The organism is Flavobacterium calami, assembly GCF_038290035.1.
Taxonomy (GTDB): domain Bacteria; phylum Bacteroidota; class Bacteroidia; order Flavobacteriales; family Flavobacteriaceae; genus Flavobacterium; species Flavobacterium calami.
This window is the reverse complement of the sequence record NZ_JBBYHS010000029.1, coordinates 1-42,056: the sequence shown is the minus strand read 5'-3', so window position 1 is coordinate 42,056 and position 42,056 is coordinate 1. Positions and strand designations below refer to the sequence as shown.

General features: G+C 34.7%; 38 protein-coding genes. 9 read left to right on the top strand and 29 right to left on the bottom strand.

Annotation, left to right across the window (positions count from 1 at the left end):
• Positions 1 to 194: 194 nt before the first annotated feature.
• From AAEO57_RS20165 to AAEO57_RS20145, 5 genes are all read right to left on the bottom strand, one after another.
• Entirely contained in the window at positions 195 to 1,127 is a 933-nt protein-coding gene (locus AAEO57_RS20165) for a peptidylprolyl isomerase (RefSeq protein ID WP_341694834.1), read from the bottom strand.
• A gap of 60 nt (positions 1,128 to 1,187) precedes the next feature.
• Positions 1,188 to 2,324, bottom strand: a complete 1,137-nt coding sequence (locus tag AAEO57_RS20160; RefSeq protein ID WP_341694833.1) for an MFS transporter — start codon at positions 2,322 to 2,324, stop codon at positions 1,188 to 1,190.
• 132 nt (positions 2,325 to 2,456) lie between these two features.
• A complete protein-coding gene (locus AAEO57_RS20155) occupies positions 2,457 to 2,798 on the bottom strand; it encodes a cupin domain-containing protein (RefSeq protein ID WP_163409700.1) in 342 nt (113 codons plus the stop codon).
• A 2-nt stretch (positions 2,799 to 2,800) separates the two neighbouring features.
• A complete protein-coding gene (locus AAEO57_RS20150) occupies positions 2,801 to 3,706 on the bottom strand; it encodes a Zn-dependent protease (RefSeq protein WP_341694832.1) in 906 nt (301 codons plus the stop codon).
• 20 nt (positions 3,707 to 3,726) lie between these two features.
• Positions 3,727 to 4,593, bottom strand: a complete 867-nt coding sequence (locus AAEO57_RS20145; RefSeq protein WP_341694831.1) for a sugar phosphate isomerase/epimerase family protein — start codon at positions 4,591 to 4,593, stop codon at positions 3,727 to 3,729.
• Positions 4,594 to 4,772: 179 nt separating this feature from the next.
• On the opposite strand from AAEO57_RS20145, the gene trmD reads away from it, so the two are divergent.
• The 6 genes from trmD to AAEO57_RS20115 all read left to right on the top strand — a co-directional run bounded on the left by trmD (position 4,773) and on the right by AAEO57_RS20115 (position 10,745).
• The gene (gene trmD, locus AAEO57_RS20140) at positions 4,773 to 5,453 is read left to right on the top strand and encodes a tRNA (guanosine(37)-N1)-methyltransferase TrmD (RefSeq protein WP_341694830.1); all 681 of its coding nucleotides are present in this window, start codon (positions 4,773 to 4,775) and stop codon (positions 5,451 to 5,453) included.
• Between the two features lie 160 nt (positions 5,454 to 5,613).
• Positions 5,614 to 5,964: a 50S ribosomal protein L19 gene (rplS, locus tag AAEO57_RS20135; protein WP_341694829.1), complete on the top strand. Its 351-nt coding sequence runs from the start codon at positions 5,614 to 5,616 to the stop codon at positions 5,962 to 5,964.
• 281 nt (positions 5,965 to 6,245) lie between these two features.
• Positions 6,246 to 8,468 carry an NADP-dependent isocitrate dehydrogenase gene (locus tag AAEO57_RS20130; RefSeq protein ID WP_341694828.1) on the top strand — a complete coding sequence of 741 codons (2,223 nt, stop codon included), beginning with the start codon at positions 6,246 to 6,248 and terminating at the stop codon, positions 8,466 to 8,468.
• A 159-nt stretch (positions 8,469 to 8,627) separates the two neighbouring features.
• Positions 8,628 to 9,218 (top strand): TetR/AcrR family transcriptional regulator, encoded by a 591-nt coding sequence (locus tag AAEO57_RS20125; RefSeq protein ID WP_341694827.1) that lies wholly within the window; start codon positions 8,628 to 8,630, stop codon positions 9,216 to 9,218.
• Between the two features lie 24 nt (positions 9,219 to 9,242).
• Positions 9,243 to 9,470, top strand: coding sequence for a hypothetical protein (locus AAEO57_RS20120; RefSeq protein ID WP_341694826.1), 228 nt, complete (start codon positions 9,243 to 9,245; stop codon positions 9,468 to 9,470).
• Between the two features lie 6 nt (positions 9,471 to 9,476).
• A complete protein-coding gene (locus tag AAEO57_RS20115; RefSeq protein WP_341694825.1) occupies positions 9,477 to 10,745 on the top strand; it encodes an MFS transporter in 1,269 nt (422 codons plus the stop codon).
• Positions 10,746 to 10,820: 75 nt separating this feature from the next.
• Here AAEO57_RS20115 and AAEO57_RS20110 read toward each other — a convergent pair whose 3' ends face one another.
• A complete protein-coding gene (locus AAEO57_RS20110) occupies positions 10,821 to 12,356 on the bottom strand; it encodes a YifB family Mg chelatase-like AAA ATPase (RefSeq protein ID WP_341694824.1) in 1,536 nt (511 codons plus the stop codon).
• A 106-nt stretch (positions 12,357 to 12,462) separates the two neighbouring features.
• Positions 12,463 to 13,431 carry a Gfo/Idh/MocA family protein gene (locus AAEO57_RS20105; protein ID WP_341694823.1) on the bottom strand — a complete coding sequence of 323 codons (969 nt, stop codon included), beginning with the start codon at positions 13,429 to 13,431 and terminating at the stop codon, positions 12,463 to 12,465.
• 147 nt (positions 13,432 to 13,578) lie between these two features.
• Between AAEO57_RS20105 and AAEO57_RS20100 the strand changes: the two genes are divergently transcribed.
• From AAEO57_RS20100 to AAEO57_RS20090, 3 genes are all read left to right on the top strand, one after another.
• Positions 13,579 to 16,575: an amidohydrolase family protein gene (locus AAEO57_RS20100; RefSeq protein ID WP_341694822.1), complete on the top strand. Its 2,997-nt coding sequence runs from the start codon at positions 13,579 to 13,581 to the stop codon at positions 16,573 to 16,575.
• A gap of 34 nt (positions 16,576 to 16,609) precedes the next feature.
• Positions 16,610 to 17,917: an amidohydrolase family protein gene (locus AAEO57_RS20095; RefSeq protein ID WP_341694821.1), complete on the top strand. Its 1,308-nt coding sequence runs from the start codon at positions 16,610 to 16,612 to the stop codon at positions 17,915 to 17,917.
• Between the two features lie 338 nt (positions 17,918 to 18,255).
• The gene (locus tag AAEO57_RS20090; RefSeq protein ID WP_341694820.1) at positions 18,256 to 19,581 is read left to right on the top strand and encodes an ammonium transporter; all 1,326 of its coding nucleotides are present in this window, start codon (positions 18,256 to 18,258) and stop codon (positions 19,579 to 19,581) included.
• A 475-nt stretch (positions 19,582 to 20,056) separates the two neighbouring features.
• Here the strand turns inward: AAEO57_RS20090 and AAEO57_RS20085 are convergent, their stop codons facing one another.
• The 22 genes from AAEO57_RS20085 to AAEO57_RS19980 all read right to left on the bottom strand — a co-directional run.
• Positions 20,057 to 22,156, bottom strand: a complete 2,100-nt coding sequence (locus AAEO57_RS20085; RefSeq protein ID WP_341694819.1) for a protein-disulfide reductase DsbD family protein — start codon at positions 22,154 to 22,156, stop codon at positions 20,057 to 20,059.
• Positions 22,156 to 23,466: a tRNA lysidine(34) synthetase TilS gene (gene tilS / locus AAEO57_RS20080; RefSeq protein ID WP_341694818.1), complete on the bottom strand. Its 1,311-nt coding sequence runs from the start codon at positions 23,464 to 23,466 to the stop codon at positions 22,156 to 22,158. The genes AAEO57_RS20085 and tilS overlap by 1 nt, the downstream gene beginning before the upstream one ends.
• A 97-nt stretch (positions 23,467 to 23,563) precedes the next feature.
• Positions 23,564 to 25,555 carry an excinuclease ABC subunit UvrB gene (uvrB, locus tag AAEO57_RS20075; RefSeq protein WP_341694817.1) on the bottom strand — a complete coding sequence of 664 codons (1,992 nt, stop codon included), beginning with the start codon at positions 25,553 to 25,555 and terminating at the stop codon, positions 23,564 to 23,566.
• A 67-nt stretch (positions 25,556 to 25,622) separates the two neighbouring features.
• Positions 25,623 to 26,558, bottom strand: coding sequence for an alpha/beta fold hydrolase (locus AAEO57_RS20070; RefSeq protein WP_341694816.1), 936 nt, complete (start codon positions 26,556 to 26,558; stop codon positions 25,623 to 25,625).
• An 87-nt stretch (positions 26,559 to 26,645) separates the two neighbouring features.
• Positions 26,646 to 26,876: a uroporphyrinogen decarboxylase gene (locus tag AAEO57_RS20065; protein WP_341694815.1), complete on the bottom strand. Its 231-nt coding sequence runs from the start codon at positions 26,874 to 26,876 to the stop codon at positions 26,646 to 26,648.
• Positions 26,877 to 26,956: 80 nt separating this feature from the next.
• Complete coding sequence (gene rlmF / locus AAEO57_RS20060) at positions 26,957 to 27,907, bottom strand: 23S rRNA (adenine(1618)-N(6))-methyltransferase RlmF (RefSeq protein ID WP_341694814.1); 951 nt, start codon at positions 27,905 to 27,907, stop codon at positions 26,957 to 26,959.
• A gap of 142 nt (positions 27,908 to 28,049) precedes the next feature.
• Positions 28,050 to 28,712, bottom strand: coding sequence for a thiamine diphosphokinase (locus AAEO57_RS20055; protein WP_341694813.1), 663 nt, complete (start codon positions 28,710 to 28,712; stop codon positions 28,050 to 28,052).
• Between the two features lie 81 nt (positions 28,713 to 28,793).
• Complete coding sequence (locus AAEO57_RS20050) at positions 28,794 to 29,240, bottom strand: DinB family protein (RefSeq protein ID WP_341694812.1); 447 nt, start codon at positions 29,238 to 29,240, stop codon at positions 28,794 to 28,796.
• A 4-nt stretch (positions 29,241 to 29,244) separates the two neighbouring features.
• A complete protein-coding gene (locus AAEO57_RS20045; protein WP_341694811.1) occupies positions 29,245 to 29,727 on the bottom strand; it encodes a GyrI-like domain-containing protein in 483 nt (160 codons plus the stop codon).
• Positions 29,728 to 29,739: 12 nt separating this feature from the next.
• Positions 29,740 to 30,561 carry a DUF4249 domain-containing protein gene (locus AAEO57_RS20040; RefSeq protein WP_341694810.1) on the bottom strand — a complete coding sequence of 274 codons (822 nt, stop codon included), beginning with the start codon at positions 30,559 to 30,561 and terminating at the stop codon, positions 29,740 to 29,742.
• Positions 30,562 to 30,594: 33 nt separating this feature from the next.
• Positions 30,595 to 32,976: a TonB-dependent receptor gene (locus tag AAEO57_RS20035; RefSeq protein ID WP_341694809.1), complete on the bottom strand. Its 2,382-nt coding sequence runs from the start codon at positions 32,974 to 32,976 to the stop codon at positions 30,595 to 30,597.
• Between the two features lie 144 nt (positions 32,977 to 33,120).
• Complete coding sequence (locus tag AAEO57_RS20030) at positions 33,121 to 34,305, bottom strand: hypothetical protein (protein ID WP_341694808.1); 1,185 nt, start codon at positions 34,303 to 34,305, stop codon at positions 33,121 to 33,123.
• A gap of 336 nt (positions 34,306 to 34,641) precedes the next feature.
• Complete coding sequence (locus AAEO57_RS20025) at positions 34,642 to 35,139, bottom strand: SRPBCC family protein (protein ID WP_341694807.1); 498 nt, start codon at positions 35,137 to 35,139, stop codon at positions 34,642 to 34,644.
• A 17-nt stretch (positions 35,140 to 35,156) separates the two neighbouring features.
• A complete protein-coding gene (locus AAEO57_RS20020; RefSeq protein WP_341694806.1) occupies positions 35,157 to 35,660 on the bottom strand; it encodes an SRPBCC family protein in 504 nt (167 codons plus the stop codon).
• Positions 35,650 to 35,976, bottom strand: coding sequence for an ArsR/SmtB family transcription factor (locus tag AAEO57_RS20015; RefSeq protein ID WP_341694805.1), 327 nt, complete (start codon positions 35,974 to 35,976; stop codon positions 35,650 to 35,652). The genes AAEO57_RS20020 and AAEO57_RS20015 overlap by 11 nt, the downstream gene beginning before the upstream one ends.
• A gap of 150 nt (positions 35,977 to 36,126) precedes the next feature.
• Positions 36,127 to 36,492: a hypothetical protein gene (locus AAEO57_RS20010; RefSeq protein WP_341694804.1), complete on the bottom strand. Its 366-nt coding sequence runs from the start codon at positions 36,490 to 36,492 to the stop codon at positions 36,127 to 36,129.
• Positions 36,493 to 36,651: 159 nt separating this feature from the next.
• The gene (locus tag AAEO57_RS20005; protein WP_341694803.1) at positions 36,652 to 37,014 is read right to left on the bottom strand and encodes a hypothetical protein; all 363 of its coding nucleotides are present in this window, start codon (positions 37,012 to 37,014) and stop codon (positions 36,652 to 36,654) included.
• A gap of 69 nt (positions 37,015 to 37,083) precedes the next feature.
• Positions 37,084 to 37,533, bottom strand: coding sequence for a hypothetical protein (locus tag AAEO57_RS20000; protein WP_341694802.1), 450 nt, complete (start codon positions 37,531 to 37,533; stop codon positions 37,084 to 37,086).
• A gap of 158 nt (positions 37,534 to 37,691) precedes the next feature.
• The gene (locus tag AAEO57_RS19995) at positions 37,692 to 38,639 is read right to left on the bottom strand and encodes a phosphatase PAP2 family protein (RefSeq protein WP_341694801.1); all 948 of its coding nucleotides are present in this window, start codon (positions 38,637 to 38,639) and stop codon (positions 37,692 to 37,694) included.
• Between the two features lie 417 nt (positions 38,640 to 39,056).
• Positions 39,057 to 40,163 (bottom strand): hypothetical protein, encoded by a 1,107-nt coding sequence (locus AAEO57_RS19990; RefSeq protein WP_341694800.1) that lies wholly within the window; start codon positions 40,161 to 40,163, stop codon positions 39,057 to 39,059.
• 272 nt (positions 40,164 to 40,435) lie between these two features.
• Positions 40,436 to 41,659, bottom strand: a complete 1,224-nt coding sequence (gene lysA, locus AAEO57_RS19985) for a diaminopimelate decarboxylase (protein ID WP_341694799.1) — start codon at positions 41,657 to 41,659, stop codon at positions 40,436 to 40,438.
• Between the two features lie 195 nt (positions 41,660 to 41,854).
• On the bottom strand, positions 41,855 to 42,056 hold a 202-nt coding region (locus AAEO57_RS19980; protein ID WP_341694798.1), incomplete at its 5' end, for a hypothetical protein.

The following is a 42,056-nucleotide window of genomic DNA, read 5'->3' as shown; positions in this document are numbered from 1 at the left end:
AACAAAAAATTGATATAATTTTGTCTTTACAAAGCATTGGTTCTGTTTATTGGTTCGCAAAACAAATTTACTTAACCTCTGCTTTGTGTTTTTTATGCTTTGCAAACTAGCAACTTGAATTAAATATAAAAAAAATCCCATTCGGCTATCGAATGGGATATTATTTAAAACAAAACTAAATTGCTTTGCAAATCTTATTTAACGTCCATTAATTCAACGTCAAAAATCAAAGTTGCGTGAGGCGGAATAACTCCCCCTGCACCTGCTGGTCCGTAGCCTAAATCAGAAGGAATTACAAAACGTGCTTTGTCTCCAACCTGCAATAAAGCAATACCTTCGTCCCATCCTTCGATCACCTGACCAATTCCTAATTTGAATTCGATTGGTTTTTTACGTGGGTAAGAAGAATCAAAAACTTTTCCGTTTTCTAAAGATCCTTCGTAGTGAACAGAAACTGTTTTTCCAGCCTCCGCTTTTTTACCTTCTCCTTTTTGAATCATTTTATAACGTAAACCACTTTCTGTTTTATCAAAACCGGCAGCCAATTCCTCCATTTTTGCTTCAGATTCTGCTTTTAAAGCTGCTTCTCTTTTTAGACGAGCACCTTTTAAACCAACGAAAGCTTCAATCGCATTCCATTTTTGAGCTTCTTCTCCAACTCTGATAATTTCTAAAGCTTCAAGAGTATCACCCTGAGCCACTGCGTCAACCACATCCTGACCTTCGATAACGTGACCAAAAACAGTATGTTTGTTGTCTAACCATGAAGTTGGAACGTGCGTGATGTAAAACTGAGAACCGTTACTTGCAGGTCCTGAATTTGCCATTGCCAAAACTCCCGGACGATCGTGTTTTAAACTTGGGTGAAATTCGTCATCAAATTTATAACCCGGATCTCCTGTTCCGGTTCCTTTTGGGCAACCTCCCTGAATCATAAAATCAGGAATTACTCTATGAAAAGTTAATCCATCATAGAATTTTTGTCCCTGAGGTTTTACTTTATTTTCCATATTTCCTTCTGCAAGAGCTACAAAATTCCCTACGGTACCCGGTGTCAAATCGTGTGTTAGTTTTACTAAAATCGAACCTTTGCTTGTGTTGAATTTAGCGTATATTCCGTTTTCCATTGTTGTTATTTTTTAATTGAACGCAAATTTACAAATTAATTTTTTATCAATTTGTGCTTTCTATTTTTTAGATTTTGATTTATAAGTAAGTCCGTAAACCGCTAAAGATAGCAGAGACAAAACCACGCAGCCAACCGTTACTGCATGCCAGCCTCCCAGTTTCCACAACAATAATCCGTAGGCAGATCCTGCTGCAGTTCCCAGGAAACTAAACGACATAAAAACAGTATTTAATCTGTTTCTGGCCTCAGGCAATAATGCGTAAACACGGGTCTGATTTGAAATATGCACACCCTGGATTCCTATGTCAATAAATACAATTCCGATTGCAATTCCGATAACGCTTTCGATTGAAAAATAAAATATTAAGAAGCTAATCAATATCAACAGACAGCCGTACCCAACCGCAACTCTTGAGTTTCCCTTATCGCCCATTTTTCCAACCAAAGGAGCAGCCAAAGCTCCGGATGCACCTACGATTCCGAATAAACCAATTGTAGCACTGTTAAAACTAAAAGGTTCTCCCGAAAGCAACAAAACCATTGTTGTCCAGAAAGCCCCAAACTGAGCAAAACTGAACACATTAATTGCAGTTGCTTCACGCAAAACCGGCTGTGTTTTTATTAGTGTAAATAAAGACTGAATTAATTGCCCGTAGCTTCCCTGAAACTGTGGTTTATTAACAGGAAACTTATTTTGAATGACAAAAAAGATCAAAAGACAAATTCCGGAAGCGATATAAAACATTGATCTCCATCCTAAAAATTCACCAATAAAACCGCTTAACGTTCGCGAAAGCAAAATTCCGACCAAAAGACCACTCATGATAGTTCCTATAACTTTTCCTCTTTGTTCATTACTACTTAGTGATGCTGCAAGAGGCAAAATAAGCTGCGGTACTATTGACGTGATTCCTATTAGCAGAGAAGCGATTTGTAAAATCAGAAAACTTTTTGCAGTTGCTGCAATGATTAACGCAATTACAGAAGCAAAAGTAGTCATCAAAATTTGTCTTTTACGCTCTATTTTATCTCCCAGCGGAACCATAAAAAACAATCCGATGGCGTAACCCGCCTGCGTAAGGTACGTTATGGTTCCGGCGCTGGCTTCGGGAATTTTAAATTCATTAGCGATTAAAACAATCAAAGGCTGGCAGTAATACAAATTTGCAACTATAAGACCAGTGCAAACTGCCATAAACAGGACATTTGTTTTAGATAAATTCATTTTGCAAAAATACCAATCTAATCTTTAGCAAAACTTTAAAAAATATATAAATTTTTCAAATCTGCGATCAAATACGTGTTACATTTTGTTGATTCTGCCGATTTAATATTTCATAAAATCTTCACGCATTGGACTAAAAACATCTGTCAGCATTCCTTCTTCAACACACAAAACACCATGAATTGCATGCGGCGGAATGTAAAAACTATCCCCTTCTTTCAGCAATTTGGTCACTCCGTTTATGGTAACATCAAATTTTCCTTTTGCTACATAAGTTACCTGCGTATGATAATGCTCGTGTAAAGCTCCTATAGCTCCTGTTTCAAAATACACATTCACGAGCATGACGCGGCTGTCAAAGGCCAAAATTTTGCGTTTTACACCTTCTCCAACTACTTCCCACTGAATTTCTTCCCCAAAAAGGAACTCTTTGCTTGTTTCCATGCTTATTTATTATTTAATTTTTCTAAATCTTTTTTCATTAACGCTAATCCTTCTTCCAGATTATTTTCTTTAAAATATTTTTCTAAGTCTTTTAACCTTTTTACATTGTCATATTTAAATCCCGAATTTAATTTTCTCTGGCAAAGTGAACATAATCTAATAAAATGTCCATCTGTTTCTGTCATACTATTGGTGCCATTCATAACACAATTCGCTTCAATACAATGGTGAAGACCAAACATGTGACCTATTTCATGTGAGCAAATTTTCAATAAACGCTCTAAACTTAAATTAAAATCTGCATCTTTTTGCATTCGGTGAATGGAGCTTACCGCAATTCTGTCTCTGTAAGATGCCAGCCCAAAAACATAATTCCATTCGGGTTTTGGATATAAATCCATTTCTGTTATGGCCATTAAAGCAACTCCTTTATCAGGTTCTTCATCTTTTAAAATATCATTTAAAATATAACCTGCCAGAAATTGTTCCTGCCCCATATCGCCAATCCGTCTCGCTTTTTGCGGAATAATATCGTTTGAAAGATTATCTAAAACTTTAGTTTCCAACTGAAAAAACAGTTGCAGATACTGACGCACTAATTCAATTTGTTTGGTTTGCAAGGAGCTAAACTCCCCAATAGGCTGTAAATAAATAATATTCTTCTCCGCGGTTGGCACAATATGTTTTGTTTTTACAAACTGTTCAAAACTCTGTCCTTTTTCTTTACGAGAATACAACCAGTCGCCATAAACCGGTTCAGCGAGCTTTATATCATTTACCCGAATATCGGCAAAATAAGGATCCAGGGGAAGTTGCAAAATTGAATTTGTATCCGGATCCGGATTTTCTTTTTTATTGGATTGACATGAACACAGAATCACAAATAAAAGAAAAAGAAGTTTCTTCATAAAATAACAAATAAATTAAATTAGATTTTTGAAATAAAATCACAGCTTGTTTTAACTGACTCGAAAGAATTTAAAGCAAAATTATTTTCCTGCTCTACAAAAAAATGTATCATTCCGGATAATTTTGCCTGTTTAAAAATAGCTTTAAAATCAATACTTCCTGAACCAACTTCTGTGTTCAGAGCCCGATTTATTTTATCCATATCTTTTACATGCCACATTTTAAAACGCCCCGGATTTTCTTTAAACAATTTAAAAGGATCGTTTCCTGAAAACATTACCCAGTATAGATCCAATTCAAAATCGACCAGGTCTTTATCAGTTTCTTTTAATAAGATTTCAAAACCGGTTTTTCCTTCTTGTTTTTGAAACTCGAAATCGTGATTGTGATAAGCGAGTTTCAAACCTTTCTTTTTGCATAACTTTCCCGCTTCATTTAGCCGTGCAGCAATCTTTTTGTAACTCTCAAAATCCTGCCTGAGATTTTCCTCAATCCACGGAATGGTAAAATATTCCTGATTCAGGATTTTTGCAGCATTTATTGAAGCAATAAGCTCATCTGTATTTCTATCAGTCAAAAAACTTCCTGAATTATAGTGTCCGCTTACCGCCTTCAATCCATTTTCATCCAGAATTTTTTTTAGTTCTGCCGGAGATAATCCCCAAAATCCCTCTTTAATAGAAAAACCATATGTTTCGACAGCTGTATAACCCGCAGCTGCTACTTTTTCTAAAGTTGCTTTTACATCTTTTGGAAGCTCTTCACGAAGCGTATACAGCTGTAAACCTATTTCTTTTTTATTCATAGAAAAAACAAATGATGGAGAAGCCAAAACTGCAGTAGTGGCAAGACCTGTGGTTATGATAAAGTTTCTTCTGGCAATCATTTTAATGATATCATTTCGAAAAGTTAAATATATTAATTTAAAACTCTCTACTGAAAATTAAAGAACAAATATCCTGAAGATATACTCAGGATGGCATATCTTAAATTATAAATGATGTTTTAATTCTCAATTTACACTTTTGGCTTATCTTTGCCGCTCATAACGATTTACACAATAAAATGCGAATTGATATTATTACACTTTTACCGGAATTGCTAAAGAGTCCGTTTGAGGCTTCGATTATGAAACGTGCGATTGACAAAGGTTTGGTCGAAGTACATTTTCACAATCTCCGTGATTATAGTACTAACCGACAAAAAAGCGTGGATGATTATCCGTTTGGCGGTGGTGCAGGAATGGTAATGACAATTCAGCCAATTGATGATTGCATTACAGATTTAAAAAGTCAGCGTGAATATGATGAAATAATTTACATGTCGCCGGATGGTGAAACTTTAAATCAGAAAATGGCAAATAAAATGTCGATGTATAAAAACATTATCATTTTATGCGGACATTATAAAGGTGTTGATCAAAGAGTTCGAGATCATTTTATTACCAAAGAAATTTCTATTGGCGATTATGTACTATCAGGCGGAGAATTAGGTGCTTTAGTTTTATCTGACGCCCTGATCCGATTAATTCCTGGTGTTTTGAGCGATGAAACCTCAGCACTGACAGATAGTTTTCAGGATAATTTATTATCAGGACCTATATATACAAGACCTGCGGATTATAAAGGATGGAAAGTTCCTGAGGTTTTAACCAGCGGCCATGCTGCCAAAATTGACAAATGGCGTGAGGATATGGCATATGAACATACAAAAAACAGACGCCCGGATTTGTTAAATGAGTCATAAAGTCCAAAGTCTTAAAGTTATAAGCAAAAAAACATTCGTAATCTTTCGACTTTCGACTTGTAACTTTCGACTTTTTTTGTATTTTTGCACCCGAATTTGACCAACCTCTGGCGAGATCCGTGAATGTTGTTCTAATATAAAAACCATAATTTAAATTATCATGGCAGATTTATTAAAGTTCGTTCAAAACGAATTCGTTGCTAAAAAAGATTTCCCTGACTTCGGAGCTGGAGATACTATCACAGTTTTCTACGAAATTAAAGAGGGTGAAAAAACAAGAACTCAGTTTTTTAAAGGAGTTGTTATTCAAAGAAGAGGTTCTGGTAACACAGAAACTTTTACTATTCGTAAAATGTCTGGAGCTATTGGAGTTGAGCGTATCTTCCCGGTAAACTTACCAGCTTTACAAAAAATTGAAATCAACAAGAAAGGTGCTGTACGTAGAGCAAGAATTTTCTACTTCAGACAACTTACTGGTAAAAAAGCTAAGATTAAAGATAAAAGAAGATAATCATTTATCTCTTTGTTATAAAAAACTCGTTTCAAGTAATTTGAAACGAGTTTTTTTTTGAGGGTAATTTTCGAAATACCAAAACCATAATTTTTCAATGCTAAAATCATCGATTTGATAATTTAAAGACCCCGAAATAACAATTTGTTAAATTCTGGATTTATGCCGAAAACTAAACCGTTTTCGCACTGTTTTTACTATATTTGCTCCGCTCATTTTGAGCCGACTATACCTTTCACATTGTCATTCTATGGCGATACGATTATAAAAAAAAAAAAAAAATGACACAGAATTCAAAAATTTTTTACACCTTAACTGATGAGGCGCCATTATTAGCGACTTACTCTTTATTACCTATTGTTCAGGCTTTTACTTCTACGGCCGGTATCGCAATCGAAACCAGAGACATCTCTTTGGCAGGAAGAATTTTATCTAACTTTCCTGAATCATTAACAGATGCTCAAAAAACCGGAGATGCATTGGCAGAACTTGGTCAATTAGCCACTCAGCCGGAAGCAAACATTATTAAATTACCAAATGTTTCTGCATCTGTACCTCAATTAAAAGCGGCTATTGCTGAGTTGCAGTCTCATGGATATAATGTTCCTAATTTTCCTGAAGATCCTCAGAATGATGCTGAAAAGGAAATTAAAGCTAAATATGCAAAAGTATTAGGTTCTGCTGTAAATCCGGTTTTACGTGAAGGAAACTCTGATCGTAGAGCGCCAAGGGCGGTTAAAAACTTTGCAAAAGCAAACCCACACTCAATGGGTGCCTGGTCTGCCGACTCAAAAACTAAGGTTGCTTCTATGTCAGGTGGTGATTTTTACGGAAGTGAAAAATCTCTTACTGTTGCTGAAGCTAATGATGTAAAAATTGAATTTGTTGCTAAAGATGGTACATCTACTGTTCTTAAAGCAAGTACTCCACTTAAAGCAGGTGAAATTATTGACAGTTCTGTTTTAAGTGTAAATAAATTAAAAGCTTTTGCTGCTGAAGCAATTGCTGAAGCTAAAGCTGCAGGAGTTTTACTTTCTGTGCATTTGAAAGCTACCATGATGAAAGTATCGGATCCAATTATCTTCGGCGCTATCGTTGAAGTTTATTTTGCTGATCTTTTCAAAAAATACGAGTCTTTATTCGCTGAATTAAACATTGATACCAGAAATGGTTTAGGCGACATTTACGCTAAAATTGCCGGAAGACCAGAACAGGCTGAAGTTGAAGCTGACATTACTAAAGCAATCGAAAACGGACCAGCATTGGCAATGGTTAATTCTGAAAAAGGAATAACAAACTTACACGTACCATCTGACGTTATTGTTGACGCTTCTATGCCGGCAATGATCCGTACATCTGGACAAATGTGGAACAAAGAAGGAAAACAACAAGATACATTTGCTGTTATCCCGGACAGATGTTATGCAGGAGTTTATACCGCTACTATTGATTTCTGTAAAAAACACGGTGCTTTTGACCCGAAAACAATGGGAAGTGTTCCTAACGTTGGATTAATGGCTCAAAAAGCGGAAGAATACGGATCTCATGATAAAACTTTCCAAATGAAAGCCGACGGAGTTGTTCGTGTTGTGGATGCAAACGGAACTGTTTTAATGGAGCAAAACGTTGAAGCGAATGACATTTTCAGAATGTGCCAGGCAAAAGATGCGCCGATTCAGGATTGGGTAAAACTTGCTGTAAACAGAGCTCGTTTATCTGATACTCCTGCTGTTTTCTGGTTAGACGAAAACAGAGCACACGACAGAGAATTGATCGTAAAAGTTCAAAAATACCTTAAAGATTACGATACTACAAACTTAGATATCCGTATTTTAAACCCAGTTGCTGCTACTGAATTCACTTTAGACAGAATCATCAAAGGCTTAGATACTATCTCTGTAACAGGAAACGTTTTACGTGACTACTTAACAGATTTATTCCCAATCTTAGAATTAGGAACTTCTGCTAAAATGCTTTCTATCGTTCCTTTAATGAACGGTGGTGGATTGTTCGAAACTGGCGCAGGAGGTTCTGCTCCAAAACACGTTGAGCAATTTACAGAAGAAGGTTACCTGCGTTGGGATTCATTGGGTGAATTTTTAGCGCTTGGCGCTTCTTTAGAGCATTTAGGACAAACTTTAGACAATTCTAAAGCTATCGTTTTATCTGAAACTTTAGATCAGGCTAATGACAAATTCTTAGCAAACGATAAATCTCCAGCTCGTAAAGTAGGTCAAATTGACAACCGTGGTTCTCACTTCTATTTAGCATTCTATTGGGCTCAGGCTTTGGCTGCTCAAACTAAAGATGCTGAATTAAAAGCGATTTTCACTCCAATTGCTGCTGAATTTGAAGCTAACGAAGCTAAAATTGACGCAGAATTAATTGGTGCACAAGGTAAAGCTCAGAATATCGGTGGTTACTACCAGCCAAATCCTGAATTAGTTAGCAAAGCAATGCGTCCTAGCGAAACTTTCAATGCTATTATCGCTAAAATTGCATAATTAAAAAGCAATCTTATTTATATATTGAAAAAGACAATCAGAAATGGTTGTCTTTTTTTATTTATCAATTTACTATTAATCATTTCTAAAAAAAACTTTTTATAAATAAGCGAACATTCATTTATAATTAATATTTTTGTTCCATAAAAATACAATCTAATGCGAACACGAGACCCAAATAAAGAAGAACTGGTAAAACAAAAAGCCATTGAAATGCTTGTAAAACTAGGTATTGAAGGCTTTGGAATGAATCGATTGGCAAAAGAAAGCGGTGTTTCTGTTGCAACTCTTTACATTTATTACACTGATAAAGATGACCTCATAAAAAAGACCGGGATCGAAATTGGACAAAGTTTCTTTAGCGAAATGACCAATGGATTTTTACCAACGATGTCTTTTAAAGAAGGATTACGAAAACAATGGGAAAACAGAGCAAGGTTTGCTTTAAAGTATCCTTTAAAAGTTGCTTGTTGGGAACTCCTGAGCCACTCCAGTTACAGAGAAAGTATTTTAAACGAAAGCTTATCCGAATTCAAAGTCACAATGACTAACTTTTTTAATAACGCAATTGAAAAAAAAGAACTACTTCCCGTCTCTAAAGAAGTGTTCTGGAGCATTGCCTACGGACCTCTTTACGCTTTATTGCGTTTTGAAAATGAAGGAAAAAATTTTAGCGGAGCCCCTTTTAAACTTACCCAAAAAGCCACAGATGAAGCTTTTGAATTAGTTATAAAAGCATTAACACCATAAATCAATTTTCAAATTAACCTTGCCATGGAAAATATCATAAATAACATACTGATTTTTGCAACCAATATAAAGACCAAAAAAGATAAAGAAAAAGTCAGTACCGAATTAGATCAAAACCCTGAAATCATGCAGTGGAATATCGATCAGGAGGACATTGATTGCGTTTTGCGAATTGTTAGTAAAACCATATCAGAAGAAGAAATAATCAACCTTCTCAATAATCATAGTTTTATTTGCAGACCCTTAGAATAATTTAAAATGGAAGAACAAAATCAGGCAATATCGTTTACAGCCTACCAGAAATTTGCAGTTTTTATACTTGCAATTACTCAATTTACAGTAATTCTGGATTTTATGGTTATGTCACCGTTAGGAGATATTCTTATGAAATCACTCGAATTAAAACCAGCACGTTTTGGCCTTGTCGTTTCTGCTTATGCTTTCAGTGCAGGAATTTCCGGGCTTCTGACCGCAGGTTTTGCAGATAAATTTGACCGAAAAAAATTATTATTATTTTTTTATATAGGTTTTATTGGCGGCACAATCTTATGTGGTTTAGTCAATTCTTACCCTTTGCTCGTGGCAGCCAGAATCATTACAGGTTTGTTTGGTGGCGTAATAGGATCAATTTCTATGGCAATTGTAGCTGACTTGTTTATGCTCCAACAACGTGGACGCGTTATGGGATTTATTCAGATGGGCTTTGGAGCAAGTCAGATTTTAGGTATTCCAATTGGTTTATATCTTGCCAATGCCTGGGGGTGGCACGCTCCTTTTTTATGGGTTGCGGGAATGGCAGCCTTAATAGCAGCTTTAATTGCTGTGAAATTAAAACCTATCAATGAGCATCTTGCCGTACAACAGAACAAATCTGCTTTTATACATTTAATACATACTATTCGTAAAAAAGAATACAGAATTGGATTTACAGCTACAGCACTGCTTTCAATAGGAGGATTTATGATGATGCCTTTTGGAAGTGCTTTTGCCATTAATAATTTAAAAATCACTCAGGAAGAATTACCAATTATATTTATGATTGCCGGCTTGTCTACTTTGATCATAATGCCTCTAATTGGAAAGTTGAGTGACAAAATAGACAAATTCAGAATATTTGTTTACGCTTCTGTGTGGACAATTGTAATGGTTGCTATTTACACCAATCTTGGCGAAACTCCACTTTTGTTAGTTGCTCTTTTTAATGTACTCATGATGATGGGAGTAATGAGTCGTATGGTTCCGTCGACAGCATTAGTAACTTCTATTCCCGGCATGCAGGACAGAGGTGCTTTTATGAGTATAAATTCGTCTTTACAACAAATTGCTGGTGGTATAGCTGCTGCTTTTGCCGGAACTATTGTGGTGCAAAAAGACAAATTCAGTCCGCTGGAACATTATGATACATTAGGATTCATCATTATTGCAATTACATTTATCACCATATTTCTTTTATACCGTGTGAGTAAACTCATAAAAAAGAATACGAAAGAAAACATTCAAAATATTCCGGTTGCCCATGAAATTTAGTTGTAAAACATGAATGTTCTTACATATTAAAAGACAGCTTTTTAAGGCTGTCTTTTTTACATAATTTAAATCTGGCTACCCCAACCACCCATCACGATCCAGACTTCGATATTGAATTGCCTCAGCAATATGCGAAGAAGCTATTTGAGGAGCTGCATCCAAATCGGCAATCGTTCTGGCAACTTTTAAAATCCGGTCATAAGCCCTTGCAGAAAGATTCAGACGTTCCATGGCTGTTTTTAGTAATTCTTTAGATTGTTCGTCAAGAACACAATACTCCCGAATTAATTTACTACTCATTTGTGCATTGTAATGAATATTAGCTAATTCTTCAAACCGGACAGACTGCACTTCGCGTGCAGAAGTTACCCTTTGTCTAATAGACGCACTGCTCTCTGCTTTATTATCATCTGACAATTTCTCGAAAGGTACCGGTGTCACTTCAATATGAATATCAATTCGGTCTAACAAAGGCCCTGAAATTTTGCTCATATAACGTTGCATTTCATGCGGAGAAGAAGTATTGGGCATTGAAGGATCATTAAAAAATCCGCTTGGACTTGGATTCATACTTGCCACCAGCATAAAAGAAGAAGGATATGTTACAGTAAATTTTGCTCTTGAAATCGTTACTTCCCTATCTTCCAAAGGCTGGCGCATTACCTCTAAAACATCTCTCTTAAATTCTGGCAATTCATCCAAAAATAAAACTCCGTTATGCGCCATTGAGATTTCACCCGGCTGCGGATAACTTCCTCCGCCTACAAGAGCAACATTCGAAATCGTATGATGAGGACTGCGAAATGGCCTTTGATTCATTAGCCCAACTTCTTTTAACTTGCCTGCAACACTATGAATTTTTGTAGTTTCTAATGCCTCTCTTAAAGTCATTGGAGGTAAAATACTCGGCAAACGCTTCGCTAACATTGTTTTACCGGCTCCGGGCGGACCGATCAGAATAATATTATGACCTCCGGCAGCAGCAATTTCCATACAACGTTTAATACTTTCCTGACCACGAACATCCGAAAAATCAAACTCAGGAAAGTCTAAGGTCTTATAAAATTCTGCGCGGGTATCAATAACAGTCGGTTCTAAAGTTCCTTTTCCTTCAAAGAAATCAATAACTTCCTGAACATTTTCAACTCCATAAACATCTAAGCCAGCCACGATAGCGGCTTCTTTCACATTTTGTTTTGGCAGGAAAAAACCTTTATACCCTTCTTCTTTAGCCTTGATTGCAATAGAAAGTGCTCCATTTATGGATTGTAAACTTCCGTCTAATGAAAGCTCTCCCATAATAATATAACGGTCAATTTCGGTCGCTTTTATCTGGTCTGAAGCTACCAAAATTCCGATTGCTAAAGTCAGATCATAAGCTGAACCTTCTTTTCGTAAATCGGCCGGAGCCATATTTATAGTTATTTTTTTGCCCGGTAAAGCATAACCGTTATTCTTAAGAGCTGCCGCTATCCGATAACTACTTTCTTTTATGGCATTATCCGGCAACCCTACTAAGTGATAACCAATTCCTTTATCCATATTCACCTCTACTGTTATAGTAGTGGCTTCTACTCCAAAAACTGCACTTCCAAAAACTTTAACCAGCATACTTTAATATCTTATTTGTAAATATTCTTTTAGCAATGGCAAAATAAACAAATATTTTAATAAAAAAAGTATTACAATTAAGAATTATTTTTTCTGATTGAAAATTTTAATCAAATTCTAATTCAATCTGATTTTTCACATTTTCGACCATACTGCTTAATTCTAAGCTGTTTTGATGTGACCATAGTTTGCTTTCAATTTGATTGTTTCTAATACAGGCATGACATTCAATTGCTTCATGCGCATACCCTTTTCCGATATTAGGAATATTGAATTTTTCTACCTCTTCATTTTTTACAATCGAATAGCCATCTGCCATAAACCACGGAGAATTAATTTCGATTCTTCCCTCAGAACCGCTAATCGTAGCTTTCATATCTGAGTCTGAAACAAAACTGACATGTAAAATTGCCTGCGCCGACTGATATTGCAACATCATACTGGTCTGCAAATCTACTCCGCTTTCATGATAAATAGATTTTGCCATAATCTCTGTTGGGACTCCAAGGATCAGATAAGAAAGAAACAATGGATAGACACCAATATCAAAAAGAGCTCCTCCACCTAATTTTTTGTCTGTCATCCGGTTCCCTTCCAGTTCATTTACATAAAAAGCAAAATCGGCATTGAGAAATCTTATATCTCCTATTTCACCATCTTTTACTTTTGACAACACCTCCTGAATTGACGGAATAAAACGCGTCCAGAATGCTTCCATAAAAAATTTATTATGCTTTTTAGAAGCTTCTGTCATACGCACAGCATCTTCATACGATAGTGCAACAGGTTTTTCACATAAAACATGCTTACCATTCTGCATTGCTCTAATGGACAACTCAGCGTGTGAGTTGTGTGGTGTTGCTATATAAACAATGTCAATTTCGTCATCTGCAAAAAGTGCGTCATAAGAGCCATAAAATTTACTGCAATTGTATTTTGCCGCAAATTCACTTGCTTTATCAATATCTCTGGAAGCAACAGCAGTCAATTCGGCTTCATTTATCAATTTTAAATCAGATACAAACTGATGAGCAATGTTACCCAAACCAATTATTCCCCATTTTATTTTATTCATACTTTACATCTTTATAAATAGCTCTATTTATAAGAGCTTAGAAGTTATTTTAAACTAAAGATAAGATTTTATGGATAAAATAGAAATAATTAAAACTTGTAAGATTACATTTATTTTATATTTTTATAACAAAATCTACACTTACATATGAAAAAAACATTCCTACTACTCTTCCTGAGCTTTTTTTTAACAAAAATGCAGGCTCAGGATTACTTTCCGGTTAACGAAAGCATCCATAACAAAAACAACAATTTTACAGTTTTTACAAACGCTGTAATTTACATCAGCCCAAAACAAAAAATAGAGAAAGGAACTTTAATAGTTCAAAACGGCAAAGTAGTCAATGTTGGAACTAATATCTCAATTCCAAAAAATGCGATTGTGATTAACCTTGAAGGCAAAACAATTTATCCTTCTTTTATTGATATCTATACTAATTTTGGAATTGAAAAACCAAAACGTAACTTAACTCCTGGAAGAGAAGACAATATTTATGACACCAAAAAGACTGGCCGCTACTGGAATGAAAGTATATTATCTGAATTAAACGGATATGAAACATTCAAATATGACCAGCCTAAAGCCGAGGAATTTTTAAAAGCTGGTTTTGGAGTTGTAGGAACTCATATTCACGATGGAGTTGCGCAGGGAACAGGACTTTTGGTTGCTTTGAATAATACAGACGGTAAAAATCAAATTATTTCGAACAAAATATCCAATCATTTTTCTTTTAACAGAAGCGCTTTGACAAATCAGGCTTACCCAAGCTCTTTAATGGGGTCTATGGCATTGCTTCGTCAAATGTATCTGGATCTGGATTGGTATAAAAAAGGAAATTCAGACACGAAAGATTTATCATTAGAGGCTTTGTCTTCAAATGAAAAACTGATACAGATTTTTGCTTCAGAAGACAAGTTAAATAGTTTAAGAGCTTCTAAAATTGCTAAAGAATTTGGTTTAAACTATATTTTAAAAGGAAGCGGAAATGAATTTGAAAGAATTGAAGAAATTAAAAACACCAATTCGAAATTTATTATTCCAATCAATTTTCCTGAAGCTTACGATGTTTCAAATCCATACTTATCCAATCAGATAGAACTTGCTGATATGCGTTTCTGGAATCAGGCCCCTACTAATCCAAAAGTACTTTCAGATAACGGAATCATTTTTGCCCTGACAACTGACAAATTGAAAAAAACGGAAGACTTTAGAACAAACCTTTTAAAATCAATTAAATATGGCTTTGATAAAACAAAAGCTCTGGAAGCACTGACTACTGTTCCGGCAGCGATTTTAGGAAAAAGCGATAAAATAGGAAGCTTAAAGACAGGGAGTTATGCAAATTTTATAATTACTTCCGGAGAAATATTCGATGAAAAAACAATTTTATACGAAAATTGGGTTCAGGGAAATAAATATGTTATAAACGATTTAAATGCAAAAGATATTCGTGGCAATTATAATCTGACCATTGGAAATGAAACTTTAAAATGGAAAATCGATGGAACCGCTGAAGCCCCAAAATCTGAAATAACTACTGCAGATGATAAAAAAGTAAAAAACACTTTTTCTGTTTCAAAAAACTGGATTTCACTTTTGATTAAATCCAATGATACTATAAAATCGAGTTTTACACGTTTAACCGGATTTATAGAAAACACTAATAATCTTTCTGGAAAAGGCGAATTATATAATGGCACTCAGGTAAACTGGACAGCTGTAAAAACTTCTCCTTTTATTGTTGTAAAAGATACTGTAAAACCAGAAAAGCCAAACCCAATCATGTCCACAACTTTTCCGAATATTGCTTTTGGAAATTCAAAAAAGTTAACCGCTCAGACTTTACTGTTTAAAAACGCAACGGTTTGGACCAATGAAAAAGACGGAATTTTGACCGAAACTGATGTTTTGATAAAAAATGGTAAAATTGTTTCTATCGGCAAAAATCTTTCAGACGCATCTGCCACAATTATCGACGCAAAAGGAAAACATCTTACCAGCGGCATCATTGATGAACATTCACATATCGCCATTTCAAAAGGCGTTAATGAAATGGGACATAATTCGACTGCAGAAGTTACGATTGAAGATGTTGTAAATTCTGAGGACATTAATATTTACAGAGATTTAGCAGGAGGTGTAACTATTTCACAATTATTACATGGTTCAGCTAATCCAATCGGTGGTCGTTCTGCTATTGTAAAATGGAAATGGGGGCTTTCTCCTGACGAAATGCTGTATAAAAATCAGCCTAAATTTATCAAATTTGCTTTAGGCGAAAATGTAAAACAGTCCAATTGGGGAATTATAAACCCAACACGTTATCCTCAGACCAGAATGGGCGTTGAACAAGTTTTTACAGACTATTTCCAGCGTGCCAAAGAATATGATGAAAGCTGGAAAAAATTCAATGCCAATTCTAAAAAAGAGAAAGCGCCAAGAGTAGATCTTGAATTACAAACACTGGCCGAAATCCTTAACAAAAAACGTTTTATTACATGTCACTCTTATGTGGAATCAGAAATATTAATGCTGATGAGGGTGGCTGATAAATTCAATTTTAATGTCAATACTTTCACGCACATTCTGGAAGGCTATAAGGTTGCTGATAAAATGAAAGAACACGGTGTTGGTGCTTCAACCTTTTCAGACTGGTGGGCTTATAAATTTGAAGTAAATGATGCTATTCCGTTTAACGGACCTATTATGCACAACGAAGGATTAGTAGTTGCTTACAACTCAGACGATGCCGAAATGTCCCGAAGACTAAATCAGGAAGCTGCAAAAGCTGTAAAATACGGAAATATTTCAGAAGAAGAAGCCTGGAAATTTGTAACTCTTAATCCAGCCAAACTATTACACATTGATGATAAAGTGGGAAGCATCAAAATAGGCAAAGATGCCGACATCGTTCTTTGGAGCGACAATCCTTTATCTGTTTATGCTAAAGCAGAAAAAACGATTATTGAAGGCGTTGTTTATTATGACATCGAAAAAGACCTTGAGAAACAAGAAGCCATAACCAAAGAAAGAAACCAACTTATTGGATTGATGCTACAGGAAAAGAATAAAGGAATGAGCACACAGGAACCAACGAAAAAGGAGAAAAAAGAATATCATTGTGACACTTTAGAACAATACTAAAGAGACCAGTAATTTCAAATAAAAAGACACCATTATGATAACTAAAAACATATATATAGTCCTGTTGGTTTTTTGCATGACAGCACAGACCAATGCGCAACAGACTCCTGCGCCAAAACAGACAAAATCGATACTGATACTAAACGCTACGGCGCATTTGGGAAACGGAAAAGTAATCGACAAGAGTGCCATCGGATTTAAGGATGGTAAACTCACACTCGTAGCCGATGCGTCCACAATAAGACTTGCCAACAATGCTTATGACAGCACTATTGATGCTACAGGAAAACATGTTTATCCTGGCTTTATAGCTCCAAATTCTACTTTAGGATTAGTAGAGATTGATGCCGTAAAATCATCTGACGATCAGGAGGAAATTGGAAATATTAATCCTAATGTGAGAAGTATTATCGCTTATAATTCAACATCGAAAGTTACGGAGACTGTTCGACCAAACGGAATTCTGACAGCTCAGATCGTACCTCGTGGAGGAAGAATTTCTGGAACATCTTCAATCGTTCAGCTGGATGCCTGGACATGGGAAGATGCCACGATAAAAGAAAATGACGGAATACATTTAAACTTTCCTTCAGGATTCAGAAGAACCGGCAACTGGTTTGAACCCGGAATAATTGAACCTAATAAAGATTATGCCACACAGGTAAGTGAAATAAATACCTTTCTAATTAATTCTAAAGCTTATTTAGGAGACACTTCAAAAGAAAGAAACCTTATTTTAGAATCAACAAAAGGGCTTTTTGATGGATCTCAAACCTTGTTCATTCATGCTGATGAAGAAAAACAAATTACAGATGCCATTCAGTTAGCTCAGAGCAACGGAATAAAAAAAATAGTTATTGTAGGAGGCTTTGAAGCCTATAAAACTGCTGATTTATTACAAAAAAATAATATCGGAGTACTTTTAAGACGCGTACATGATATGCCAACAAGTGACGATCAGGATGTTAGAGCTCCTTTTAAAATGGCTAAGATTCTAACCGACAAAGGAATTTTGGTCGGACTTGAAAATAGCGGAGACAATGAGCGTATGAATACCCGTAATTTACCATTTTTAGCAGGAACTTGTGCAGCTTATGGATTAGATAAAGAAAAAGCATTAGAGTTAATAACCCTGAATACCGCTAAATTATTAGGTATTGATACGTTATGTGGCTCTTTAGAAACAGGAAAAGATGCCACTTTATTTATTTCTGAAGGAGACGCTTTAGATATGAGAACCAATAAACTTACGAGTGCATTTATTCAGGGAAGAGCTATAAGTCTTGAAACACATCAGACTCAGCTGAATAAAAAATACAAAGAAAAATACGGGCAGAAATAGCGTATCATTTCACAAAGAAAAGGCATCATTTGAATCATCATCTGATGCCTTTTTTCATTAATTATTTAATGTTTTTCAAAAAAGACCACAAATAATATCGCAAATAACTTTAAAACAAAAATTATTTTCATGTTTTTTCTTATAAAACAAAATAAAAATACATTTTCATGATAATCGGGATTAACAAATTACAAATTTTAAGTCATTTTTAACTAAGAGGCGTAAAACTACAGGGGTATAAAATGAAAAATTAACAAAAATTAAACATTGAACACTATTTTTTATGGGGGTATGAAATGATTTTATACTTTTATCAAAATTTTTAAAACTAAATAACTATGCGAAAAATTATTTTAAGTGTGATCCTCATCACAATTTTGTTACTATCCATTTTCTCTATTTCATTTGTTACTGAATCCAAAACACTAGGTGCTCATGTTGTCGAATTGAAAATGGACACAGGAGATACTGCATGGATGGTTGTTGCAACTGCTTTTGTATTATTAATGACTCCAGGTTTAGGTTTCTTCTACGGAGGTATGGTTGGTAAGAAAAACGTAATTAGTACCATGCTGCAAAGTTTTATGGCAATGGTAATCGTTACTATTTTATGGGTAGTTATTGCGTTCGGATTGTGCTTTGGTCCTTCAATTGGCGGATTCATAGGAGATCCTACTTCAAATATATTCTTTCAGGGTGTAAGTGCCAATACCGCATGGGAACTGGCGCCAACAATTCCTTTCATCCTTTTTGCATTGTTTCAGGCAAAATTTGCTATCATTACACCAGCTTTAATAACAGGAGCTTTTGCTGAACGTGTACGTTTCTGGGCTTACTTATTATTCATGGTTTTATTCATATTATTGATTTATGCTCCATTATGTCACATGACATGGCATCCTGACGGAATGTTCTTCAAATGGGGAGTTTTAGATTTCGCTGGTGGAACAGTAGTACACATGAGTGCTGGTTGGGCTGCATTAGCTGGAGCGATCTTCTTAGGAAAACGTAAAGTTCAAAAAGTAAATCCTGCAAGAATTACTTATGTATTATTAGGTACAGGTTTATTATGGTTCGGATGGTTTGGTTTCAATGCTGGTTCTGCAGTTGGAGCAGGAAGCCTTGCTGCTCAGGCTTTAGGAACTACAACTGTTGCAGCTGCTTCTGCAGCAATGGCATGGGTTTTCCTTGATAAAATTTTAGGTCACAAATTATCTGCTATGGGTGCTTGTATCGGTGCTGTTGTAGGATTGGTAGCTATTACACCTGCTGCCGGGTTTGTATCTATCCCTCACGCATTGGCAATTGGTATCATCGCTGCAGTAATTAGTAATATTGTTGTAAGCAAATTCCCTAAAGGAAAAATTGACGATGCTCTAGACGTTTTCGCCTGCCACGGTGTTGGAGGTATGGTAGGAATGTTGTTAACAGGAGTATTTGCTTCAAAAAGCGTAAACTCAGTTGTGGGTGACAACGAAGGTTTAATATTTGGTGATGCTACTTTATTCCTTACTCAATTAAAAGCTTTAGTACTTGTTTCTATATTTGCTTTTGTAAGCTCTTACATTTTATTCTTCATCGTTAATAAAATAACTCCTCTAAGAGTTACTGAAGAAAAAGAAGAATTAGGATTAGATATTTCTCAACACGGAGAATTCTTATAAGATATTAAAACAACCAAAACCAAAATAGAAAATCCCTCTAAGTTTCGCTTAGAGGGATTTTTGTTTGAATTAATTTTAACCTTGGGACAGCTTATTATTTTACAATCTAAAACCACACAATAAATTCTACTTTCAAAAATAGACAACCTATAAATTTTCTTCAAAATGATTTTCAAATCAGTTGTTTATATAAAATCTATCATTTGTAGATCAATTTCACATATCAGATAAGTTCAAATTGAAACCAACTTTGACTAATTGTAAGCTTATTGCTATTGATAATACATCTTATTCATGTAAAAACAAATAAATCTGAAAGTATAAATTTGAGTAAAAACATCATATCAAAACATCATTGACAGCAGCAGCAAAGTGTCTTTTTTTATTTAAAAAAAAAAGCCACAGATTAAAAGCTTTTACAAATTTCAATGATAAGAAATCCATTTGTATCTTTTAATCTGTGGCAAAATGATTTTTATTTAAAATTCGAAATCCCTTCTTTCAGCCATTGTAAATATTCTTCTGTTGGAACATAACTGATTGTAGGTTTAGAGCTGTTCAGATTATTTCCTTCTAAATCTGTTATAACGTATAAAGGCTGTGTGTTGGTTTTATATTTTGAGATCATAAAATCTGTCCATTTATCACCTACTGTCTCGATTTTATCTCCTGAAGCCGTTACAAATTGTTTATCTGCCGGCAATTCTCTTTTATCATCAACATACAAAGAAATCAAAACCACATCATTTTTTAAGATTGGCATAACTCTTTCGTCTGACCAGACATTGTTTTCCATCTTTCTGCAATTCACACAAGCATATCCCGTAAAATCAAGCATAATAGGTTTATTGATTGATTTTGCATACGCCAGACCGTCCTCATAATCATGAAAAACCACAATTCCGTGTGGGCCTAATTCGGCTCCTTTTGGCAAACCGCTTTCTGAAGCAGTATTTCCACTACCCGATCCCCCTACTCCAAACGGACTTTCACTGTATTGAGGCGGAGGCGGAAAAGCACTGATTAATTTTAATGGTGCTCCCCAAAGTCCCGGAATCAAATAAAATGTAAACATCAGTGTAATCAATCCCAGATACAATCTTCCAACTGAAATATGCTGCAACGGACTGTCATGAGGCAATGTAATTTTTCCAAATAAATAAAGTGACAAAGCTCCAAAAATAGCGATCCAGATGGCGATAAAAACTTCTCTTTCCAGAAAATGCAATTGTAAAACCAAATCAGCGTTTGATAAAAATTTGAAAGCTAAAGCTAGTTCCAAAAATCCTAATACTACTTTTACCGTATTTAACCAGCCTCCTGATTTTGGCAATGAGTTTAACCAGCCAGGAAACATTGCAAATAACATAAACGGAAGTGCCAATGCAGATGAAAATCCCAACATTCCAACAATTGGAGCTATTCCTCCATTTGAAGCTGCTTCGACCAATAAAGTTCCAACAATTGGCCCTGTACATGAAAAAGATACAATTGCTAAAGCCAAAGCCATAAATAGTATTCCGATAATTCCACCTCTGTCTGCTTGTTGATCTGCTTTGTTAGCCCAGGAATTTGGCAGCATAATTTCAAAAGCTCCTAAAAAAGAAGTTGCAAAAATGATCAATATCACAAAGAAAATCAGGTTAAACCAAACATCTGTCGACAAGGCATTCAAAGCATCGGCACCAAATATTTTGGTAACGATTAAACCTAAAACCACATAAATGGCAATAATAGAAAGTCCGTAAATAACAGCATTTCGAATTCCTTTAGCCCTGCTTTTACTTTGTTTGGTAAAAAAACTCACTGTCATTGGAATCATTGGAAACACGCAAGGTGTCAATAATGCCGCAAAACCCGATAAAAACGCAATAAAAAAGATTGACCACAAACTTCTTGAAGAATTTGACACTGGCACATCTGATTTAGAGACAGATTTTTCAATGTTCGATTTTGCAGCTTCAACCTTTGTCTTTGTTGTATCGGCAGCTTTTTCTACTGTATCGATAGCCAGTCCTTCTCGTTTGGTTTCATCTAATTTGGATTCTGTCACAGCAGGAACTGTTTCCATTTTAAAGGTTGACGGAACAGCTATTGAGAATTTTTTATTTGAATTGATACAAACTTCTTTGCAAGTCTGAAAATCAAACTCAACCTCAACTGTTTTTAAGTTTGGATTGATAAGCTTGATTTCCTGTTCAATATGAGCTTTTCCTTCAAAATAAGTTTCATTTACTTCAAAAATATCATTGTACGATGTTTTTGTTTTCCCTTCTTTCGCTTTACCAACTAAATCATAATTCCCCTTTTGGTTTTTAAAAGAAATTTCTAATGCCAAAGGACCTCCTTCTGGGGTAAACTGCGAGTACATGTGCCAGTCTTTTTCAATGACAGCATCAAAGATTAAAAGCGCATTGTTGCCTGATTTCTTCTCAATTTTAGCAGTCCATTTAACGGGTTCTAAAACCTGAGCATTACTTTTTGCAAAAGCAAAAAAGAAAAACAGTAAAAATAAAATGGATTTACTCCAGAAACTTCTTGGCGTTATAGCCTGACGGAATTGATTAAAGTTCATTATTGCAGTTCTATTTTAAGTATGTTATTTGTGGTGTTTTCTATTTTAAATCGCTCATCCTGCCTGATTCCGATTACCCATACTATTTGATCTTTTGAACATAAAAGCCAGGTGTTTTCTTTTTCAATCAGGGATAACTTTTCATCCTTGAAAAGCTTACTGATTTTCTTTGACTTTCCGTTCATTCCAAAAGGCTGAAACGAATCTCCTTCCTTCCATTTTCGCAAAATCAGCGGGTACTGAATTTTTTCAGCATCCACAAATATAACCTTATTTGAATCTATAGTTATGTGACTAACGTTACAAAGCTTCAACTTTAAGGGAAAATTAACGTCATGATCGTTTTCATTGATTTGAAATTCTTCTATTTCCGGCGTTTCAACAACAGGACTCAAAATCAGAGTTTCTCTGTTTTTTAACAATCGAAATTCAGCCGAAAACACCTGTTTTCCTGATTGTCCGTCTACCAGATCATAAATATCATTCCATGCCAAAAAACCAAATTCGTTCAGCCATTGGTACAAATACGATTTGTAATTCGGTAATTTTTTAAGCTGATTTAAATCGAAATGTATTTCTTCTCCTGCCTCTTTTGCTACCTGCTGGTAAATCATTATTGAAGCATCTTCAGCCATTTCATTAGATTCCTGAAGGTAGGATTGCGTTTTTTGAAAAGCTTTCAGAAAATTAGGATTGATTTCCTTTAAAATCGGAACCAAATCATGTCGAATTTTGTTTCGCAGGTATTTATTCGAAGCATTGCTGCTGTCTTCACGCCATTTGATACTATTCTCTTTGGCATAATTAAGGATTTCTTCTCTGGAAAAAGGCAAAAGAGGACGGATGATTTTATCATTTTGTTCCGGAATACCAACCAGACCGTCCAATCCCGTACCACGGCTTAGATTAATGATAAAAGTTTCCAGATTATCATCTGCATGATGAGCAGTCAGGATATAATCGAATTGATGGGTTTCCAAAAGTTCGTAAAACCAGCTATATCGCAATTCTCGGGCTGCTATTTGTGTAGAAAGTTTGTAATCTTTTGCAAAAGCTTCAGTATCAAACTGGGTTGTAAAAATAGAGATATTGTTTTCTTTACAATAATTTCGAATGAAATCCTGATCACCAAAACTTTCTAATCCGCGAAGCTGAAAATTACAATGCAAAACTGCTATTTCATATTCTAATTGCTGAAACAAATGCAGTAAAACCATGCTGTCCAATCCGCTACTAACAGCAAGAAAGAGTTTTTTATTTTCCAAAAACGGAAATCTTGCCGAAATATGATTTTTAAAATTTGAAAGCATCTGAAAAATTAAAAAATGAATATTTTTAAGAACTGCAAAATTAAGGCTTTTAAGAATAGCTCATTGCAAAAAATAGAATTGAAGCTTCAATCAAAATTTAAGAAAGCTGATCCTGTAATTTTTTAATATCGTCACGTAATTTGGCCGCCTGCAAAAAGTCTAATTCTTTTGCCGCTTTTTCCATTGACTTGCGTTTTTCGCGAATCATTTTTTCTAATTCAGATTTCGATAAATAAGCTGTTTCTGGCTCGGCAGCAGCAGGCAAAGTATGTCCCAATTCATATTCAACCAAAGGATTTTTGGTAAAAGCACTTTCAATTTTTTTGTTTAATGCCTGAGGCGTTATACCGTTTGCGGTATTAAAATTAATTTGTTTGGTTCTGCGGTAATTGGTTTCATCAATAGTTTTTTGCATACTGGCTGTAATTTTATCCGCATACATAATCGCTTTTCCGTTTATATTTCGGGCCGCACGACCGATGGTCTGGGTCAAAGATCTGTGATTACGAAGAAATCCTTCTTTATCAGCGTCTAAAATAGCAACCAGAGAAACTTCAGGTAAATCCAGTCCTTCACGAAGTAGATTCACACCAATTAATACGTCAAAAATTCCTTTTCGTAAATCCTGCATGATTTCAATACGTTCCAAAGTATCAACTTCTGAGTGAATATAACGGCAGCGAACACCAACTTTAGTCAAATATTTGGCTAATTCCTCTGCCATTCTTTTGGTCAGGGTAGTGACCAAAACCCTTTCGTCCAATTCGCAACGCACCTGAATTTCTTCGATTAAATCATCAATCTGGTTCAGACTTGGACGAACTTCAATAACTGGATCTAATAATCCGGTTGGACGAATAATCTGCTCGACATAAATTCCATCTGATTTTTGCAATTCGTAATCTGCAGGAGTAGCAGAAACATAGACTACCTGATTTTGCATCGCTTCGAATTCTTCAAATTTCAAAGGTCGGTTGTCCATTGCTGCGGGCAAACGGAAACCATATTCTACCAGATTCTCTTTTCGGCTTCGGTCGCCTCCGTACATGGCGTGAACCTGCGAAACCGTTACGTGACTTTCGTCAATTACCATCAAATAATCGCTTGGAAAATAATCCAGCAAACAGAAAGGTCTTGTTCCGGCTTCTCTTCCGTCAAGGTAGCGGGAATAATTCTCAATTCCGGAGCAATACCCTAATTCCCGAATCATTTCCAGATCAAAATTGGTTCTTTCTTCCAGACGTTTGGCTTCAAGATGTTTTCCTATTTCTTTAAAATAATCAACCTGTTTTACCAAATCCTGCTGAATCTCCCAAATCGCACCCTGCAATACATCCGGAGAAGTCACAAACATATTGGCCGGATAAATCGTCAGTCTTTTGAATTTTTCTATTACCTGTGACGTCTTTACATCAAACGATTCAATTTCTTCTATTTCATCTCCAAAAAAGTGAATTCGATAGGCGTCATCGGCATAACTTGGGTATACTTCTACAATATCTCCTTTAATACGGAAAGTTCCGGGATTAAAATCGGCTTCCGTTCTGGCATATAAACTTTGTACAAGGCTGTGTAGTAGTTTAGTTCTCGAAATAACCTGATCTCTTGTGATTTCAATTACATTTTTTTGAAATTCCACAGGGTTCCCGATACCATACAGACAGGAAACCGAAGCAACGACTAAAATATCCCTGCGTCCGGAAAGTAATGAAGAAGTGGTGCTTAAACGCATTTTCTCCAGTTCTTCATTAATAGATAAATCCTTTTCAATAAAAACTCCGGTTACGGGCATAAAAGCTTCCGGCTGGTAATAGTCGTAGTAAGAAACAAAATATTCTACCGCATTATTGGGGAAAAATTGTTTGAATTCAGAATATAACTGGGCTGCCAAAGTTTTATTATGTGCCAAAACCAAGGTAGGTTTCTGTACTTCCTGAATCACATTGGCCATTGTAAAGGTTTTTCCTGAGCCGGTTACACCTAATAGGGTTTGGTATTTTTCACCATCAACAATACCTTGTGAAAGTTTTTGGATTGCCTGAGGCTGATCTCCTTTTGGACTATATTCTGAGGATACCTGAAAATTCATTTCGAACTATGAAAAAATTAGTTTGTAAAGATACAAAGTTTAAAGGCTATTAAATGTTAAGTTCTGCTTATTCTAAAAAGTCAATCATGGCATCATTAACCATTTTCGTCTGATCAATGCTCAAAAAATGCCCTGCATCTTTGATTATTTTTGTCTTGCTGTTTGGGAGAAGTTCTTTTGCTTTTTCAAGGCTATCTTCTGAATTGATTACATCTTTATCGCCAATAAGTATTAGAACCGGATTTTTTACAGATTTTAATTCCTCGTTAGAAAAAGGCGTCATTTTCAGCATACTTGAATTTGATTTGGCGTATTTGTTCGCCAGATAGAATTGTCTTTTGTAAGCAGGGTTAATTTTTTCGGGATGTGTCGAAAAAGTTTCGAGTGTTTTTCCGAATTTCTTTTCACTTGGAAAAAGTTTCAGCATTAAAGCAGATGACGTTTTGCCAACTTTGTCAATAAATTTAAACGTTTGTGCAGGACTTAATAATACTATTTTATCAATTGAATTTTCTTTCTGAATCGCCAGCAATGTTGTAATCCAGCCTCCACGGGAAGCTCCTACAATGTCAAATTTCTTTAGTTTGTAATGTGCGAAAATTTCGTTGTACCACGCCACAATATCTTCTTTAGAAAGAGGCTTGGCTGTTAAATTAGACTTTCCGGGTTCCATCAGGAAATCGATAGCGTATATTCTATGATTTTTTGCCAAAACCTTAATATTAGGATACCACATTGTTGAGCTGGCATCCATTCCGTGCAGCAATACCAAATTTTTTCCGTTTTTAGGGCCTGTGACTATAACATGTGCTGTTCCGAAACTGGTTTTGATATTTTCTTCGGTATACGGAATATCCCAAAGTTTTAGAGCTTTATCGTATGAACTCAGATAACTTTGTTTTTCTTTTTTGGTTTGAAAAACATAATCATCAAATTTTGCTTTTTTAGAAGCGCATCCAAAAAGCAAAAACAAAAGCATAAAATTTAGGAGTATTCTTGTCATGACCGTTTATTATTTTATTTAAAGTTATAACAATCCCATCTGAAAAGAGTTCCAGAATTTTAGTTCAAAATATTATAATTATAAGCTTTATGATTTTTTTGCTGTCAGATGGTAAATCTGAACAAAGGCTAAAATGGCATTCGGAATAATAACTGGCAACAGCCATTGACTGACATCTCGAAAATCTTTTAAAAAGATACCGTAAACTACAAAACAGATACAACCAAAAAGATTAATAAACCGAATGGTTCTGAGGTCTTTAAGCAAAAAACCTCCTACTATAAAAACTGACGCAAGGTATCCAATATATTCTGCCATAATACTGATATTAAATAGTTTACACTAAATATAACAAAAGCAGATTACATAATCAAGATTTGAGTCTGAAAATCAATCATTTAAACAAACCACTTGCTTTGCTCAGATGGATTCAGAAAAGTCCAGGCAACAATCCTGCTGTTTTTTTGACCCTGTGCCATATCAATGGTTTTGACTTCCGCAGCATTTACTTTTTTTAAGGTTTTGTAAATAGATGAAAGATTCTCTTTTTTAGAAACCAATGTAGTAAACCACAAGCATTGCGAACTATATTTTACACTTTCGTAAATCATTTGGGTTATAAAACCAATTTCACCTCCATTGCACCACAATTCGGCATTTTGTCCTCCGAAATTTAAAACAGGATTTGTGTTTTTCTTTTCTTTTGGATTTAGATTAGAAACTTTTCTGGAAGTACTTTTATTAGCTTCCTCTGCCGACGCATGAAAAGGCGGATTACACATGGTAAATGTAAAACGGTCTTCTGGTATGATGATATTTTTGAAGATAAAACGGGATTCCGTTTGCTGTTGCAAACTGATCGCTTCAACTAATTTTGGATTAGCTTCGATTATTTTACTGCAATTTTCAATTGCTTTTTTATCAATATCGGTCGCAACAAAACTCCAGTCGTAAATTGCATTTCCTAAAATTGGGTAGATACAATTGGTACCGGTTCCGATATCTAACCCCAGAACTGAAGAACCTTTCGGAATGTTTCCGTTGTTGGTTCCGCTCAGTAAATCGGCAATGTAATGAATATAATCTGCTCTTCCGGGAATGGGCGGGCAAAGGTAGTTTTTAGGAATATCCCAATTCTGGATATCGTAATACGCTTGCAGCAAAGCTTTATTGAGTGTTTTTACAGCAAGCGGGTTACTGAAATCGACGGTTTCAATTCCGTATTTGTTTATGGAAACGAAGGATTCCAATTCGGGACAATTTGAAATCAGAAGTTCGAAATCATAACGGGAACGGTGAAGATTTCGAGGATGTAAATTATTTTTTTCAGAATTGTCAGCTGCTTTCATTTTGCGAATTTGAGTGCAAAGATAGTCATTCCTTTTTTAGAAAAAGTTCTTATGAAACCTGCAGCCCTAGCCCTGATGGAAGCGACATCCTTTTGTGGTGGGGTTCACCACAAAAGATACAGCGTACAGCAGGTATTAGCTCCTAATCAAAACATTCCATTAAAAGCAAATCTCCTTCATGATGCGTGATCGTTACAATTCCGTCTTTTTCGACCGAGTTACTGCTTCCGGTTCTGTAGCCCATTGTAAGTGTATCGTCCTGTAATTCATATTTTAGATTGTTCGAAAAAATACCGTTTACGACTCCAATCGGAATAAGTGAAATTGGTGTTTGCGCGGTGTACCATTTTTCGAATTTATTGGGCAGTAAAAATATTTTGGAATGGTCGTCGAGAATAACGATTTTAAGTAAATTGCGGTAACGGACAATTTGTGTAAGATTGGTTATGGTATGATCGGCACGTTTTCCGGTGGCCCAAACTACATTTACAGCCGGAATTTTTCTTTCGATGAGATAATCAAATGCTTTTTCGAGATCTGTTTTTTCCTGATCCGGTGTATAAACAATTTCGATTGGATATTGCGCTGTTTTGTAAACTTCAGGATCGAAACCTCGATCAAAATCCCCCAGAAGCACATCAACTTTAATCCCTAAATCGATGACACGCTCAATTGCCGAATCGAGTACGATAACCAGCGGAGACCATTCGAGCAGCTGCCCTAATAACTCAGCACTACAGGCGGCTCCGTTGGCAATAATTAATGCAGGTTCCTGATCGTCGCGTACTATATGGTGTGATGACATGCTGAGTTTTTTTGAATGCGGTGCAAAGGTACGGCTACTATTTTAGATTTCAAATTGGAGATTTTTGTGGTTTTTATCGAATTAAAAATCCAGCAAACGTCTATGGTAATTGATTTGCCCCAAATGATAGGCTAAATGTGTAGACAGATGAATCAGAAAGAATCCTGTTGTCATTTCTTTTTCAAAAACAATTTGTGGGTAAATGGTTTGCAAATCGACTTCGGTTAAGGAATCAAGTACATCGTTTACAACCAAAATAGTTTCATCAATTTCACTGATTAGTTCATTTTTAGGAATATCTTTTTCCGAAAATTCTAAAGGGCGATCCCTGATATAACCTGTTTTTCCGAGTTCGGCACCAATATAAGTGTTTAGGTTGCCAATTAAATGCAGGCAAAGATTGCCCGAAGAGTTAGAAATATTTTTATCGATTGCCCAAAGCTGTCCTTCGTTTTGGTATGCTACGATTTCATCTTTTAATTTATTCAAATCACGGTTAAAGAGTGATTTCAGACTTTCTATTACCATGATTTTAAGCTTTATTTTTTACCGGAATCCAGATTTCTTCTTCTGAATCAGGACTATCTTTTTTATACTTTTCCCCCATTATTGCAAAATGAGGGCGGTCATCGACATTGTATTCTGAGTTCGGAAGCCATTCTGTAAAAATAAAACGGTAAGATTTCTCAGCTTCTGTTGCCGCGCCTTTGTGAATAAAAACAGCATACAAACCATTAGGAATTACTAAAGTTTGCATACCCGACGGAATTTCACTCAAATCAAAAACCTCAACTGCAGCCCATTTTTCAAAAGTATTTTGAGGATTAAAATCATCAAAATGCCCAATAGGAAAAACTTCAAGCGAGTACAAATTAGAATCAATTGTGTTTTGAATTTGCTTACGTTCCGGCATAAAACTGCTCCATAACTGAAATGTTTTATTTTCAACAAACGACATTGTAATATGCTTTCCTATGAGCTTTTTTTCGAGTAAGTTTTCAATTCTGGCTTTCATTTTTAACTACATTTATTGTATTTTATACTTTTTAGTATCAATCTCGCTTAACGAAAAATAGCCCAGCGGATAATTAGCCTTATCAGTAGTATTCACAATATTTCCTCTGACGGTTGCAGGAGGGGACTGAAATGGACCTCCGATGTTACTTCCGGCAATACTCACCAAAATACTCATATAGTTATAGTATTGTTTAGAAATTCCAAAATGAGTTAATTCTATTTCATCACCAGGTTTTAAATCATCATCGTCAGACAAACTAAAAAACTCATTCCCCTGAAAAAACTTATCATCATCTACATAATAGTTTGACGCTATTTTATTTGAGTATACATATTTGTACAAATAAAAATTGTCAACATCGGCAGGATCGTTGTAATACGCTCTGATTTCAATATCCTTACCCGTAATGCCACCCTCATTATTCTGCTCAATACGTGTTATTGGAGCAACAGACTTCAAGGTTTCACTTGCAGTATAGGTATTTCCGTTACTAATCACTGTCAGGTAATAGGTCGCATCTATGACCGGTTTAAAATTATTGCAGACATAACGCCCCGTTTTTGGAACTTCAATAAAATCAAACTGTTGATTGGCACTATTTTTTATGAAAATGGTTGCTCCGCTAACAACTGGTATTTCACCCTCAAAATAACCTGTTGTTGTTGACAGGTTTATAGTTTGTTGTGCCCCGGTTGTCCCTTTTTTCCAGTTAATATCAGCTTCTATCACTAATTTTGGAGGTGCTGTGTCCAGATCAACATCTACAACTTCTTCACAGCCTGCAAAGAAACCCGATATAAAAACAATAAATAATAAGATTACTTTTTTCATGATACCTCTTTTTATTTTTTCTTTGATGAAAGATTAAAATTTAAAATTATAACTCACCGCAGGCACTATTCCGAAAATAGATATCCTTACCGCTTCATTTATTCCGGTATCTACATTCTGCCTAAAATTGATTGAAGCCGCATTACTTCGGTTATACAAATTATAAATACTAAAAACCCACTCGGCTTTCCACTTTCTGTCTTTATTATTTCGGGGTGTTAAGGTTGCCGAAACATCCAGATGATGATACGTTGGAAGACGATTTTCATTACGCAGACCGTAGCTCGGAACTGTAATTCCTAAATATTGATATTGTCCATTTGGATACGTAACCGGCTGTCCTGTCTGCAAGGCAAAATTGGCTCCAAATGACCATTTTTCGTTTAAATTATAAGCCGAAGTAACAGCCAGATTATGTGTTTTGTCATAAGCCGAATTGTACCACTGTCCATTATTTATTCCAGTTTCTTCCGGAGTTCTTCCTGGTGTCTGCTGCTCTGATTTTGATATTGTATAAGAAATCCATCCATTAAATCTGCCTTCGTTTTTCTTAACCATGAGCTCCATACCATAAGTACGCATTTGGCCGTTTAGAATAACCTGTTCAATAGCTTCGTTTGCAATTAAATCGGCACCGTCAATATAATCCAGCCTATTTTGGATTTTCTTGTAATAGGTTTCTACTTCAAGCGAATACGCTCCGTTTTTGATATTTCGAAAATACCCTAATGCAACCTGATCGGCTATTTGGGGTTTGATGTAATTATCACTTGGCATCCAGATATCCAGTGGTGTAGGAGAAGATGTGTTCGAAATCAGCTGAAGGTACTGCGTCATTCTGTTATAACTGGCTTTAACAGATTCATCCTCATTCAGCTGATAAGAAAGAGACAAACGGGGCTCCAGATTATCATAACTCTGAATTACTTCGTTTTGGCTAAAATATTTTGTGGAAGTCGGTGTCCCTTTTTCGTAAATCTGTAAATCAGTATTAAAAACAACAGGATTGTTGTTTTCATAATAATTAATTGTCGAAGCTCCCAAACGATAAAACAAACTGTAACGAAGACCATACCCTAATGTTATTCTTTTCGAAATCTGATTTTCGCCATCAATATAAACAGAAGGTTCTAAAGCGTATTTTTTATCCATTTGATTCGGATTAATTCCTGAATCGCTTGTACTTGGCTTGATAGTGCCCGGATTGAAATCATAATAAATTCCGTTTACGCCATAATTTAATTTGAATTTATCCGAAATATAATGCTTGAAATCATATTTTAAATTATAATTTCGAATTCCGGAATCCCATTGAAAACCAACAAAATCCAGTTCCAGTCCGTAATAATAATCACTGTAAATCAAAGATAAATTTGAAAACAGTTTTTCAGAAAACAAATGATTCCAGCGCAGGTTTAAAATTGAGTTTCCGTAAATATTGGTAAAACTTTTATTCAGACTAAAAACATCGCGTCCAAAATAACCGGATAAATACAAACTATTGCTGCTGTTTAATTTGTAACTGAATTTAGCATTCAAATCATAGAAATAAGCCGAATTGTTTTTCTGGTCTTCCGAAAGTTTTAAAAACAAATGTGCGTATGAAGCTCTTCCACCAATCAGAAAAGAGCCTTTGTCTTTTACAATTGGTCCTTCCAAAAGTAGCCGGCTCGAAATCAATCCGATTCCTCCATTGGCATGAAATTCTTTGCTGTTTCCGTCTTTCTGAAAAATTTCTAAGACAGAGGAAGCACGTCCGCCAAACCTTGCCGGAATCCCTCCTTTGTACAGCTTCAAATCTTTAATTGCATCGGGATTAAAAACCGAGAAAAATCCGAAAACGTGAGATGAATTAAAAATATTGGCTTCATCCAGTAAAATTAAGTTCTGATCGGCACCGCCTCCGCGAACATTAAAACCTGATGCTCCCTCGCCTGCATTAGTAACGCCCGGAAGCAATAAAATCGATTTTATAACATCAACTTCACCCAAAACCACCGGCATTTTTTTAATGGTAGCAATCGAAAGTTTATTCACACTCATTTCGGGCGATTTGATATTAATCTTACCCTTATTTTCCTTAATTACAACTTCCTGGAGTTCCTCTCCTTCCCCATTTAAAGCAAAATTATTTTTAACATTTTTATCTAAAACAATTGTTTGCTCAACAGTAGTGTACCCCACATAACTAAGTTCTATCTGATGTTCCCCGGCGGGAAGTGTAAGCGAATAAAAACCGTATTCGTTGGTTGTTGTTCCAATTTTGAGACTTGGAACATAAATATTTACACCTATTAAAGTTTCGTTATTTTTAAAATCGGTTATGGTACCGCTTAAGGTAAATTTTTCCTGAGAAAATGAAGTTAGGGTAATTAAAAAAAGAATAACAAATGCGCCAATTTTTTTTGTAATCATGGTCTGTATTTTGTTTTTACATAATTAACAATTGTCGCTAAATTTTGTTGCATTTCAACTGTTAAAAATGAGTTAAGAATCTGAAATTGTTTCAATTAAAACATTCAATTCCTTAAGTCATCCATAATTACGTGATTTGTTATGCTAGCTTTTAAATTTATTCTGAACAATTATGTTTTTTAGTTTTACTTTTAAATCTTCGCCCGTATCATAAATCATCTGTTCGTTATTAGGAAACGCTACTGCTCTCTTGTTGAAATTTGGCAGATAACTTTCTTCACAGGCATTTTTATCTCCTTTGTAAGTGGCATACATAGACTCAAAAACAAACTCGCTTGTTACCGGAAAAGTCTGTAGCAATTGATTATTTTTTGCATTTACATAATCAATTTTTGCCATAATCTGACAGGATTTAAATTGTCTGAATTCAAATATATTAATTCGGATATTTTTAAAATTATCTACCTTAACCGGTCGTCCCAAACTGTCCTTTACAGGATTTCCTCTGGAATCCAATAGGGTTTTAACACCGTCTTTGATTTGTTTTTCCTTAATAAATTCCTTCTCCTTGATTTGCTCCGGAGAAATAACTATTTCTCTGAAATTTACAATCAGGCTGTAATCATAAGAGATGTTTTTTTGTTTGGGATTATGATAAACCGTCCATTTATCGTTTAAGCCGTAAGTGCTAATATCCAGTAAATCGTCCTGAAGCTGTTTCGGAATTACCAAATTTGTCTGGTTTTGACTAGATACATTAACAAAATCAGTTCCTTTAAACTGGGCTTCTTCCATCAGTTTTTTGACGTTTTTATACCCCGCATTTATTTTTTCCAGATAAGCCAGATCATCATAAGCCTTTCTGTAATCTGTTTTTACCTTCGATTTCAAAAGCGCTGACGCATTATCATACAAGTATTTTGACAATGCCGTTTTGCTTTCAATAATTCTGTCTGTATAATTATCAAATGCAAAAGTGGCGTTTTTGCCTTGTTTTATTAATCGAAGCGGCAATAACGGACGAATTTTTTCCTGACGCTCTTCTAAATTTAAGTACGTATTGAAAATGCGTTCCAAATTTGCCGGATTCGATTCTTTGACCATCATTTCGATGTCACGCAAGTCCCTTTCTTTGGCTTTTGCAAATGCTTCTTCAAGCAAATATACATAATCCTGTTTGCCCTTAGCATCTTTATTAGTTCTCAATGATTCAACCGAACGGTTAATCGCCCCATCGTAATCCCCACCGGTCAACATCGATTGTGTAGTTTTTACCCCACAGGAAAAAGCTAAAAAAATAAGTAAAAAAGATAAAGTAATTTTTCGCATAAAATATAGCATTTGAAGGTGTAAATATATCTTTTTTCATTTTCAACAACCATGCCTTTTTCAAATTTATTTTTAAGAGCATTTACCCTCTTTTTCATCACAACCTCCTGTCCCGCTCTCCCCTGAATCTTTTGCAGCGAACCCCGCTGCAAAAGGATAACGGCTCGATCGGGGCTAAATAGGAAATCTCTTTTTCATAAGATCTAAACCCTTATCTTTTAAATAAGCTGAAAAAATTCTGAATACTATTTCCTTCCAAAAGCGACAACAGAGAAATCACAAATATCTACTTTAAATAAAAAAGTTACATATTTCTTTATGCTAATTGAGTTTGTCTTATTTTGAATCAAAAATTTCGTCCAGACCTTCCATTGCAATGGTAAAGCCTTCTTTGAATCCCATTTCAATAATCATTTCCAGATCTGAGAGTTTATCATGTCTGATCACTACATCTACAAAGGTAGAATCACCTTGCTCCGAAAAAGTCACGTTCCAGTCAGAACGAGGAAAGTCTTTGTTTAAATTTCCATCACTGTCACAAAAAGCATCCAGATATTTAAAATTTGTTTTTGGAGTTATTGATGTATAATCTGCAATTGCCCAATGTTCCTCTCCTTCTGGTCCAACCATGGCGTATAATCTTCTTCCGCCCTCTTTAAATTCCAAGCTTTTAGTTCTTGACTTCCATGGAGCCGGAGCCCACCATTGATCGAGAATTTCGGCTTCTGTCCATGCTGACCAGACATTTGACAATGAGGCACTAAATTCGCGTTTTACATTTACAGTATTATCTTCTTTATTCACTGTAAAATTCATTAAAAGATTTGATTTCATATTCTTATATTTTAAATTCATTTAGTGTTTTCTACAAAGATTTTATCCAGACCTTTCATAGCGCTTGTAAATCCTTCTTTGAAACCCATTTCAATTATTTTTTCTAATTCTTCTAAACTGTCTCGTTTTATAGCAATATCCACAACAGTGAAATCCCCTTGTCCGGAAAAAGTGATATCCCAATACGAACTCCCGAAAGCTGAATTTGGATTTCCTTCTGCATCACAAAAAGTAGAAGAATGTTTGAAATTTATTTTTGGAGAAATAGAAGTATAATCAAAAACAGCCCAGTTTTCCCCACCTTCAGGATTGACCATGGCGTATAATCTTTGACCGCCTTCCTTAAATTCCATTCTTTTTGTTTTGGATTTAAACGGAGCCGGTGCCCACCATTGATCCAGAATTTCAGCTTCAGTCCAGGCAGACCAAACGTTTGCTACTGGAGCATTAAATTCACGTTTTATAGTTACTGTTTTATTTTCCTTATCTACAGAAAAATTCATTGAAAGATCAGATTTCATTTTCTTTCGATTTTAAATTCATTAATACTTGATCCAGCTGACTAAAACGGCTTTCCCATATTTTTTTGAATTGTTCCAGCCAATGATCTATTTCTTTCATTTTATCAATTTTTAACTGATAATAAATTTCACGTCCCATCTTTTTTTCTTCAAGCAAATCACATTCATTCAGAATTTTAATGTGTTTTGAGACAGCTTGTCTTGTCGTTTTAAACTGTTCGGCAATCGCATTTGGTGTTAAAGCACTTGAAGAAATCAATACTAAAATCGCTCTTCGTGTAGGATCGGCAATCGCCTGAAAAATATCTCGTTTCATTTTTTTATAAATAAGCAATCAATCAGTTGCAAATATAAGCAACTTTTTGGTTGCGCAATTTAAAAATATGGTTTATTTTCAAACTATTATTGGGACGAATAAAAAAAAGACGCAAATGCGCCTTTTTAAATATGGTTTGTATTTATTTTATTAGTTCGAAACTTTTTTATATTCAAAAGTACCTACTTGAGGGTTTGTTATTGTACGTTTAGTGCTGTCAAAATAATCGACTGTAAAAACAACAGGCAGTATAACTGAAATAATAGTCAGTTGTGAATTGTCACTGGACAATTTCCATTTTGCTTTATGGGATTCATCACCAATAACACTTTCAAAATCACCATTTTCTTTAAAAACCTGAAAAACCTGGTCTGTTTTGAATTTGTCCTGAATACTTTTCTCTTTTCCTTTTTTGGTCCACTTAACCAGTTGCCACTTCCCTACAAGTTCTTTAGAAGTCTGTGCCGTGGCGGATAATCCAATTAAAAAAACGAATGCTAAAATAAATTTCTTCATGTTTTTAAATTTTTAGAGTTGAAATATAAATTTAACTGTTTTTATCTGATTTTCAAGAAAAACCAGGTTTAACAAATTATAATTTATTTATTTTACGATTAGCTAAAAACTTTTCAATCCAATCTATAGAAAACAAACATTAGAATTAATTCTTTTTTTTTATTCCTTTCTAATTTTCACCTGATAAACTACCTCCCAAAAAACAATAGCAAAAACAGCATTAGACAATATGACTGTTTTGATATCATAAGGATCATATTTCGAAAACAAATGCAAATCTGAAATTTTTAAAGCCAAAAAAAGAGCCAGGCAAGCTATTGCAATAGCATACAATACATTTAGTAAAGGTCTCCATTTTAAAACTAAAAAAGCATAAATAGTATTCAAAACAGCGAAACCAAAAGCTAATGTTATAAATAAATCCGTTTTTAATCTGGATTGAAGCGAAAGTAAAAATGGCGTTAAAATAAGATACAAAAGAAATAGAAGCGAATAAATTAGAATCCGAATATGTGTTTTCATTTTTGTGTTTTTTAAAAGAAGATTTTGACAGATATAAGATTAAGAAAAGATTAAACCGAATAGCTTTGTTTACTGCAAAACTGCATCAATCTTGGTTTCTGATTTTTCCTTAACCGGGCTATCAGGATGAAAACTCCAGATAATTAGAAATTTCCCTTTTGCAAGATACTCTTCAGGATGTTCATCAGAAGGCTGTCCGTTTTTGCCCCACAACAATCCTTGCAGGAATCTTTCTCCTTTGAATGTGTGTTCAAATTCAAAATACATAATTGAACCACGATCACCATTACTTTTAAAACTTTGAATTGCTTTACTTTTTACAATTCCGACAATATTGGCGTAGGTTTCAATATCGTTATAAAAAGTGCAGGCCTGAGGTGTGATACAAATATTACCATCGTTTAAGGCATAACTTTTAGGGATTTCTTTTGCTTTAAGCTTTAAATCAGCGATAGTCTGACTGAATAAATTAGTGGTAAGTAACAGAAACAGTACTGATACAGAAATGGTCATTTTCATTGTTTGGTGCTTTAAATTTGGGGATTACAGCAAATATAATCTCCGAAAACTATCTTAACGGAAATTGAATTTACACCAAGCTAAAATAGTTTTTTATTTTATATGGAAAGGTAAAAAATTGCACTCTCCTTTCTTAATAAATTTGAGATACTCTAAATTTAAAAAGTTCCAATAAAATGAAAACCAACCATCGAATTTGAAATCTGGGGAATTAATTGTTTATGCATTTTTATTTTTCCAGGATCGTAGTTAAATGCACTGGAATTTCGTTTTTCCCTTTGTTTGCGACTACTAATCACTATAGAACGCCCAATTATTGTACCTACCAATCCTCCTACCAATAAGTCTGAAACCCAATGTTCATGACTTTTTATATCTGAGAGAAATACAGCTGTTACAAATGTATAAGGTATCCAATAGTTATTGTACTCCATTTGGAATACTTTAGCTACAGCAAAATATGAAGTTGCATGAAAAGAAGGAAATGAAGTCCCTGTTCCTCCATGACCAAAGTGAATATTATCATAGTTGCCAAAATCCCATGGATTTTTTGTCCATGGTTCTACGACAGGTTTATCATCATTTATTTTTCTTTGAGGTCTGTTTCTTGATGTTATCGTTTTTAAAACAATTTGAGTTATAACATAAGAATAGGCTAAAGATTTAGCAGCGTTAAGAGCAACAACCTGTCCTTTTTCGTTATTAATAATTAATGCCCCTGCATATAATCCAATAATTGGATAAACAATATAGGAATCAGTTCCTACTACATGAGGTATTGTACTTTTGATTTCTGGTAAACTATAATCAATATTGGGTTCTATCTTATCGTGAAGATAACCAGTAGTATGTCTGTCAACAGCTATCAAACCAATTATTCCTGCGGTATAAAGTGCCGTTCTTTTCCAGTCACTTGATATTGTCTGCCCCATTGCTTTAAAATCTCCCGGAACACTAAGAAAGCTGTCAGCAATTACAGAACCTGCTACTTTAAATCGGTTTTCTTTTTTAACTTTTAAACTATCGTGTTTTATTCTTATAGTGTCATTTTGAGAAAAACAGGACATTGAAAATAGGCTCAAAAGGATTATGGCGTGGTATTTCATAGTAAAACAATTTAAATTTAAATTTATTCAACAGGTGATGCCAAAAATTGTGGTCAAGACATTAAAATTCAGAACCTTAAAATCATTCACATAAATATAATGAAAAATATCTTACAATTTTAATTTTTATAATTCTTTATTACTTAAAAAAAATCTTGTCTACTCGAAATAAAAACACTGCCTAAAAACCAATTATAGTTGTATCTATATGTGGTTGCGTATCAGAATAAAGGCAGTATGCTTTTGTGAAGTCAAACAAAACATTAGATATAGCCAAAAGCTACACGGCGAGAGATAAAAATATTATTATACCTTTTTTAATAAGATTTTTTTAATTTAGCTACTTTATTCTCACGCATTGAAAATTAGTACTATCAGCTTTTCAATTAACAAAACTTTACTAACATTAAAAAGAAACTATTCCGCTAAGGGTCCTTTAGAAAAAGGTCTTAATAATGGACGAATCTCACTCCATGCTTTTAATATTTTATTTACATGCTCAGTTGCAAGCGGTGAGGTCGCTAAAAGTATTCCACTTATATCTATTTGTTGTTCAGAAATTTTATTAAATCCTTTTTCAACTTCTTCAATTACTTCAAGTCCAATTGGGAGTATTTTGCTTTGTAATTCAGGAAAATTTATTTCAACAAATCGTAATACAGTTGATAACATCATACTTTGTCTTACAGGAGCTGGAGGATGAGTGTAATTATCAAGATTATCTAAACTAAAACTAAGTCGTCCAAAGATTCGATAAAAACAGTAGTTAGCAAAATATATTAAGTAAATGCTATTTTCCAAATCAGTATAAAACTCCGTAAATGCTTTTGGAATAAATTCTCTATGATTAAGCAAGACTTCAGTTTCCATGATTAAATTATTAACAGCAATACAGTCAGCATCCATTTCTAATGCTTGCCACATTAAATTGCCTTCAGCTAAATTATTTATTTGCGTGAATTCATTATAGCTACTATCCGAAAAAAGGCTTTTTTTGTAATCTAGATGTCCATTTTTTACATGTGCATACTCATGTATTAAAATTGTTTTAAGACAAGTTTGCGTAAGGTATCGTGCTAAACTTGCACGTAGTGGGTCTTTTGGGATAACTATTTTTTCTTCAATAGTATAATCTTTTAGCACATCAAAATCTATAACTTGCACGTCAAAAATTTTTTCTGGTGAAGTTTCTTTAGAAGAATCACCATATTGTTTCAATATTTCCGGATGAGAAAGCATTCTGTTAAATAAGTTACTGATACATGCTATGGTTCCTGCATTTATTCCAATATAATATTGATTTTCAAAAAGAGTAGCTTTTGCATTTACTCTTGAATCATTGATAATATTAAAATTACAAGAAGGTAAATCTTTTCCATTATTTCTACACCATTCTAGTATTTTACTTCCATAAATCCTGAGATTATCTGTCTCAAAAACACCTTTAATTGGCCAAATACCACCATCTAATCTAAAAGCCAAATCAAATTCTTTTTCTTTTTGTGTGAGTATTAAATCATCCATGAATTTGCGTATTTATTTTATTACAATATTAAGTTTTTAGCATTACAGAAACTACTATTATGTTTTAATTGCGGATAAAAACAGTCATTTTTCATCGATAAGAATTAGAATACGGTATGATCATTTTGAAGCAGCAAAATAAATGAAATAGTCGAAACCCTAGTCCGAAGGACATCTCCTTCGTTGGAATACAATATTATACAAAAAAATCCCGTCTCAATAAGGAAACGGGATTTTAAAGATTAAAGTGATATTCTCTTTTTTTTTTATTTTTAAACTACTGCTGCATTTTCTTGCGGCAACGGAATTTGATTTTTAAGTAAATCTTCGAAAGTTTCATGAGCACGAATCAGAATTCCTTTTCCGTCTTTCCAAAGAACTTCAGCTGGTTTGTATCTTGAATTATAGTTCGAAGACATTGAAAAACAGTATGCTCCGGCGTTTCTGAAAGCTAAAATATCACCTTCTGTAATTTCAGGAATTCTGCGATTGTTTGCAAAAGTATCTGTTTCACAAATGTATCCTACCACAGAGTAAAAACGCTCTTTCCCTTTTGGGTTAGAAATGTTTTCGATATGATGTGAAGACCCGTATAACATCGGGCGAATCAAATGGTTGAAACCACTATCCACTCCAGCAAAAACAGTAGAAGTGGTTTGCTTTACTACGTTTACTTTTACTAAGAAATGACCTGCCTCACTCACCAGAAATTTCCCTGGTTCGAAAATCAACGTTAAATCTCTACCGTATTCTGTACAAAAGGCATTGAATCTTTTAGATAATTTTTTACCTAACTCTTCAATATCTGTTTCGATATCGTCTTTTTTGTAAGGCACTTTGAATCCGCTTCCGAAATCTAAGAATTGTAAATCTTTGAAATGTTTAGCTGTATCAAAAAGGATCTCAGCTGCATACAAGAATACTTCGATATCTAAAATATCAGATCCTGTGTGCATGTGAATACCAACAATACTCATTTTTGTATTCTCCACAATTCGCAAAATATGCGGAATCTGATGTACAGAAATTCCGAATTTACTATCGATGTGTCCAACAGAAATATTAGCATTTCCACCCGCCATTACGTGTGGATTGATACGAATACAAACCGGAATATGTGGATGTTTTGTTCCGAATTGCTCCAGAATAGATAAATTATCAATATTGATTTGCACACCCATTGCGGCAACTTCTTCGATTTCCTCTAAAGAAACTCCGTTTGGTGTAAAGAAAATTTTGTCAGGATCATAGCCAGCATGAAGTCCTAGCTGAACTTCCTGAATAGATACAGTATCTAAACCAGACCCCATGTTCTTTAATAACTGAAGAATCGCAATGTTAGACAATGCCTTCATGGCATAATTAACTCGTAAGTTTTCTACCTTAGAGAAAGCTTTAGTTAATCTGTTGTACTGAGATTGGATTTTTTCGGCATCGTAAACATACAATGGACTTCCAAATTGGTCTGCTAACTGCAGTAAATCTTTTGCTTGCATTTTTAAACTTATTTTGAGCAAATTTATTACTCTTTTGAGAGTAAACAAATTAAATACAGAAAAATAACAAATTATAACAATTTGTTTGTTTTTTAAACTTTTTAAAGATTTTATTTAAATTCTAAACAATTCAATAAATTATTAAAAAATATCCATAAAGAAAATAAAGAGGCTGTCCGAAAAGGGCAGCCTTTTTTATGCAGCAAATTTTAGGGATTGATTTTGCGTTGGTTTTTTTATGAAAAAATATTCTGTTGCGGTTTTAAAAAGGTAGATTTCGACTTCTACAACTCTATTTCGAACTCGCATAGAAAATTTTATATGAGTATTATGCTTTTTATTGTTATTTGCCACCATTTTTCTAAAATTGTGTCCAATAGCCATCAATAGAAATTCC

Bases quoted from the DNA above. Each gene is read 5' to 3' on its own strand.
- AAEO57_RS20035 (WP_341694809.1), bottom strand. From the start codon at position 32,976: ATGATTACAAAAAAAATTGGCGCATTTGTTATTCTTTTTTTAATTACC.
- AAEO57_RS20065 (WP_341694815.1), bottom strand. From the start codon at position 26,876: ATGGCAGAATATATTGGATACCTTGCGTCAGTTTTTATAGTAGGAGGT.
- AAEO57_RS20150 (WP_341694832.1), bottom strand. From the start codon at position 3,706: ATGAAGAAACTTCTTTTTCTTTTATTTGTGATTCTGTGTTCATGTCAA.
- AAEO57_RS20050 (WP_341694812.1), bottom strand. From the start codon at position 29,240: ATGGTAATAGAAAGTCTGAAATCACTCTTTAACCGTGATTTGAATAAA.
- AAEO57_RS19995 (WP_341694801.1), bottom strand. From the start codon at position 38,639: ATGAAATACCACGCCATAATCCTTTTGAGCCTATTTTCAATGTCCTGT.
- AAEO57_RS20155 (WP_163409700.1), bottom strand. From the start codon at position 2,798: ATGGAAACAAGCAAAGAGTTCCTTTTTGGGGAAGAAATTCAGTGGGAA.
- AAEO57_RS20095 (WP_341694821.1), top strand. From the start codon at position 16,610: ATGATAACTAAAAACATATATATAGTCCTGTTGGTTTTTTGCATGACA.
- AAEO57_RS20130 (WP_341694828.1), top strand. From the start codon at position 6,246: ATGACACAGAATTCAAAAATTTTTTACACCTTAACTGATGAGGCGCCA.
- AAEO57_RS20115 (WP_341694825.1), top strand. From the start codon at position 9,477: ATGGAAGAACAAAATCAGGCAATATCGTTTACAGCCTACCAGAAATTT.
- AAEO57_RS20160 (WP_341694833.1), bottom strand. From the start codon at position 2,324: ATGGCAGTTTGCACTGGTCTTATAGTTGCAAATTTGTATTACTGCCAG.
- AAEO57_RS20000 (WP_341694802.1), bottom strand. From the start codon at position 37,533: ATGAAAATGACCATTTCTGTATCAGTACTGTTTCTGTTACTTACCACT.
- AAEO57_RS20070 (WP_341694816.1), bottom strand. From the start codon at position 26,558: ATGACAAGAATACTCCTAAATTTTATGCTTTTGTTTTTGCTTTTTGGA.
- AAEO57_RS20015 (WP_341694805.1), bottom strand. From the start codon at position 35,976: ATGAAACGAGATATTTTTCAGGCGATTGCCGATCCTACACGAAGAGCG.
- AAEO57_RS20165 (WP_341694834.1), bottom strand. From the start codon at position 1,127: ATGGAAAACGGAATATACGCTAAATTCAACACAAGCAAAGGTTCGATT.
- rplS (WP_341694829.1), top strand. From the start codon at position 5,614: ATGGCAGATTTATTAAAGTTCGTTCAAAACGAATTCGTTGCTAAAAAA.
- AAEO57_RS20145 (WP_341694831.1), bottom strand. From the start codon at position 4,593: ATGATTGCCAGAAGAAACTTTATCATAACCACAGGTCTTGCCACTACT.
- uvrB (WP_341694817.1), bottom strand. From the start codon at position 25,555: ATGAATTTTCAGGTATCCTCAGAATATAGTCCAAAAGGAGATCAGCCT.
- AAEO57_RS20105 (WP_341694823.1), bottom strand. From the start codon at position 13,431: ATGAATAAAATAAAATGGGGAATAATTGGTTTGGGTAACATTGCTCAT.
- AAEO57_RS20045 (WP_341694811.1), bottom strand. From the start codon at position 29,727: ATGAAAGCCAGAATTGAAAACTTACTCGAAAAAAAGCTCATAGGAAAG.
- AAEO57_RS20005 (WP_341694803.1), bottom strand. From the start codon at position 37,014: ATGAAAACACATATTCGGATTCTAATTTATTCGCTTCTATTTCTTTTG.
- AAEO57_RS20040 (WP_341694810.1), bottom strand. From the start codon at position 30,561: ATGAAAAAAGTAATCTTATTATTTATTGTTTTTATATCGGGTTTCTTT.
- AAEO57_RS20100 (WP_341694822.1), top strand. From the start codon at position 13,579: ATGAAAAAAACATTCCTACTACTCTTCCTGAGCTTTTTTTTAACAAAA.
- AAEO57_RS20090 (WP_341694820.1), top strand. From the start codon at position 18,256: ATGCGAAAAATTATTTTAAGTGTGATCCTCATCACAATTTTGTTACTA.
- AAEO57_RS20110 (WP_341694824.1), bottom strand. From the start codon at position 12,356: ATGCTGGTTAAAGTTTTTGGAAGTGCAGTTTTTGGAGTAGAAGCCACT.
- AAEO57_RS20120 (WP_341694826.1), top strand. From the start codon at position 9,243: ATGGAAAATATCATAAATAACATACTGATTTTTGCAACCAATATAAAG.
- lysA (WP_341694799.1), bottom strand. From the start codon at position 41,659: ATGCAAGCAAAAGATTTACTGCAGTTAGCAGACCAATTTGGAAGTCCA.
- AAEO57_RS20085 (WP_341694819.1), bottom strand. From the start codon at position 22,156: ATGAACTTTAATCAATTCCGTCAGGCTATAACGCCAAGAAGTTTCTGG.
- AAEO57_RS20030 (WP_341694808.1), bottom strand. From the start codon at position 34,305: ATGCGAAAAATTACTTTATCTTTTTTACTTATTTTTTTAGCTTTTTCC.
- AAEO57_RS20020 (WP_341694806.1), bottom strand. From the start codon at position 35,660: ATGAAATCTGATCTTTCAATGAATTTTTCTGTAGATAAGGAAAATAAA.
- AAEO57_RS20010 (WP_341694804.1), bottom strand. From the start codon at position 36,492: ATGAAGAAATTTATTTTAGCATTCGTTTTTTTAATTGGATTATCCGCC.
- AAEO57_RS20055 (WP_341694813.1), bottom strand. From the start codon at position 28,712: ATGTCATCACACCATATAGTACGCGACGATCAGGAACCTGCATTAATT.
- AAEO57_RS20025 (WP_341694807.1), bottom strand. From the start codon at position 35,139: ATGAAATCAAATCTTTTAATGAATTTTACAGTGAATAAAGAAGATAAT.
- AAEO57_RS20125 (WP_341694827.1), top strand. From the start codon at position 8,628: ATGCGAACACGAGACCCAAATAAAGAAGAACTGGTAAAACAAAAAGCC.
- trmD (WP_341694830.1), top strand. From the start codon at position 4,773: ATGCGAATTGATATTATTACACTTTTACCGGAATTGCTAAAGAGTCCG.
- tilS (WP_341694818.1), bottom strand. From the start codon at position 23,466: ATGCTTTCAAATTTTAAAAATCATATTTCGGCAAGATTTCCGTTTTTG.
- rlmF (WP_341694814.1), bottom strand. From the start codon at position 27,907: ATGAAAGCAGCTGACAATTCTGAAAAAAATAATTTACATCCTCGAAAT.
- AAEO57_RS19990 (WP_341694800.1), bottom strand. From the start codon at position 40,163: ATGGATGATTTAATACTCACACAAAAAGAAAAAGAATTTGATTTGGCT.